At 59.2% G+C, this 56,815-nt stretch carries 52 protein-coding genes and 1 pseudogene (1 of these 53 only partly in view); 23 read left to right on the top strand and 30 right to left on the bottom strand.

Features of this window, described 5'->3' with window-relative positions:
• Positions 1-357: 357 nt before the first annotated feature.
• A complete protein-coding gene (locus KIP88_RS07325; protein WP_249790569.1) occupies positions 358-594 on the bottom strand; it encodes a lytic transglycosylase domain-containing protein in 237 nt (78 codons plus the stop codon).
• Between the two features lie 137 nt (positions 595-731).
• Here KIP88_RS07325 and KIP88_RS07320 point away from each other — a divergent pair, with 137 nt between their 5' ends.
• Entirely contained in the window at positions 732-923 is a 192-nt protein-coding gene (locus KIP88_RS07320; protein WP_214487332.1) for a hypothetical protein, read from the top strand.
• Positions 924-1,090: 167 nt separating this feature from the next.
• On the opposite strand, the gene KIP88_RS07315 is transcribed toward KIP88_RS07320, so the two are convergent.
• Positions 1,091-1,438 (bottom strand): HdeA/HdeB family chaperone, encoded by a 348-nt coding sequence (locus tag KIP88_RS07315; protein WP_214487172.1) that lies wholly within the window; start codon positions 1,436-1,438, stop codon positions 1,091-1,093.
• Between the two features lie 295 nt (positions 1,439-1,733).
• On the opposite strand from KIP88_RS07315, the gene KIP88_RS07310 reads away from it, so the two are divergent.
• The gene (locus KIP88_RS07310; protein WP_214487171.1) at positions 1,734-2,162 is read left to right on the top strand and encodes a hypothetical protein; all 429 of its coding nucleotides are present in this window, start codon (positions 1,734-1,736) and stop codon (positions 2,160-2,162) included.
• A 420-nt stretch (positions 2,163-2,582) separates the two neighbouring features.
• Here KIP88_RS07310 and KIP88_RS07305 read toward each other — a convergent pair whose 3' ends face one another.
• The 8 genes from KIP88_RS07305 to KIP88_RS07270 all read right to left on the bottom strand — a co-directional run bounded on the left by KIP88_RS07305 (position 2,583) and on the right by KIP88_RS07270 (position 11,725).
• Positions 2,583-2,795, bottom strand: a complete 213-nt coding sequence (locus KIP88_RS07305; RefSeq protein ID WP_214487170.1) for a hypothetical protein — start codon at positions 2,793-2,795, stop codon at positions 2,583-2,585.
• On the bottom strand, positions 2,792-3,952 hold the full coding sequence (locus tag KIP88_RS07300) for a hypothetical protein (RefSeq protein WP_214487169.1): 1,161 nt from the start codon (positions 3,950-3,952) through the stop codon (positions 2,792-2,794). The genes KIP88_RS07305 and KIP88_RS07300 overlap by 4 nt, the downstream gene beginning before the upstream one ends.
• A 7-nt stretch (positions 3,953-3,959) precedes the next feature.
• Entirely contained in the window at positions 3,960-5,462 is a 1,503-nt protein-coding gene (locus KIP88_RS07295) for a DUF4331 family protein (RefSeq protein ID WP_214487168.1), read from the bottom strand.
• A gap of 61 nt (positions 5,463-5,523) precedes the next feature.
• Positions 5,524-7,278, bottom strand: coding sequence for a di-heme-cytochrome C peroxidase (locus KIP88_RS07290; protein ID WP_214487167.1), 1,755 nt, complete (start codon positions 7,276-7,278; stop codon positions 5,524-5,526).
• 205 nt (positions 7,279-7,483) lie between these two features.
• A complete protein-coding gene (locus KIP88_RS07285; protein ID WP_214487166.1) occupies positions 7,484-7,786 on the bottom strand; it encodes a c-type cytochrome in 303 nt (100 codons plus the stop codon).
• A gap of 13 nt (positions 7,787-7,799) precedes the next feature.
• Positions 7,800-8,135, bottom strand: a complete 336-nt coding sequence (locus tag KIP88_RS07280) for an EthD family reductase (protein WP_214487165.1) — start codon at positions 8,133-8,135, stop codon at positions 7,800-7,802.
• Between the two features lie 76 nt (positions 8,136-8,211).
• Entirely contained in the window at positions 8,212-9,969 is a 1,758-nt protein-coding gene (locus tag KIP88_RS07275) for a di-heme-cytochrome C peroxidase (RefSeq protein ID WP_214487164.1), read from the bottom strand.
• A 373-nt stretch (positions 9,970-10,342) separates the two neighbouring features.
• The gene (locus tag KIP88_RS07270) at positions 10,343-11,725 is read right to left on the bottom strand and encodes an OprD family outer membrane porin (protein WP_214487163.1); all 1,383 of its coding nucleotides are present in this window, start codon (positions 11,723-11,725) and stop codon (positions 10,343-10,345) included.
• Positions 11,726-12,128: 403 nt separating this feature from the next.
• On the opposite strand from KIP88_RS07270, the gene KIP88_RS07265 reads away from it, so the two are divergent.
• From KIP88_RS07265 to KIP88_RS07220, 10 genes are all read left to right on the top strand, one after another.
• Entirely contained in the window at positions 12,129-12,599 is a 471-nt protein-coding gene (locus tag KIP88_RS07265; RefSeq protein ID WP_214487162.1) for a (2Fe-2S)-binding protein, read from the top strand.
• Positions 12,596-14,827: a molybdopterin cofactor-binding domain-containing protein gene (locus KIP88_RS07260; protein ID WP_308163282.1), complete on the top strand. Its 2,232-nt coding sequence runs from the start codon at positions 12,596-12,598 to the stop codon at positions 14,825-14,827. Before KIP88_RS07265 ends, KIP88_RS07260 begins: the two co-directional genes overlap by 4 nt.
• Before the next feature lie 7 nt (positions 14,828-14,834).
• Positions 14,835-15,050 carry a hypothetical protein gene (locus KIP88_RS07255; protein ID WP_214487331.1) on the top strand — a complete coding sequence of 72 codons (216 nt, stop codon included), beginning with the start codon at positions 14,835-14,837 and terminating at the stop codon, positions 15,048-15,050.
• Entirely contained in the window at positions 15,047-15,595 is a 549-nt protein-coding gene (locus tag KIP88_RS07250; RefSeq protein ID WP_214487160.1) for a cytochrome C oxidase subunit II, read from the top strand. The genes KIP88_RS07255 and KIP88_RS07250 overlap by 4 nt, the downstream gene beginning before the upstream one ends.
• Positions 15,585-17,213 (top strand): cbb3-type cytochrome c oxidase subunit I, encoded by a 1,629-nt coding sequence (locus KIP88_RS07245; protein ID WP_214487159.1) that lies wholly within the window; start codon positions 15,585-15,587, stop codon positions 17,211-17,213. The genes KIP88_RS07250 and KIP88_RS07245 overlap by 11 nt, the downstream gene beginning before the upstream one ends.
• Positions 17,200-18,021: a cytochrome c4 gene (locus KIP88_RS07240; RefSeq protein ID WP_214487158.1), complete on the top strand. Its 822-nt coding sequence runs from the start codon at positions 17,200-17,202 to the stop codon at positions 18,019-18,021. The genes KIP88_RS07245 and KIP88_RS07240 overlap by 14 nt, the downstream gene beginning before the upstream one ends.
• A 216-nt stretch (positions 18,022-18,237) precedes the next feature.
• Positions 18,238-18,603 (top strand): DUF3302 domain-containing protein, encoded by a 366-nt coding sequence (locus KIP88_RS07235; RefSeq protein ID WP_214487157.1) that lies wholly within the window; start codon positions 18,238-18,240, stop codon positions 18,601-18,603.
• The gene (locus KIP88_RS07230; protein ID WP_214487156.1) at positions 18,600-19,757 is read left to right on the top strand and encodes an HlyD family secretion protein; all 1,158 of its coding nucleotides are present in this window, start codon (positions 18,600-18,602) and stop codon (positions 19,755-19,757) included. The genes KIP88_RS07235 and KIP88_RS07230 overlap by 4 nt, the downstream gene beginning before the upstream one ends.
• Before the next feature lie 227 nt (positions 19,758-19,984).
• Positions 19,985-20,311 (top strand): hypothetical protein, encoded by a 327-nt coding sequence (locus KIP88_RS07225; protein WP_214487155.1) that lies wholly within the window; start codon positions 19,985-19,987, stop codon positions 20,309-20,311.
• Positions 20,312-20,491: 180 nt separating this feature from the next.
• Positions 20,492-21,001 (top strand): hypothetical protein, encoded by a 510-nt coding sequence (locus KIP88_RS07220; protein ID WP_214487154.1) that lies wholly within the window; start codon positions 20,492-20,494, stop codon positions 20,999-21,001.
• Positions 21,002-21,039: 38 nt separating this feature from the next.
• Here the strand turns inward: KIP88_RS07220 and KIP88_RS07215 are convergent, their stop codons facing one another.
• The 3 genes from KIP88_RS07215 to KIP88_RS07205 all read right to left on the bottom strand — a co-directional run bounded on the left by KIP88_RS07215 (position 21,040) and on the right by KIP88_RS07205 (position 24,593).
• Entirely contained in the window at positions 21,040-21,348 is a 309-nt protein-coding gene (locus KIP88_RS07215; RefSeq protein ID WP_214487153.1) for a hypothetical protein, read from the bottom strand.
• Positions 21,349-21,581: 233 nt separating this feature from the next.
• Entirely contained in the window at positions 21,582-22,805 is a 1,224-nt protein-coding gene (locus KIP88_RS07210; RefSeq protein WP_214487152.1) for a cation:proton antiporter, read from the bottom strand.
• 345 nt (positions 22,806-23,150) lie between these two features.
• Positions 23,151-24,593, bottom strand: a complete 1,443-nt coding sequence (locus KIP88_RS07205) for a porin family protein (RefSeq protein ID WP_308163281.1) — start codon at positions 24,591-24,593, stop codon at positions 23,151-23,153.
• Between the two features lie 562 nt (positions 24,594-25,155).
• On the opposite strand from KIP88_RS07205, the gene KIP88_RS07200 reads away from it, so the two are divergent.
• The 6 genes from KIP88_RS07200 (at position 25,156) to KIP88_RS07175 (ending at position 31,042) form a co-directional block, all read left to right on the top strand.
• On the top strand, positions 25,156-25,458 hold the full coding sequence (locus KIP88_RS07200; RefSeq protein ID WP_214487151.1) for a DUF3551 domain-containing protein: 303 nt from the start codon (positions 25,156-25,158) through the stop codon (positions 25,456-25,458).
• 501 nt (positions 25,459-25,959) lie between these two features.
• Positions 25,960-26,748: a hypothetical protein gene (locus KIP88_RS07195; protein ID WP_214487150.1), complete on the top strand. Its 789-nt coding sequence runs from the start codon at positions 25,960-25,962 to the stop codon at positions 26,746-26,748.
• Positions 26,749-26,803: 55 nt separating this feature from the next.
• Positions 26,804-27,280 (top strand): DUF992 domain-containing protein, encoded by a 477-nt coding sequence (locus KIP88_RS07190; protein ID WP_214487149.1) that lies wholly within the window; start codon positions 26,804-26,806, stop codon positions 27,278-27,280.
• Positions 27,281-27,483: 203 nt separating this feature from the next.
• On the top strand, positions 27,484-29,277 hold the full coding sequence (locus KIP88_RS07185) for an ABC transporter ATP-binding protein (RefSeq protein ID WP_214487314.1): 1,794 nt from the start codon (positions 27,484-27,486) through the stop codon (positions 29,275-29,277).
• A 38-nt stretch (positions 29,278-29,315) separates the two neighbouring features.
• Positions 29,316-30,299 carry a phospholipase D-like domain-containing protein gene (locus KIP88_RS07180; RefSeq protein WP_214487148.1) on the top strand — a complete coding sequence of 328 codons (984 nt, stop codon included), beginning with the start codon at positions 29,316-29,318 and terminating at the stop codon, positions 30,297-30,299.
• 191 nt (positions 30,300-30,490) lie between these two features.
• Positions 30,491-31,042: a response regulator gene (locus KIP88_RS07175; RefSeq protein ID WP_214487147.1), complete on the top strand. Its 552-nt coding sequence runs from the start codon at positions 30,491-30,493 to the stop codon at positions 31,040-31,042.
• A gap of 9 nt (positions 31,043-31,051) precedes the next feature.
• Here the strand turns inward: KIP88_RS07175 and KIP88_RS07170 are convergent, their stop codons facing one another.
• The 5 genes from KIP88_RS07170 to KIP88_RS07150 all read right to left on the bottom strand — a co-directional run bounded on the left by KIP88_RS07170 (position 31,052) and on the right by KIP88_RS07150 (position 39,937).
• The gene (locus tag KIP88_RS07170) at positions 31,052-32,998 is read right to left on the bottom strand and encodes an MASE1 domain-containing protein (RefSeq protein WP_214487146.1); all 1,947 of its coding nucleotides are present in this window, start codon (positions 32,996-32,998) and stop codon (positions 31,052-31,054) included.
• Between the two features lie 138 nt (positions 32,999-33,136).
• On the bottom strand, positions 33,137-34,774 hold the full coding sequence (locus KIP88_RS07165; RefSeq protein WP_249790567.1) for an AMP-binding protein: 1,638 nt from the start codon (positions 34,772-34,774) through the stop codon (positions 33,137-33,139).
• A 76-nt stretch (positions 34,775-34,850) separates the two neighbouring features.
• Positions 34,851-36,587, bottom strand: a complete 1,737-nt coding sequence (locus tag KIP88_RS07160; protein WP_214487144.1) for an alkyl/aryl-sulfatase — start codon at positions 36,585-36,587, stop codon at positions 34,851-34,853.
• Positions 36,588-36,844: 257 nt separating this feature from the next.
• On the bottom strand, positions 36,845-38,449 hold the full coding sequence (locus KIP88_RS07155) for a GMC family oxidoreductase (protein WP_214487143.1): 1,605 nt from the start codon (positions 38,447-38,449) through the stop codon (positions 36,845-36,847).
• A 21-nt stretch (positions 38,450-38,470) separates the two neighbouring features.
• A complete protein-coding gene (locus tag KIP88_RS07150) occupies positions 38,471-39,937 on the bottom strand; it encodes a coniferyl aldehyde dehydrogenase (RefSeq protein WP_214487142.1) in 1,467 nt (488 codons plus the stop codon).
• A gap of 703 nt (positions 39,938-40,640) precedes the next feature.
• On the opposite strand from KIP88_RS07150, the pseudogene KIP88_RS46375 reads away from it, so the two are divergent.
• The 3 genes and pseudogenes from KIP88_RS46375 to KIP88_RS07135 all read left to right on the top strand — a co-directional run.
• A pseudogene (locus KIP88_RS46375) lies at positions 40,641-41,315 on the top strand (AraC family transcriptional regulator); the annotation flags it as partial.
• Positions 41,292-41,738, top strand: coding sequence for a helix-turn-helix transcriptional regulator (locus KIP88_RS46370; protein ID WP_308163305.1), 447 nt, complete (start codon positions 41,292-41,294; stop codon positions 41,736-41,738). The pseudogene KIP88_RS46375 and the gene KIP88_RS46370, both read left to right, overlap by 24 nt.
• Positions 41,739-42,186: 448 nt before the next feature.
• On the top strand, positions 42,187-42,891 hold the full coding sequence (locus KIP88_RS07135; protein WP_214487139.1) for a Bax inhibitor-1/YccA family protein: 705 nt from the start codon (positions 42,187-42,189) through the stop codon (positions 42,889-42,891).
• Positions 42,892-43,166: 275 nt separating this feature from the next.
• Here KIP88_RS07135 and KIP88_RS07130 read toward each other — a convergent pair whose 3' ends face one another.
• The 11 genes from KIP88_RS07130 to KIP88_RS07080 all read right to left on the bottom strand — a co-directional run bounded on the left by KIP88_RS07130 (position 43,167) and on the right by KIP88_RS07080 (position 53,645).
• On the bottom strand, positions 43,167-44,114 hold the full coding sequence (locus KIP88_RS07130) for a DUF3616 domain-containing protein (protein ID WP_214487138.1): 948 nt from the start codon (positions 44,112-44,114) through the stop codon (positions 43,167-43,169).
• A gap of 230 nt (positions 44,115-44,344) precedes the next feature.
• Positions 44,345-45,040: an urease accessory protein gene (locus KIP88_RS07125; RefSeq protein WP_214487137.1), complete on the bottom strand. Its 696-nt coding sequence runs from the start codon at positions 45,038-45,040 to the stop codon at positions 44,345-44,347.
• Between the two features lie 147 nt (positions 45,041-45,187).
• Positions 45,188-45,655: a helix-turn-helix domain-containing protein gene (locus tag KIP88_RS07120; protein ID WP_249790610.1), complete on the bottom strand. Its 468-nt coding sequence runs from the start codon at positions 45,653-45,655 to the stop codon at positions 45,188-45,190.
• Between the two features lie 577 nt (positions 45,656-46,232).
• Positions 46,233-47,447, bottom strand: a complete 1,215-nt coding sequence (locus KIP88_RS07115) for a cytochrome P450 (protein ID WP_214487135.1) — start codon at positions 47,445-47,447, stop codon at positions 46,233-46,235.
• A 127-nt stretch (positions 47,448-47,574) separates the two neighbouring features.
• Positions 47,575-48,525: a catechol 2,3-dioxygenase gene (locus KIP88_RS07110; RefSeq protein ID WP_214487134.1), complete on the bottom strand. Its 951-nt coding sequence runs from the start codon at positions 48,523-48,525 to the stop codon at positions 47,575-47,577.
• 145 nt (positions 48,526-48,670) lie between these two features.
• Entirely contained in the window at positions 48,671-49,516 is an 846-nt protein-coding gene (locus KIP88_RS07105) for a hypothetical protein (RefSeq protein ID WP_214487313.1), read from the bottom strand.
• 7 nt (positions 49,517-49,523) lie between these two features.
• The gene (locus tag KIP88_RS07100; protein WP_214487133.1) at positions 49,524-50,216 is read right to left on the bottom strand and encodes a 4-carboxy-4-hydroxy-2-oxoadipate aldolase/oxaloacetate decarboxylase; all 693 of its coding nucleotides are present in this window, start codon (positions 50,214-50,216) and stop codon (positions 49,524-49,526) included.
• Positions 50,213-50,938: a PIG-L deacetylase family protein gene (locus KIP88_RS07095; RefSeq protein ID WP_214487132.1), complete on the bottom strand. Its 726-nt coding sequence runs from the start codon at positions 50,936-50,938 to the stop codon at positions 50,213-50,215. The genes KIP88_RS07100 and KIP88_RS07095 overlap by 4 nt, the downstream gene beginning before the upstream one ends.
• 53 nt (positions 50,939-50,991) lie before the next feature.
• Positions 50,992-51,990, bottom strand: coding sequence for a tripartite tricarboxylate transporter substrate binding protein (locus KIP88_RS07090; protein ID WP_214487131.1), 999 nt, complete (start codon positions 51,988-51,990; stop codon positions 50,992-50,994).
• Positions 51,991-52,003: 13 nt separating this feature from the next.
• Positions 52,004-52,873, bottom strand: a complete 870-nt coding sequence (locus KIP88_RS07085; protein WP_249790566.1) for an amidohydrolase — start codon at positions 52,871-52,873, stop codon at positions 52,004-52,006.
• 46 nt (positions 52,874-52,919) lie between these two features.
• Positions 52,920-53,645, bottom strand: coding sequence for a TetR/AcrR family transcriptional regulator (locus KIP88_RS07080; RefSeq protein WP_214487129.1), 726 nt, complete (start codon positions 53,643-53,645; stop codon positions 52,920-52,922).
• A gap of 121 nt (positions 53,646-53,766) precedes the next feature.
• On the opposite strand from KIP88_RS07080, the gene KIP88_RS07075 reads away from it, so the two are divergent.
• Together KIP88_RS07075 and KIP88_RS07070 are read left to right on the top strand one after the other, a co-directional pair.
• Complete coding sequence (locus tag KIP88_RS07075) at positions 53,767-54,567, top strand: transporter substrate-binding domain-containing protein (protein ID WP_249790565.1); 801 nt, start codon at positions 53,767-53,769, stop codon at positions 54,565-54,567.
• A 71-nt stretch (positions 54,568-54,638) separates the two neighbouring features.
• Positions 54,639-55,616 (top strand): tripartite tricarboxylate transporter substrate binding protein, encoded by a 978-nt coding sequence (locus KIP88_RS07070; protein WP_214487127.1) that lies wholly within the window; start codon positions 54,639-54,641, stop codon positions 55,614-55,616.
• Between the two features lie 29 nt (positions 55,617-55,645).
• Here KIP88_RS07070 and KIP88_RS07065 read toward each other — a convergent pair whose 3' ends face one another.
• On the bottom strand, positions 55,646-56,815 hold the 3' portion of the coding sequence (locus KIP88_RS07065) for an MFS transporter (protein WP_214487126.1). The gene runs 90 nt beyond the window's last position; 1,170 of the gene's 1,260 nt are visible here — the last part of the coding sequence; the start codon falls outside the window, past its right edge; it ends in the stop codon at positions 55,646-55,648.

Here is a 56,815-nt window from a genome sequence, read left to right as displayed (position 1 = left end):
ACAAGCACTTGCAAGCGAAGCGCGCCGCGAACGAAGTTCGCTTTATCTTGCCTTCCTAATCGGGCGTGCAAAGTCAACTCCCTCCTACGCTTTTTTGCAATTTCTCTAAACAAGCAGCGCTCCTTATCTCGCTGCTTCGATTGCGAGCAGCGTTCGCTATCAGCCCGGTCGCGACTTGCATTCTCCAGGCGGGATCCATGCGTTCGTGAGCCCGTGACGAACGGCACTTACGCATGTCAACCGGTAATCTGCCATTAGGTGAGAAGCCTGCGGCGCGCGTCGTAAGCAACGAAGAGTTCGTCCAGGCAAATGTTTTCGCGACGGCATCAATCCGCACGTTGACCCGCTTGCTTTCGATCATCGGTTCGAGCATCGCGACATCGCTTGCGTCTCTTCCGGAAACGGCCGATCTGTTGCCAAGTGACGTTCGTAACGCCCAGGTTCTGCATTGTACGCGACCAGGAACCCGGCCATGCCGTAACGATCATTGAGTTCGCGGATGTATCCAGCCCCCGCCCAAACGTTGTCATGGAGATCGAAGGGATCGGCGCCGAGACGATATCGAGCGCGCAATTCCGCCCAGGTCCTTGGCATGAGCTGCATCGGGGCCGTGCGCCCTTGGAATACCGTGCCCGCTGTTTTGCGCCGCTTTCGACGTGCATCACCACACGTATCCAATGTTCTGGAACATCGAAACGTCTGGATGCTTCGGTGACAAAGGCGGCTAGCGGATGGATGGATATGCCGTTCGCTCGATGTGTGGCCGCCGATGCCCGTCCGGCATAGCTGCACCGTTCAACGGCAACGAGGCTGCCAAGGCTGTCAGAATGCAAAGCATCGTCTCGAAAGATCGCCAGCCTGCCATCGTGCTTGCGGCCGTCAAGGGTGAAGCGCTGGCGCGCCGGCCTGACGGCAGCCCTTGACCGCCCACTCCGCGCGACGGCCGTGCAAATCTTGGCCGGGACGAAAGAATGGCGCCTGTTTCTACCGAACAAAGGAATGACAGGAAGTTTGCGATCTGCTGGCGAGGTCATTCCTCCCCGAAGTCTCATTCAGACCGGGGCGACCGCGAAAATCACACATCGTACCTTCACTTGAACGAGGCCTTGTGTTTCTCTTGCTTGAGCATCACGTCGATCGCTTCGATGATCCGAATCTGCGGATTTGCTTTGCAATAGACAATCACCTCATGTTCCAGCTCTTTCGTACGGGCTATGTTGAAGTAGTGCTTCTTTGCGAGGCCGTTGTACCAGCCACTGTACCAGGTGGTCAGCCTGTCGGCATCGCCTTGCCAGGTTCCTGCAAGGGCAGCACACGTTAGTGCCTGCACGTCAATGTAACCGTTAGCATCCGCGTATGCCGTGAGGTCTGTTTGCGCCCGAACGTGCGAACTTGCTGCAGCGAGAACTGCTATCGCAGTGGCCAGTGCTTTCAGCATCTTGTCACCCCTGGGCAATCTTTCAGGCGAGCGAGGTCCGGTCGAACTGTGACAGAACCGCCAATCCGCGCTATGCACTTTCGGCACAGACAAGGTGGGAAACGAACGCCTCATTCAGTTCGAGAACTCCCGCCAATCCCGCTCAGCTGCCGTGCGCTGGACTGTAACGTGGGTCCCGCACCTGATGCCGATTATGCATAGGCTACTCACGATTCCTTTTCTAAGTTCGATTACTCGAGATCGGAGTGTCAAAATCATGCCAGCAAACCGAGCGGTTTTGTCGAGCCGTAGCTCCTTGGCCGTTTTATCCGCTATCTTGCTGATGCCATGCCCTTCGCTGTTGGCTGTAGAACCGCCGAGCAAACCATTCCTCGACAAGAACAGTTTCTATCTGTCCTCCGCGGGCTTCAAAGTGCATTTTGCCAACGATGCCGCCGGCAGAAAAGCGCTGCACGCGCTGCCACCGCATCGCTTCGTGATTCATAACCTCGGCGGGGGTAACGTCCGGTATCTCTATGCCGAGCCGCAGCATTGTGTGTGCATCTTCATCGGCACCAAGGACGCTTATCAAAGCTATCGTGCCATTCTCACCCAGCCAATACCGCAGCCCGATGATGTCTCTGCAGATTACAAGACGCAGGTCAGCGCACTGTTGGAGGGCGACCCCGTCGATATGCTGGGCAACCCGCCTTATGCCGCCGAGTATTTCCGCAATTATTATTAGGCGGGTTGAAATGTCACTGAGTGACCGCCTTCCACAAACCGGCCGGATGGCTCAGATCCCGTAACGCCGGCAAATAACGCGAAGTCTGGAAATGCATTCAGCACAGGGACCTGTTCCAGACGGTGCAACCTCGATCTCGATACCAACCGCATACTCGCCCGGACTGCAATAGCTTCCAGAATTGCCAGGCTTCGCGCTCGTCCAGGGCCCCTGCGTGGTGCCAGCGGGAATCGTGGTCGCGGGGGCAGCCGTTTGCGCGTGGGCGCCGCCGTTCAGCGCCATGGTAATAAAGGCCAGGGCGACAAATTTCACGAGCGGTTTCACGGCGCCTGCAAAAATCACGAAAACAACCCCATGCAAAGTAGAATGCGCCCCAACCCGGCAGCGGCGCCTCAGGCTCGGTGACTCCGGCTGGCCAGCCTACCGCCAGGCAGTTCTCCACCCGAGACCGACCCTCAGCCAGACCTGGTTATCGACGCTGCCATCTTCTGCGCTCCAGCCGCTGATCATGAAGGCAGGTTGCTGGATCGCGGCCGTTTCCGGCACGGCAGCCTTTGCCGGCAACATCCGAAAAGCGGGCGCAACCGCAGCAACGGCTGCGCCGGCGACGAAAACCCGACGATCGACGATCATGCGGCGGATCCTTCAGCAGCTTCCAGTGGGCCTTGCACAAATGACGACAATTGGTACGCGGACGTATTTCCCCAGCGCTTGACTGCCTTCGCGGAAATTTCGTTGGCCGCATCGGCCTCGCCTGCTTCGAGGGCGATCGTATAGGTCTGCTCGAAAGCACGCAGCGTCGGGCGATTCCTGAGATTTATCTGCGCGAGCTCCAGCGCCCGTGACGGGTCGCCTCCACTGCCGATGTAGAACTCCGCGCCATGATCGGCGAATGCCAGCAAGTGCTTGTCCAGGAGTGCCTCGAATCTGGCACGCGCGGCTTCCAGATGTGAAGCTGCCTCGCCAACGCTACCCTCGGAATGAAGCACGTCTGCCAGCCTCCACAAGACCTCCGGATCGCCGCTGGCGAGCGCCGGCCTGAGCGTCGCCGCTGCTTCGCTTGCCCGACCGGTGGCCGAACAGATTTCCGCCAGGTGCACGCGCGCTCTTACATAACAAGGCAAACTGACAATTGCCTTGCGATACCAATGCTCGGCGCGCGCCAATTCTGGTTCCGGAACGAGTTCGCCCCAAAGCATGCCTAACTGAAAACATACCCAGGCCACCGGGAAAGGCGAAACATCCCGATATTCCCGCAAGGCTCGTCGATAGGTTTCGTCGGCGTCGTTGAATTCGCCCACATCTGCCAACAGGGCGCCGAGCGCGACACGATCTTCAAACCGACCGGATTTTGCAACGATCCTGCGACGCTCATCCAGCACCTCCTCCAGATGCGAGCCGCACGCCTGATCGACGTTCAACAAAACGCGCTTTATGTCTTCCGGTGGCGCTCCGCCAAGACTTGCTTGTGCGAGATAGTGCCTGGCGTCTGAAAAGCGATGCAGCGCCGAGGCGATTTGCGCCTTGATCACCATCGTACGCGCCGAGGCCGCGTCCAGTCGGCCGAGTTGTTCGCCAAATGCTTCCATACGACCGATCGCGGACAGATCGCCCGCAAATTGCGCGGTCAGTTGCTCGTGCTCAAGCACGGTTTCCGCAGCGCCGGGGCGTTGCGGATCCTGATAGAACCGGCCCCAGGACCGCAGGCGCGCGCTGTTCAGGTTAACAATGGCGATCTCGCCATCGGTCGTCTGAAAACATTCGCTATCGAGAAGTGCGGCTTCGGTCATGGTCACCTCAGAAACGCGACTTGAGGCTGTCGAGCCCAGTCTTAAACAGCGTTGAGACAATCGTCTTGGCGATAAGCGTGCCCGGGCCGTTCGGAAGGAATTGCGCGCGCCATTCCACCGAACTGCCGGCACCATTGGGCTTGACCGACAGCATTCCCGTGTAGTTTGCCACCGGCAAACCCGCGACATTGGCATAGCGATAGAACCGGCCTAAATTATCGACGGCCTCAAGACGTTCGATGATCTGCTTGCCGTCGATCGTTTCAATCGTCCGCAACTGACCCGGGCCGGTTCCGGTCAAGCGAATCTCCGCAATCAGAGGATGCCAATAGGCGGCGCCAAATTGGCCTATTAGCTCCCATACCTTGTCGGGCGTAGCGGTCACATCGACCGTCTCCGCCACGGTCTGCAGGTCCATATTCGGCGTGGCAAAGTATGGGAAGTTCCTGGTTCCCGGCTTTGTTGCTTTCGTTGTCCCACCTTCCAGGAATTCGCGATCCCGATTCACGATCCACGTGAACAGTACATCGATGACATCGGCATCAACCGTACGGCCGCCGCCGGTCTGATAGGCTTTTCCGTTAAGGGTGCTCTTTTCAATTTCCAGATGGCTGGTGTCAGTAATCGGTTTTGCGACGTCGAACAGCAGAAAATCGTCGACAAACATGTTTGCGTTTGCGGCCAGCGCGGACGGCGTCCAATCCTGTTTGCTGTCCCGCATATCGTAGTTGGCCAAACTATCCTTCAGACGCTGAAGAAAGACCGGTCGAAGCTTTTCATCTATTGAAAACGGCGCCTGCTGATTCCAGAGGTCGCGGATATCGTCGACGCCCTTCAATCCGGAATTGTTAAGTCGAACATTGGTCTGTTCGGGACGGCCAACCCAATCCATCCGTGTTGGTGGATGTCCGACGAAGGCCCCGGCACGAGGAATTGGCAACGTTTCGGCGATCACTCCGAACAGTGAACCCCTGTCGGGATTGAGCACCCGCGCCGTATCGAATTCGACGACGATGCTAAGCACATTGTCGTTGAAGAGCAGATTTTGAAATTTCCGCATGACCCCTCCTTCATTGAGCCAGGCGAGGATGAACGGATCCGAACGCATCCCCGCGTACACGCGGAAGATTCCGTCGGGCGTGGATGCCCCTTTTTCGTCACCGACAAGAAAACGAAGCGTCTGACCGTCCGGCATCGTGCAGGTGCCGCGCTGGACAGGCTTGCGGTCGGCGGCGCCGCGCTCAAGGCCGTCGAACCGGCAACTGAAGCGTATTTCCGGGTCGGCTGTCTCGAATTTGGTGGCGTCGCCGACGCCAGCTACTTTCGCCCGACGAACGGCGATCGAATGATTGATCGCGTTCGAGAAGATGGCATCGACCCCGCACGTCGGAAATACGTTTGCTGCCAGCACTGTACGCGAGGGATTTTCCGGGCTCGTGAATGCGAACAGATCCGTCAGGTCAGCCGAGGGGTCACCGATCTGTCTCGGCCCGTCGATATGATCGGACATAGCTGTACTCCATTTGTGCGGTTCTACTGCGCATCGATAGCCGGCTCTCAATAAGTGTCGGCTATTTCTGGGGCAACTGACCTTCCGGCGGACCTCCGAACGGCGTGACGCGCCCGGGTGTCTCCGGAATGGATTTCAGATACTCTACCAGCGCCCAACGCTGTTCGTCCCGAAGCAAGGGACCCACAACGCCGTTGCCGCGTGGGCCATCCTGGAAGGAGTGACCAGCGTTCGAATTGCCCAATAGCGTTGTGTCCATGAGGAAGGTCCCCGACGTCGCGGTCGCGTCAAATCCCACCTTGACCGGATCGAAGTCGCCGCCGAGGTAGAACTTCTTCGTGCGTTCTGCCGCCGGTATCAGCATCTCATAGAGATTGGGGACCGACCCGTTGTGCAGGAACGGCGGCGTGGCCCAGACTCCGTCACGCGGAGCCGCCTTATAGACGTGTTCCGGCGGGCGCGGTCCAGGAAATTCCCGATAGCCATTCAACTCCACCAGCTGGGCGTCGGTAAGATTGAGTTTCCGAATCGCCACTTCCCTCGCCACGTCAAGAGCGAGTGCGTTGAACAGGAGTTGCGGCAAAAGCGGTTTATCGCGGAACTCACCGGGTAGGAATTTGCTCAGTTCGCCGGTAATCGCCAATGGCCTGAGCGCCTCCATCTGCGCCTTGTCGGTGCCTACGTATGTCTGGGGTACTAGTCCTACGAGGACAAATCGTTTCCCGTATTTGTTGGGTTCGGTCCAGCGATAAGGCCAGACATTGTGGCAACTTGCGCAATGCTCGACAAACAATGCCTTGCCCGCCTTCGCTTTGTCACGGTCGATTTTGCCGAGCACATCCTCCGGCCAACTGGGCGGCGCCAGGCGTGACAATTGGCTCTCGACCCGTTGAAGCTCAAGTATGGCTCCGTTAGACTGAAAGAGTCCCTCGGCGGGAGATTTGGAGCTGAGATCGATGGGCAGGAAGACGCCCCCCGTCTCGCCATAGTTGCGGTTAATTGGATTCTGAATCAATGCCGCCCACTGCGTCCACAATCCCTGGGGCGCATTCCACAGGAACGGAGGTTTGACCGGGGCAATTCCCATCACCCAGTTCTCGGGTATACCCGGCAGCACAGCCGTCATGCGATCGGCTATCATTGAGAAGGCGTCCACCCGCCCGGGGCCCCACGGATGCTCAGTGATCGAAGTCCGAGTGGCATATTCGTTTATCCGAACGCGCTCACTCTCAATTCGCTTGCGCAGCTTGTCCTTCGCGTCCGGGGTCGATGCTCCGATCCGCGCCGCCAGTCGATCGAATTTTGCAGCGTCGGCCAGATGCGCGAGCAGCACCTTGTCGATGGCTATGATCATGCCCTGGAAATTTATGGTGTTCGAGATGCCGCCTTCGATCCGAATGAGCTTGCCCTTGTACTTAAGGTGCCCTTCGTGGCAGGCCGCGCAATTGACGCCGGCATAGTCGCCGGCCGGCCAGCCTTTGATTGCCGTCGCAACATTGGTTTTGGTGACACCGATCGGCAAACCATCCGGATTAAATGGGCTAACCGCACCGGGGACGAAGCCGTAGGCCGGGCCGGTCAGGCCATTGCGAAAAAGCTCTCGGCTGTCTGCGGTTTCCATGTTCAGAAAAAGGTCATATGAGACCATCGCCGAACCTTGCGAGAAACTGTAATACCATTCCCGGTCCTCTTTGGACCATGCCTGGTCGAGCAGGATGACCGAGTCCGCCGTCGGCGCCTGTTGCGCGGTTGCGGGGACGACAGCAGACAGCGCCAGCAACGACGCAATGCCCAATTTTCGTATTGCCTTTTTCATTGCAGCGCTCCGCATTCAGCATTGACGCGATATCCCCGGCCCGGCAGGAATTTGCGCGGCAGGGGATCACGGACCCAGAAGCCCTTTGATACTGATGCAACCCTTGTAGAGAGGCTATGCAATTTCGGCACCCAGAGGCTCGTGTCCGTATCTCGACCCTTCAGGCCAGCCCTCGTACCCGGACTGACGTGGCACAGACCGAACGTCACTTGAGCGACGCGTAATAGGCCGCCAGGTCCTGGATATCCTGGGGGCTAAGCGAAGCCGCGAGCCCGTGCATCAGGGATGGCTTGGTGCCAGTTTTGAAATCCTGCAGCGCCTTGACCAAGGCGGCTGCCGGCTTGCCTGCCAGCGCGGGATAGGCGCCCATCCCCTGCCCCACATCGCCGTGGCATCCTCCGCATTCGAAGGCTTTGGTTTTTCCTGCCGCCACGTTCCCCGCGGCTTGGGCGACGCCGGCAACCCCGAACGATGCAATGATAATTATTGCAATGAACCTGGGGGCCATCTCTGTCACCTCTTCAAGTTGATTCTAATCGATGCCAATCCAGTGCGTCACCGACCGCGAAATGCACCATGGTAACGCCGCCGGAAGCGAAATTTGACACGTCGCCGGCAACGGCCTGACCTTCCTTAGACCCCAATGCGCTCATCAGAGACGCCTCATTCTCGAAATCAGCTTCGAAGACGCAGAAGTATGGTGGCTTTCCCGCATCCAGGGGCTTCACGTCGAACGAATAGCTGATTGCCTTGGCGCCCGAAAGCTTACGCGCCAGCGGCACGTGCGTCTCAACATAATGCTTCCTGAAATGTGCCGGGTCCTTCGGCTCATTGTAGAGGACTAATAGCCTGTGCATTAGCGCTGTCTCCATTCATTGACGGTTCGACAGTGTATCAACAGTCTGGACAGCCAGCCTCAATAGCCCGTGTCGGCTATTTTTGCGGGAGCTGCCTTGCGGGCGGGCCTCCGAACGGCGTAACTCGCCCGGCTTCCTCGGGAATGGATTTCAGATACTCGACAAGCGCCCAGCGTTCGTTGTCCGCCAGCAATGGTCCGATCACGCCATGGCCGCGTGGGCTGTCCTCAAAGGAGTGACCAGCGTTCGAGTTTCCAAGCAACTCGGTATCCAGCAGGTACTTTCCGGAGGCGCCGCTGGTGTCGAGTCCAACCTTCACAGGATCGAATTCTCTTCCGATGTAGAATTTCTTGGTGCGCTCTTTGGCGGGCACGAGCATTTCATAAAGGTTGGGAACCGAGCCGTTGTGCAGGAAGGGCGGCGTAGCCCAGACGCCGTCGCGCGGCGCGGCCTTGTAGACCCCCTCCGCGGGTTTTGGCAGCGGGTACTCCCGATAGCCATGGAGATTCAGCTTCTCCTCATCGCTCATCTTCAGTCCCGAAATCGCGGTTTCAAGTATCGTATCTGAAACGCCGACATAGAGGGCGCCCGTCGGTACGAGGTCCTTGCCGCGCAGTTCCCCCGGCAGATGCTCTTTCAATTGACCCGTGAGCGCGAACGGCCGCAGATCGCGGAATTGCCCGGGATCCGTGCCCACGTAGGATTGCGGCGTCAACCCAACCAGAACGAACCGTTTGCCGTATTTATTGGGCTCGGACCAGGTGTAAGGCCATGCATTGTGGCAGCTTGCACAATGGGTAATGAACAGCGCTTTTCCCGCCTTGGCTTTTTCCCGGTCGATCTTGCCGAACAACTCTTCCGGCCATTGCGGAGGGGCCAAACGCCCCAGTTGATTCTCGACCCGCTGGAGGTCGGCGATGTTTGCATTCGAATGGAATAATCCCTGGGCCGGCGATTTCGCCCGCAAATTGATGTCCATGTAGACGCCCATGGTCTCGGTCAGATTCCGGGAAATCGGATCCTGTTTCACGCCACGCCATTGCGTCCACAACCCCTGCGGAGCGTTCCACAGGAAGGGAGGTTTGGTAGGAGCGAGAGGCGTCGACCAATTCTCGGGCAAATCGGGCTGCACGGTCAGCAAGCGATTCACGATCAGTCCGATGGCGTCCATCCGGGCTGGGCCCCAGGGGAAGGGTGTGACCAAAGTCCTGGTGCGGTAAGCATTTACTTTCTCGGCTTGACCTTCAAAACGGAGGCGTAGCGATTTTTTGGCATCGGGCGTCGACGCCCCGATCCGCATCGCAAGCCGATCGAATTTCGCCGCGTCAGACAGCGTCGCCTGCATCGCCTCGTCGAGCGCGCCCAGATAGGCCTGGATGTCGAAAGTGTTGCCGACGCCGCCCTGAATGCGAATGCGCTTGCCCTTGTAATTGAGCTGCCCCTCATGACAGGCCGCACATGTCAGGCCAACATGATCACCGCTCTCGCCGCCTGGCCATCGGGTAGCGCCCAACGCAGTTTTACTGAGACCAGCCGGAAAACCTTCCGGGTTGAACTTCGGATTTGCCTTCTGGGTAATGAGGCCGTAGCGCTCGCTGTTAGCGTCAGACCGGAACAGCTCCTGGCCGCCGGCAACTTCCAAATTCATGAAGATGTCATAGGGGAGGACCGTGGAGCCCTGCGAGAAATTGGAATACCATTCCCAATCTTCTTGCGACCATGCTTGATTGAGAAAGATAGCGGGCTCAGCTGGAGCCTGCTGGGCGCCTGCCGGAGCGACGGCAGATATCGCGAGAAATGACGCGATACTCAGTTTTCGCATTGCCATTTTCATCGCAGCGCTCCGCGTTCTTGATTGACGCGCAAAAATTCCACTGATCCGGCAGAGATTTGACCGACCAAGAGATCAGGGACTCAGAAGTTCAAATACTGAGGCAAATGCTGCAAAGTGACTATGCAATTTCGGCACCTTGGACGTATCACCCAATTGAGCCGCGGATCCTTTGCGATCAACCAGCGTCACTTGAGCGACGCATAGTAGGCCGCCAGGTTCTCAATCCTGGTCGCTGGGCGAAGCCGTCAGCCCGTGCATCACGGAATTGACCCTGCCAGATTTGAAATCCTGTAGAGCCTTGGCCAACGCGGCTGCCGGTTTACCTTGCCAGCGCGGGATACGGCCCCATCCCCCTGGCCCATGCAGACCTATTTTATTGTGGGGGCGGGCGAATTAGCACGGTGTAGTCGACCACGACCTGGAGTTCCGGTTGAGAATTGCGGGCATTGCCTTGTTGCCAGACAGTTCCGTATGTCGTCTTTAGGCGAAAGCCCTTCAGCGGGCCTTCCGTCGGACGATATTGTATCCAGAGGTCCAGCTCGCGCTGATCGGGAATCGCCGCATTGGTGCTGCTGTTGATGGCACCCCAGCCCCGCGTGTACCACACTCCGGCGCTGAGGCCGGAAAGGCCAATCGATCCGAAGTCATACGCTATGCTGCCGCCGAAGGCCTTTTCATTTGCGTTGTCGAACAACAGCTGCTGCATGCCCGTGTAATTGGGATTTCCACCGAACGGGGTATATAGGCTGGATCCCGGGCCGGTCATCGAACCGGCCAAGAATAAAGTCCATCCCGCATAAAGCATCTGCGCCTTCGCAGACGCTTGATAGGTCTGGAAAGGACTGCCCGTGAGCAGATTGGCTCCAACGCTTCGCTGATCGATAACGTTTGCGCCGACCATCCAATTGGGTTTCCAGGCTGGCTGCTTGAAGTCGTACTCTATCTGGGCGAAGCCCGCGTTGATAAAGTCCTGGATGTTGTAGTCCATCGCGACGAGCGAGAGCTCAGCAGTCGGCCGGTATCTGACCATTCCGAAAGGCGCGCCGCGGTTGACTGCATCGCTTGCCAATGCCGCGGACATAGGAATGAAGTCGTTCGAGTCCCGCTGTTTTACGTTCCAGAGGTAACCTACCGCATAGTCGTATTTTCGCTCGTTGTCCGGAAGCGAGACGATGCTGGCTGCTTCAAACGTGTTTGGTACCATTCGGTTGTCTTGTGCATTGATAAGAGGCGTGTCCACCAATTGACGCCCGCCGCGGAATTCCTGGTCCCCGAATTGCAGCCGGCCGTAGACCTGCCCAAGCACGCCGATCGAATTTTGCGGTGGGGCCAACAGCAGCGTGCCGCCCTGATCCGAAGGAGCGAAAATCGGTTGCGAGGTATAGACGGCCGCGTGAACCCCGAACACGTCACCGATAAGCCCCGACCGAAATGCCAACCAGCCACCCCCTGCCCAGGCTTGCGACTTCGATCCATCAAGATTGCCGCGCGTCAAATCATACGTTCGGGCCACGAATTGTACGAGGGAATCGCGAAAGAACGCCGGTGTCTCGGCAGAAGATCGCGGCCAATAGACCTCGTTCATATAAGGCTGGGGCGGAATTTTCCTTACGGTCCAGAAAAAACGATCCTGATCTGCGACCTCCTTTTGTGAATCCGGCAGGAGTTGCTGAAACTGAGATTGAGCCTGAGAAGGCGTGACACCGCCGACCGATCCGACCCAGATTGCAATCAAGCCGGCAGCAAGAAGCCGCATGGAAATGCGACTTCGATGATCTCGCTTCGGCCAGAATGATCGCATAGAAGCGCAGTCCCCTAGATAGCTGTCGGACTACTTCAGCCTCGTTCAACTCGTCGGATCATTGCCAGTTATACAGGAAAACTGTTTCCAGGTCATCGCCGGAAACTCGCACGTGAGCAGTAGAAGCCTGCCCTCGCCTCCGCGGGCAGACCCGGGGCTCCGCAGCCTCACGCCCCCAACCCTCCACCAAGACCTATCCGCAGCTGAATGGAAGTGGCAATACCCATCAGAAATGGGCCGAAATTGCATAGCGGTCGCGGAAGTATTCAACCAATCTGCGCATGACCAGTAAGGCCGAAGATGCGCGATAGTTGAACCAGCGCGCATCACGGGTGCCTCATTTTCAATCGAGTGCACGATGACCACAACGATCAAGCTGACCGTCAACGGCAAGGCCGTCGTCCTGAAGGCTGACGATCCCAGCATGCCGTTGCTGTACGCACTGCGCGACCAGCTCGGCTTGCGCGGCATGCACTTCGGATGCGGGTTGGCTCAATGCGGCGCCTGCACGGTGCACTATTACGGCGAGGCGCTGCGAAGCTGCGTGATGCCCGTCTCGGCGGTGGCCGACGCCGAAATCGTGACCCTGGAGGGTCTCGGTACGGCCGAGAAGCCGCATCCAGTGCAGCAAGCATTCATCGACGAACAGGCCGCTCAGTGCGGCTACTGCATCAACGGCATGATCATGCAGGCCGCCGCTTTCCTCGCGACAACCAAGCGCCCGACCGAGGACCAGGTCCGGCAGGCGCTTGCGGGAAACCTATGCAAATGCGGAACCCACGTCCGCATCCTGCGCGCCGTGATGCGTGCCGCGGAGAAGATGGCGTGACAGCGCTGACCACCCATACGCTGCTTTCTCGCCGCGCCCTTCTGGCGCAGGGTGGCGCGCTAGTGGTGACGTTTGCCCTCACCTCACGGCCGATCCACGCTCAAACCGCGCGGCCGGCCGACAAGACCGTCGCCATCGACGAAGTCGCCGGTTTCATCGCGATCGACGCAACCGGCAAGGTCACGATCTATTCGGGAAAGGTCGAGCTTGGAACCGGCGCTACTACGGCGATCGCTCAGATCGCCGCGGAAGAGCTGTCCGTGGCACTCGATCGTGTAGCAATGATCCAGGGCGATACCCAGCTGACACCCAACCAGGGACCGACCTATGCCAGCCTGTCAATACAGGACGGTGGCATGCAGATCAGGCGGGCCGCGGCCACAGCGCGCGAGGCGCTCCTGCAGCGGGCTGCGGACAAGCTCAAGGTGGCGAAGGACACTTTGACGGTCCAGGATGGCGTGGTCACATCAAGGGCCGGCGGTGACAAGATTTCGTATGTGCAACTGGTCGGCGAGCAACAGCTCGCGATGAAAATCGATCCTGCCGCAACGCTGAAGGACCCGAAGGACTACACCATCGTTGGCACCTCCGTGCCGCGACGCGACATTCCCGCCAAAATCTTCGGGACGTTCAACTTCGTGCAGGACCACAAACTGCCCGGCATGCTGCATGCGCGCGTAGTTCATCCAGCCGGCGTTCGCTCGACGCTCCAAAGCTTCGACGACACCGCGTGTCGCAAGATCAAGGGCTACGTCCGCGCGGTGCGCAAAGGTAATCTCCTGGCAGTGGTGGCAACCAACGAATGGGCCGCGATCACCGCCTCGAAAGCGATCGTTGCCAGTTGGTCGGACTGGGCAGGACTACCCGTGGAGTCGCAGCTTTACGAGTACGTGCGCAGCTCGAAGGTCGACCGCAACGAGGTGCTGCAAACGGCTGGCGACACGGCCGCCGGTTTCAAGCAAGGCAAACGAACGCTGCAGGCGACGTACGACTTCGCGATGCAGACCCACGGATCGATCGGCCCATCCTGCGCAGTCGCCGATTTCAAGGACGGCCGGCTGACCGTATGGACGCCCTCGCAGGCAAGCCATCTGCTGCAAGTGCAGCTCGCGACGATGCTGAGCTTGAAGCCCGAGAGCGTGCGCTGCATCTTCGTGGAAGGTGCGGGCTGCTACGGCCGCAACGGCGCCGACGACTGCACTTCCGAAGCAGCCGTGATCGCCAGGGAAATCGGCAAGCCGGTGCGACTGCAATGGATGCGGCAGGACGAGCACGGTTGGGATCCGAAGGGCCCTCCCGTGGTGCTCGACTATCGCGCCAGCATCGATGACCAGGGCCAGATCACCGCTTGGGAGTCCGACATGTTCATGCCCGAGCAACCGTTCAAGCGCTCGGGTGTGACGCTGCTCGCGGCCGTGCTCGCCGGGCTGCCGAAGATGCCATTCCCGGGTTCGGCCACTCCCCACTCGGGACTCGGCATTCCCTATGCGTTGCCGAACAACAAGCTGACGGTGCACTGGCTGCTCGACACACCGTTGCCTTCGGCGTGGATTCGCGCGCCGGGCAATACACAAAATACGTTCGGCAACGAGACCTTCCTCGACGAAATCGCGGCGGCCACCGGTGTCGATCCGTTCGAGATCCGAGTTCGCCATCTCAAGGATTCGCGGGGACTCGAGGTCCTCGAGCGCCTGCGCGCCCTCGCGAAATGGGAACCGCGCGGGTCGCGCCCGCGCGATGCCGGCGCCATCGCGCGCGGTCGCGGCGTGACGTACTCGAAATATGAGAGCGTACGGACGTATGTGGCGGTGGTCGCCGACGTGACCGTCGACCGCACGACGGGGCGCGTAAAAGTCGATCGCGTGTTCGTCGCGCACGACTGCGGTCAGATCATCAATCCCGACGGCCTGCACAATCAGATCGAAGGCAACGTCGTGCAAACGGTGAGCCGCAGCGTGGTCGAGAAGGTCACGTTCAGCCGCAGCGCGGTCACCAGCCTCAACTGGGGAAGCTACCCGATCCTGACGTTCCCCAATGTCCCCGAGGTTGTCATCGACCTGATCGACCGGCCGAACGAGGTTCCCTGGGGTGTGGGCGAGCCGACGACATCCCTCATCCCTTCGGCGATCGCGAATGCAGTGTACGACGCGACCGGTGCGTGGGTGCGATCCGTACCGTTCAGGCCTGCCCAGGTACTGGCGGCATTAAAACTCTCCAAACCGGGATAGCGAGCCAATGACCTCCTCAGACAGCGGAGTGGAAAGCCACGTCTCGGCCGCCTTTAGCCGCGAGAACGTGGCATTCCATGGCAACGAGAACGAAGTCCTGGCGATAGCAGCCAAGGGACCCCGCGGCGCCGCTCTAGTTGCGGCACTCTCGGTGGCAGCGCTGCTCGCGATCTGGATTGCATTCTATTTCTTCATCTTTGTGCCGCGGGGCGATGTTGGATGAGCACCCTCCCGAGTGATGTGATCGAGGAGTCGGAACGGCGATGGGCTTACGTCGTTGCGGCCGTTATTGGCTTGATGTTCGCGGTGATCATCTTCACCAGTGTGCATTGGGCCGCCCAACCTCCATCAAACGTCGAAACGATCGATGCCAGCCGGCTTCACCTTGCCGGCGAATTCGTGGAGGAGAATCTCGGCACAGCGGTTCAGCCTGACGGCTCAGTGATTGTGCGCGTTATTGCGCAGCAATACTCGTTTGTTCCCTCCTGTATGGTCGTCCCTGCGCAGACTCCGGTCGTCTTCCGGGTGACCAGTCCCGACGTCGTGCACGGATTTCTCATCATGGATACAAATGTGAACAGCATGGTGGTCCCGGGATTCATCGCGGAAATTCGCACGCGATTCGAAAAACCGAAAACTCATTTGATGCCGTGTCACGAGTATTGCAGTGTCGGTCACGACGGCATGTGGGCACATGTCAAGGTCGTCGATCGACAGGAGTTCACGAAGTCCTACGGTAGCCAACCGAGAGCGTCCTGTGCAGGGTAGCAGTCGCCTTGTCCTTGCCCATTTCTGGGCCGCGTTCGCCACCTTCGCAGTGGCGATTCCGCTTGGTGCGTGGCAAATGCTGGTGCGCAGTCCCCTTCACCAATGGATAGCCCCGGAGTTGTATTACCGCGCCGTCACGGCGCACGGCACAACCTTCGCCTATGTCTTCCCGACGCTGATCGCGATGGGATTCGGCTATGCGGTTTGCGCGGTATCGCTCGGCCGGCCGATGCGCGGCTTGTCGCTTGCCTGGATCTCGTTTGCGCTGGTGATCGTGGGGGCCGCCATGGCCCTGGCAACGGTCGCCGCAGGAAAAGCAAATGTCCTCTACACCTTCTATCCGCCTCTGCTCGGGAGCCCTTACTATTATCTCGGCATTCTGGTCGCGGTGGTTGGCACCTGGGTCTGGATCGGACTTATGGTCTGGCATGTCCGACGCTGGAAGATCGATCACCCCGTCCTGCCAATCCCTCTCGCGATGTTTGCCACGGCCGTCGGCGCGCTACTTTGGGGATGGACATCGCTCGGGGTGGGCGCGGAGATCGCGTTCCTCATCCTGCCGAACGCCTTCGGATGGACCTCCACGATCGATCCCGGGCTTGCCCGGGTGCTATTTTCGTGGACGCTTCATGCCATCGTCTATTTCTGGCTGATACCCGCCTACATCGCGTTCTACGTATTGCTGCCGCAGGCCGCCGACGGCCGCTTATACAGTGACAAGATGGGGCGGATCGCCTTCCTGCTCCTCCTGATTTTCTCGATGCCTATCGGCCTTCACCATTTGTTTGTCGATCCCCAGATCGGCGCGGGCTTCAAGTTTCTTCATACCGTGTTCACCGGAATGGTCGTGGTACCAACCTTGCTAACGATTTTCACGATCTGCGCCTCACTTGAAATTGCCGGCCGGCTGCGCGGCGGTCGAGGCCCGTTCGGCTGGATCGCCGCCCTGCCCTGGGACCGGCCGTTCGTGCTCGCGTCGGGTTTTTCAATGGTCATGCTCGGACTTGGCGGCGCGAGCGGGATCATCAACATGAGCTACGTCCTGAATTCGACGGTCCACAATACGCAATGGGTTACCGGCCATTTTCACCTGATCTACGGTGGCGCCGTCGTTATCATGTACTTTGCAATAGCATACGAACTTTGGCCTCGATTGACGGGCCGGCCGCTTGCAGCGCCAAAGCTTGTTCGGCTTCAATTGTGGACCTGGTCTGTCGGGATGCTACTCGTTACCCTCCCGTGGCACCTTGTCGGAGTCATGGGACAACCTCGTCGCATGGCTTACTACGATTTCAGCAATCCTGCGTTGGCTTCGCAGGGTGTGTGGGTCACTGTATCGGCGATCGGCGGTTTCGTTCTCGTCTTCTCGGCGGCCTTGTTTATCGGCGTGCTGCTAGCGTCGCATCGGGGACCGACGGCCGCCATCTCGCCTCTTAAATTCTCGCTCGCGGTCAACCCGCCCCGCCGGCTTCCGAAATCGCTGAACAGCTTTGGGATATGGGCGGCGCTTGTGTTGGCGTTGACCCTCGCCAACTATGGCTACCCGCTGGCGCAGTTCGCGTTTCTCGGCAAATCTGCCGTACCCGCTTTCCCGGTATCGCAAAATGACCGACGTTGATCAGCCACGTCCGCGCGATCCCAGGTTCGCCATTTGGATTGGCGTCACCGCGGGGCTCTTTGTCCTTGCGCTGGTGGTTGGCTTCATCTGGCTTCCCTTGGCTCAGCGAGGTGCCGATGGGCTCGACCTGTGGAGTGCCATTTGCCGCGCCGTTGGTCTGCCGAGTGGCAATGCACGGGTATCGGCGCCAGTAGCGGGTCAGCCCGCTTCGCAGGTCGCATGGACGACCGAGACGCGACGACGGCTCGCACAAGGCGACGCCAGTGCGGGGGCCGCGATCGCCCAGGCCTGTAACAACTGCCACGGCGTGGTGGGGATAAGCGCTGATGCAATCATACCAAACCTGGCTGGTCAAAGCGCAGCGGCGATCTACAAACAGTTGGATGACTACAAAAGCGGCAAGCGCGACCCGGCGGTAATGGGGGTATATGTTTCACCCTTGTCGGATCAGAACTTGCTGGACCTTGCCGCACACTACGGCTTGCTGCCCAATCCTACCGGCGACACCTTAAGCACGCAAAGCTCGACCAGTACGGTGGCGCGCCGTCTGATTGACGTCGGCGCCCCTCTCCGCGGCATAGCACCCTGCGCATCATGTCACGGACCGGCCGGCGTCACGCCCGGAGCTCCCGGTCTCCGTGGACAGCAGCGAGCCTATCTCGAGCTGCAAATGCAGCTATTCAAGGATGGGACTCGACGCAACGATATTAGTGAGCAGATGCGAAGCGTTGCCCGTCAGTTGACCAGCGAAGAGATCGCGATGTTGGCCGCCCACTATTCAAGCATTCCCGACACTGGTGGACGCTAGAACAGTCGCTTTTTGACGAAACAGTATTCGCTTCGCTGTCGTCGGATCGCGTGACGTTCGACTTGCGGGCTTTGACACTCTGGCGAAAAGCTGCCGGGCGTTCCGAATTTGCATAGTCACGCAAATAGTTCTGAGATTATCGTTACTTCGTCAGTGCACGCGAATGGTGGCCTCCATACTGCGAAGCGCTCGTTCTGCCGTCAGGGAGGGAACGTCATGGAAGCTCTGTTAGGTTTTTCTATCGACTTTTGGGACTATGCAACCTTCCTGTCGCTTTTCTTTCTTACCGTCGTCGGACTCGGGTTCATTGTGTTCATGCTTGGCCTTCCCGGAAGAATCGCCATCGCCCGCAACCACCCAGAAGCCGAGGCGGTCTATCTGATGGGTTGGGTCGGCTTCCTGGCGGTCGTACCGTGGATCCAGGCGCTGGGCTGGGCCTTTAGGCCGACCACCGTGATCGATGTCCGCTATATGCCAGAGGAGCGGAGGACCGAAACCGAAGCGACGATCGCAAAATTGACCGGCAAGTCCCCGGCGGCCATCGCGGCACCGGAGACGCGGCAAGGAGAGTCTGCGCCATGATGGTTGCTCTTCTCGTTCTTGCATTTGCTTCCCTTGTGTTCTGGCTTGTTTTCTTTCGATTCAAGCTCATCAGACTCACGCCCGGCTGGGGCGTTATCTTCGGCTTCTTTGTCGTTCATTTGCTGCTTGTTTTCGTAATAGGCCTCCGATTCGTTACGCCGAATTCCGCCAATGCAACTGTCGTTCAACGAACGATCCAGCTCGTTCCGCGCCTCCCGGAGCCAACGCTCGTTGAGGAAGTGCTTGTCGAGGAAGGTGCCCCGGTCAAGAAGGGGCAGCCTCTGTTTCAATTCGATCGCCGTCCCTACCAGTACAAGGTCGACCAGATCTCCGCGCAGCTCGCCGCCGCCAAACAAAACGTCAAAGTGTTGAAGGCAGATGTCGATGCGGCGGCCCAAGGCGCGAAAAAGGCCAAGGTGGAGCTCGCGTACGCTCAGTATCAGAAGCGGATCTTCGACAAGCTGGCGCAGGAGCAGGCAGTACGCGAAGAAACTGTGGAAGAGTGGCTGACCAAGGTGGATGCGGCCGAGGCAACCAACGACGCGGCGCTGGCCCAACTCGAACGCGCCAATCTCCAATACAAATCCGAAATTGACGGTATCAATACAACAGTCGCAAACATGGAGTCGCAACTTCAGCTGGCGCGGTACTATCTGGACAACACCACCCTGACGGCGCCGGAGGACGGTCATATCATCAACCTACAGGTTCGCCCCGGAATGGTGTCCGGCATAATTCGGGCCGGCGGCATCGCCGCCTTTATCGCGGATGCGGACCGCTATTTGCTCGCAACATATTTCCAGGAGAACCTCAAATATGTGAAGCCGGGCCAGCCGGTCGAAGTTGCACTCGACCTTTATCCCGGTCAAATCTTCCGTGGGACTGTGGACAGCATCTGGCGCGGCAATGGCATTGGACAATATTTGCCAAGCGACGACATTCCGAAATTCCAGGCGCCGGCCCCAAATGTCCCCCAAGGGCAGTACGCCGTGAAGATACGACTTGACCACGCTGACCAATCCAAATTCCCAATAGGCGCGCAGGGTTTGGCTGCAATCTATACAGGTGGAGAGCATGGCGCATGGGCCGTACTTCGAAAGATCTCAATCCGCGCTCATTCCTGGTTCAACTGGGTCTACCCGCTCGATATCTAAGGGGCTGCTTTAACGCGATCCTGTTCGTCGAGAGAGTCTACGTTTCCCTCTCCTCGTATGGATCGTCGAAAGATCGGCCCCTCGCCTGATGGTTCAGAATTACCGAGTTGGTAGCACCGCGATAATTATCACGTATCCAAGAGGCGTGGGTTAGGCGGGAAGCACCAGCTGTCGGGGTTTGTATGTTAGCATCGTCGATCAAATGGATACTCGTCATTTCGGGAGTCTTGACTGCTGCCGGCGGCCTCGCAGCACTACTACTCCCACAGCCCACGCTTAAGTTGGTATTCGGGGCAGACAACGCGGGTGCACTTACAGACTTCTTTGCCAGGCACTGGGGCGCTCTGCTTTTCGTAGTTTGCTCGCTAACGATTTATGCGGCCTATTTTCCGGATACTCGCGGGCCGATTCTGACCGCGGCAATCTTCGAGAAAGTCATTATCTTCTTCCTGATCTTCTTCGGTAGCCTGACGCGTACAAGCATGATGACAGCGATCGCAATCATGGATGGCTCGCTCGCCGTTCTCTTCACCGCATACCTGCTTGGACTGTAGGGCGAGCGTACTGAAATTTAACTACTGGTGTTCGCTCGATTGCATCTCGTCGTAAACGTTGGCCCCGAGAGACAGAACGATAGATGATCCATGAATGCCCGACTCGAAAACGAGGTGAGCAAACCTGATACTCGATTTTCGAACTCAGGGGTAACCGCTCACCAAGGCCGGAGAGATGTCATGACCCGCTTTTCACACTTGCTAAGTCTCGCTTTCTCTATGCTCGTGGTCGTACCGGCTGTCGCTACGGACAAATTCGAATGTCCTTCCCCTTTCAAGCCGAACACTCCAGCCAAGCTCGAGCAGATCAAAGGCCTGCTCCCTGGTTCCAACGTAATGGTCAACATCATTCAACTCAACGACACGATAGCCACCCTTCGGCGCGAAGGCATGTCCAAGCGACTGATAGTTGATCACCTTATCGGTGCCTACTGTCCATTGGTTGTTCAAGAAGCCGCGTTGACCGACGCTGAAAAAGCTGCGCGTGTCGCGCGCTTCTCCGGCCAGGTCACGAGGTTGGTCTATAGCCTCGAAAGCGGTTTGGACGTCATCATCAACGTGCCCCTCACACCCGACATTGTCGATGCGGTCAGCGACACAGCCAAGAAGCAGGGCCTTTCGGGTCCTGCCTGGATCGCGATGACAATAGATGACGCACTACAGCAACAGAGTCTCGCCCGGCGTCAGTAGGGTTCATGCCGTGCAAGGGAAGCTATAGCGAAGGCAAACTAGCGAGCCCACTGGATCATCTGCAGGCACGTTTGCAAGCTGACATAACTTGGAGTGCGACCGACGCTTTCCTGCGGGATGCATTGTGCCTTGCTCGAAGCCGGATATTTTGACCACTGGCTCCCGAGTTGCCGCTGTGCCCGTTTTTCATCCCTTATGCAGGCATTTACGGATTGAGTGTCCGAAAGTCCTGCCGTCGCGGCCAAGTCGAGCTTGCATGTACGTGTAACGTCGAATACCGGCACTCCATTGGCAACCGCGACAACCAGCTGTGAACTCAAGGCGATCATCGAAACTGAAATAGCCATCCTCGTAACTCCTTATCCTGTCTTCCGCGCGACGGAAGGACAAGTATTTCAATGGGAACGGACTGCTATCGTCTATGCGAAAACGGACCTGCAGCGCCGACAGATTTCCGGCAGCAGCTTTGAAGTCGACTACTAGCCGCTCGCACCGAAGACCCCAATTCCCTTTTGGATCGCAGCAAACAGGGAACTTTCTTTCGCTCATAACACACTAAGCGGTGGCAACTCATTGAAGTTCAATCGGTGAGAACGCGCTTGTCGGCACTCAGACGGGATGCAAACCGCTCCGTCAGCACCGGACCGAGCACTGATGTGACGAACACCAGCACAAGCACGACATTGAACATGCGATCGTCAAGGAGGCGCTGGCCGGCTGAATTGAGCGTGTCGTGGGCGACCAGGGTCGCGGCGAGCGTGGCAGCAACCTGCGGCAGTGTGAGCGACCAGATGTTTAGTCGTTCGTTCGGGCTATAGCCGAACACGTGACCCACGGCCCAGGCGGCTATCCACTTGCCGACAAGCAGGGCGGCAACAATACTGGCAACGAGGAAGAAGTCGTCGAAAATCCCAAATACAAACTTGATCGGATCGATCAGGAAGCCGGTAACGACGAAGAAAATGGGAATAAAGAACGATTTGCTCAGAAACTCAAGCTTGATACTTGCGGGTGCTTTCTGTGCAGAGGCATTGATGGCGAGCCCTGCGAGGAACGCCCCCACGATGCCCGGCAGCTGGATCGCATCCGCAAGTACGCCTGCGATTGCCATGATGCTCAGCATAAGAATGAAGTAAGCGTCCTCTTCGTTCTCCACTCGCTTGAGAACGTAGGCTCCGAGACGGCTCAAGCCGAACAAGACCAGCAGGATATAGCCAACGATTTCCGCGAGAAGCAGCGCGAGCCCCGCCGGCGAGAATCCGGTCGTGTAGATCGAGATACAAATCGCGAATACCACGAGCGACAGGGTGTCGGACATCACCGTGGCGCCGACCGCAACTGTCACCGACTCCAAGCTTCCCAAGCCTAGCCGGTTCACGATGGCTAGCCCAAGCAGTGTGTGCGAAGCTAGCAGCGACCCAATCACGATTGCCGGAACTACGCCGTAGCCGAAAGAAAGCCCAACGATGGTGCCGAGCAACAGAGGAAACACGGTTGTGGCGATGCCAAGGGCAATCGAGCGGTGACGAGCTCGCCGAAACAACGCGAGATTGATTTCCAGGCCCGCGAAAAACATCAGGAGCAGTTTGCCTAGCTCCGCCAGGAAATCTGCGATCGGCCGGACCTTGCCAAATATGTCGAGAACATACGGGCCGGCGATAACGCCGCCAAGTAGCAGCCCCACAGTTGCAGGAATGTGCGCCCGACGGGAAAGGCGCGGGATAACGACAAGCATCACCATCCCTACCGCGAACTTCGCGAGCACCGGCATGGTGAAAAGGTAGTCCCGGAGAAAGTCGATCATCTTCCGACGGTACCCCCACGACACTGCGCTCGTGTCATCAGCACGATTGCCTCCAGAATCGTCCTTACGGCGCAGTCCGCCAAGCGGAGCGAGACGGCCCCCGCTGACCGCTCCAGCGTCAACCACCGTAGCTACGTATGGCTATGCCAAAGGCCGACAGCGCTGACGCGGGTGGCTCGTTTGAAGGTTTTCGCAAGAAGTTGGTCCAAACGCAGCGTATACGCTATGCACTTTCGGCATCTTATTGCCGAGATCGAGCGAGATTTCCCAACGCGCTATTGCCCTTGGTTGAAAGCGGCATGGGGCCGAAATCGGATGGTGCAGGTTACGCCCCCGGCCGCCTTGTTATTTGACAGGGAACAGGAGCGCGATAGAAGCCCGCAGTTGCCACGCCGGAGTGCCGGTCGGACGTATCGCGTTGTAATAGGCGGCAATCGATGCATTCACTGGTTGATCACCCATTCTGAAAACGCGACCGAAGCCGCCTCCGACCGGCACAGTCCACTGCTCGCCCGATGGCGCGAGCCAGTTCGAGGTGATGATGGGGGCTGTGGTCAAGTACCAACCGTGCGCCATGTTGTAGTTGAGGAAGGGCTGGGCGAGAAAGGTGTTGACCGGCGGTCGCAGTGGATTGCCGCCGATCGACCACTGGTTATTGAGCAATACGCCGATCACCCAATGCCCCGGTGTAGTCAGGAAAACGGCCGTCGGACCGAACAGGAATTTGCCGGTCCCAAGGAATGGATCGTTGGCGGACGGAACGGTGAAGACTGGACCGACGCCCCAGATGAGCTTGCCCGGGTGTGTTGGGGAAAAAAACAACGATTGGGTAATGTCGCCAATGCCATTGGTGTTGCTGTCGAAGAACGGGTTCGGCTGGCTCACCAACGGAATGATGGTGCGTGAGATCAGGTTCCAGTCATCGCTCAAGTGCATCGGCACGACGGGCTGAATGTTGAATACTTCCTGGGTGCGATTGAACGGCCCGGCGTTGAAATTGGTGTTGCTTTGGAACGGCACGCTGACCAGGTCCGCGATCGGGTTTTGTGATGCCTTCTGAAGGTCTTCCGAAGGCTCATGAGAGCCCCCAGCGGTCGATGGCTCGGCCGCAGCGGAAACGCCGCTCTGGAATTTATAATTGATCCCGGCTTTGACCATTTGAAGGTCGCGGTTCAAAGCCACCGAAGGGACCGTGGGAGAATTCCAGTTTGATAGCCCGAGATAATCGTATTCGAGTTTGACCGTCCAATGCGACTTGAAACCGTATTCGAGGCCGCCGCCAACTAACCAGCCACTGCTGGTGTTGGATCCGTTCCAGACTATGCCAGGGAGGTTCAAAGTAGCGTTGCTGTGCACCCAGCCGCCGCCAAGCTTGGCGAATACGAGCCAACGGTCATTCACGAGGCCAACGCGGCCCGCCACGGTGCCGATCCAGCGCTGGTCCACATAACCTAGCGTTGGAGTAGAAAGGGCCGGATGACTAAAGCTGGCACCATCGAAATCACCTTCGACACCAAATAGAAAGTGACCGGCCTGGAAATTATAGCCCGCCTGCACGCCGCCAATGAATTCGCTCAGGCCGCCATACAGATTGTTGCCAGGAATGTTCAGGCTGCCGTTGGACCATCCCCCGCCGAAGTTGGCGCCCACATAAAGCCCCGACCAATTGTAGGGCGGCGCTGCGATTGGAGCTTTGTACAGCGGGGGTTTGGCAGGCAAGTCCGATGCAAGAGCAGGCCCGCTCAACAATCCTGCAGCAGCGATGCCCGCAAGGACAATTTTCTGCACTGTCGCCTCCTGAAGATGCGACCCACGACTCCGAAGTGTATTGCAAGGAGCACATTCTCTCCAACCGACTTCATTGATCGCGCCAAAACCATGCGTGCAATCTTCGCTCCGGTGACTTTTCGGCAACAACGAGGTTGGGCCACTTCCATATAGCAGCACCGCGTTCAAGCCCTTCTAATCCCGTCACCGTTGCTGTCGTATCAGACGCAATGCCAGTGCGGATGGCTAGGCCCGGTGCGGACCTGCCGGGGATACGAGAGGGCCCGCCTCAGTTTGAGACCACCCCAAATCGAACGTGCGATGTCTCCAATTGGCACCTTATCGGATGCGAGCCGGGCCGTCTTGCTTGGTTCCTCATAATGCCGCTGGGTAGGCCGTTGCAGATCCTTCGACAGGATGCCGAATTTGCATAGCGAACGATTGAAGAGCGAATAGTCTCCGTCCAGAAAGCGGTCGGACGCGTGAACAAGGTCGAGCTGATTAGTGCGCTTGCTGGCTCGTCCCTGCCATCGATGCCCAAGGCTCCAGAGAAGAGCGCCCCTCCAGCCATGAAGGTGCGGAAATGATCCGTGTACCCCTCACCGCGCTGCTCGCTGCAGCAGGATTCTGGACGATCGATCATGTTCCGGCTTCTGCCCAAACCGGCATATCGCAATATCCTTTTTGCATCCAGGGCATGGACAATCCCGGATGGAGCGGCTGCTCTTTTAACAGCCTAGCGACCTGCCAGGCCTCGGCTTCCGGCACCGACGCCGAATGCCTGGCCAATCCTTGGTACCGACCCAGCGCCAACGCTGCGCCACCTTCTCCGCAAGAACGAACGGGCATGGGTGGGCCACTTCCGATTGGGCCGCCCCCGAGATGATGAGAATATTCAGCCGCTGATCGCTATGACGCGACTCACCCATGAGAATCCAACGTCTTCCCGGCGGCTTCTGTTTCGCTTTTGCTCACCCCCAAGGGCCAGCGCCTGCCGAATGCCAATGCATGCCAGTGGCGTGGGGGCGGCAACTATTTTCTGCTTCCGCAAAACTTGCTCGCCTTACAATGCGGGATCATGGGGATTTCCAGCGTTAGAAGGGCCGAAATTGCATAGCGTATGCGCGGCGCTTCGACCAATCTCTCGCAAGCAATCTTGAAGCGACTATCCGCGTGTAACCGGGTGCTGAGAGAGAGAGAGAGAGAGAGAGAGAGAGAGAGAGAGAGAGAGAGACAGAGACAGAGACAGAGAGAGAGAGAGAGAGAGAGAGACGACTTTTACGGGACGTTCCGCAAGACGGCGAAGCAACGTGCTCCTCGCCTATGTCGTTTGAGGGATGTCAACCCTGCACCACAAGCTCTGTGCAATCACGGCAAGGAGATCCTCATGGCCAAGAAGAGTCGAACAAGCTGCATGATCATCGCCCTCCTGCTCTGCGGGGCAGCCCCGGCGCTGGCCCAGACCACGCCTTCGACGCCGCAGCACATGCCGCTGCAGAAGACGATTGGCCAGGCCAAGCCGGAGATTGTGCCGTCATTGATCGTCATGAACGCCCGCGGCGCCAGCCTGCAGGGCGGGAAGCTAACGCTCACCGGCGTGGCGCCCAACTCGATCGTTTTCGCGGACCGCCCGGTGCGGGCGGCAGGGCATTCGCTCACGGCCGACCTGCTGGAGGAATGGTCGCCAAGCAATGCCAGCGATGAGAGCTTTACCAAGGATCCGCCGAACGCCACCGTCTCCGTGTTCAGCACGGACGGGTCGAAAATCCGCGATGCCGTTGTGGTGCTGAAGACCGCGAAGCTCGAGGGCGACCGGCTGATCTTCGATGTGGACGTGCTCGAAGGCGATCTGGCCGGCGGCGACGGACCCGCGGCACTCTTCATCGACCGCTTCGGTTTCGGCGGCTTTCACGCTGGTGGCTTCCACGCGGGCGGCATGGGCGGCTTCCACGCTGCGGGCGTCCGCGGCGGCTACGCGCGGGTCGGGGGTGTCGGCGCAGCCGGCGCCTGGCGTCGTCCCTACGTCGCGCGCGGTGCCTTCTATCGCGGAGGCTACGGTGCTGCAGCGGTCGGTGCCGCCGCGGTGGGTGGGGCTGCACTGGGTGCGGCGGCAGCCAGCACCTATCCCTACTATGGCGCCACCTGCGGCTATTATCCGTATCCGCCCTGCTACTGAGGTAGCCGTCGCGAACGTCCTATCAAACAATCAACAGCGCACCACGGAGAACGAAATGCTTCGATCCTTGATCCTCGCAGCGGCTCTCTTGACGGGCGCTCAGGCGGCGATGGCCCAGGCGCCCAAGACCTGGACGCAGGTAGGAATGCTGACGTGCAAGCTTAACCCAAGCATTGGCTTCGTCATCTTCGGTCATCAATCCATGGAGTGCCGTTTCATTCAAAACCCGCCATTGCCGCTGCAGCTCTATGAGGGCGCGCTCAATACCGTAGGTGTCGATATCGGCATTTCGGCAGGCGGCGTGCTGGGCTGGGCCGTGCTCGCGCCCACCGCCGGCCCTCCACCGGGAGCCCTCGCTGGCGAATACGTCGGTGCCACCGGGGAGGTTGGCATGGGTCTGGGAGCCGGCGTCAACGTGTTGATCGGAGGGTCTGGACGGAGCTTCGCTTTGCAACCGGTCTCCGTCGAAGGATCGGTTGCCCTGAATGTCACGCTCGGCCTCTCACATCTTCAACTGCGTGCCGCGCGCTGAATTCATTCTGGCGACTGAATGGTTCGATCGGAGCGGCTTCTATCGATGTCATTTGAACCTTGCAAAACCTCGTTTGCGTTCTAGGATTTCTCCTCGGGGATGATACCTCCTGAGAATGCCCGATCGGAGTAACTTTCGGCCGAAGCGGAAATGTCCGCTTTGGCTCGATTGTGTTGAAAAAGTCCTTTCTACGGAGCGAGCGAATGACACGCTTGGTGCTTGGGCTTCTTCGGCCTTACCGGGGTTGGCTCGCAATTGTCTTTATTGCGATGCTGGCCGAGATTGCTGCAAGTCTGGCCGCACCGTGGCCGCTAAAGCTTGTGCTCGACGATGCACTCGGCAAGCACCATCTGCCTCATTGGCTGGAGTGGGCGCACGACTACGGCTTTGGACGGCACACGCTTGGCGTCGCACTGTTCGCCGGCGTCGCCACGCTGGTTATCGCGATTATCGGTGCGGTCGCGACTTATATCGACAATTACTACACGACAAGCGTTGGACAGTGGGTCGCCAATGATCTGCGGATCCGCATTTACGAGCATCTCCATCGCCTTTCGCTGCGGTTCTACGACACGGCAAAGACCGGCGCGCTGATGTCCACCATTACCAGCGACGTCGCGACGATCCAGAGCTTTGCGTCTTCGTCGACGCTGAGCATCATCGTGGACATCATCACCATCGTCTTCATGATCGGCTTGATGTTCTGGCTGGATTGGGACTTCACCCTGATCGCCCTCGCCATTACGCCCTTCCTTCTGATAGCAGTCATGCATTTCAAGAGGGCCGTGAAGGAAGTTACGCGCACTGTCCGCGCCAGGCAGAGCGAAGTCGTCGCAGTTGTTCAGGAAGGGCTAGGATCGGTTCGAGCCATAAAAGCATTCGGACGACAGGATCTTGAACTCGCCCATCTCGAAGCCGCGAGCCACGCCACAGTCGAGGCTGCTCTCAAGGCCCGGCAGGTAAAATCCCTCCTGTCGCCTATGGTCAGCATCGTAGTCGCGATCTGCACCGCGATCGTCCTGTGGCGAGGAACGGCACTCATCGTCGCGGGGACCATGACAGCGGGCGCTCTTACGGTTTATCTCGCCTACCTTGCAAAGTTCTTCAAGCCCGTAAAAGACCTCGCCAGCATGACCAGCGCGATTGCGCAGACCACGGTCGCGCTCGAACGTATCCAGAAAATACTATCGGCAGATGAAATCATTCGCGAACACCCGGAAGCAACCGATCCTGGCCGGGTCAATGGCGCAATTACATTCGAGAACATCGCGTTTGGCTACGACGATGAGACCCAGGTGCTGCGGGATGTTTCGTTCAAGATCGAACCCGGTCAGGTCGTGGGCATTGTCGGACCAACCGGCTCGGGCAAGTCCACTGTGCTGAGTCTGGTCCCTCGCTTTTACGATCCCAAGGGTGGACGCATTTTGATCGATGGTGTCGACGTTGCAACCTTCAAGCTGGAGGCGCTGCGGGCCCAGGTTGGCTTCGTGTTGCAGGAGACGGTTCTGTTCCGCGGGACAATCCGCGAAAACATTGCTTACGGGCGCCCCGGCGCAACCGACGAAGAAGTCGTTGCCGCAGCGAAAGTAGCCAATGCCGATGAATTCATCGGCCGCATGCCCCATGGTTACGACACTGTCGTCGGCGAACGCGGGGACACGCTTTCTGGCGGCCAGCGTCAACGCATTGGCATTGCGCGCGCCGTCATTCGCAACAGCCCGATCATGATCCTGGACGAGCCCACGGCTGCACTCGACACCGAATCGGAGCACCTCGTGATTGACGCCCTGCGAGAGTTGATGAAAGGCCGCACGGTCATCATGATCGCCCATCGCCTGAGCACCATCAGCGAGGCGGACAAGATCGTTGTCCTCAAAGACGGCGTTGTTGCCGAGGAAGGTTCGCATAGCGCGCTGCTTGCGCTCGGCGGCGTCTACGCCGAACTTCATCGCATTCAGTACCAAACAACGGGTGCTTCGCCTGCCAATGCAGCTTAGCCATTGAAACGATTCCAGCCTCGGCCAGGAGCAAGAAAATGTCGCATACGCTTATCGTTCTTCCAGACGATACCGTCAGCGCGATCCTTGAACCGATCAACGCAGCCAAGCGCGCGTTGAACATCAGGATGTTCCTGTTTACCGAGCCGACACTGCTCCGCGCGGTGATCGCAGCCCATCAACGCGGGGTCAATGTTCGCGTGATGCTCAATCCGGCGCGGCGCAGCGGCAAGAGCGAAAATGAAAAGGCCCGAAAGGCTCTTCTCGCCGCCGGTGTCAAGGTGCGCGATAGCAGCGCCGCCTTTGCTCTCACCCATCAAAAGTCAATGGTTATCGACGACAAGATAGGTTTTGTAGAGTCCCTCAACTGGGAACCTCGCGATCTGACTGAAACGCGCGATTATGCGGTTACAACGACCAAGAAGAGCGAAGTGAAGGAAATGATAAGGTGCTTCGACGCCGACTGGGCTCGCAAGCCGTTCAAACCTGACCCTAAATCGCATCTGCTTTGGTGCCCCAATAACGGACGCGAACGGATCGCGGCCATCATCGACGGAGCGAAGAAATCGCTCTGGCTTCAAAATGAACGTTATCAAGATACTGTCATCGTCGAAAGGCTCGTTCGTGCGGTGAACCGTGGGGTTAGCGTCAGGATCATGGCGCGCGCGCCGCATAAACTGTCGGGCAAGAAGCTCGCTGAGGGCATCGGCGGGTTACGAATTATGCACGACGTCGGAGCCAAGGTTCACTTGCTAAAGGGCCTGAAGTTGCACGGCAAGATCGTGATCGCGGACGGCAAGCGAGCGATAGTCGGATCGATTAATCTCAGTCCGGGCAGCTTCGACTCGAGACGCGAACTTGCGATCGAAACCAAATCGAAGCGCGTATTGAAACGCCTCGTTCAGGTATCGCGGCGAGATTGGAAGCACTCGCAGAGGATCGACCTGTCCGATGCGGGCATACTGGCAGATCTGGAAAAGCACGGAAGCAAGGATGCGAACGTACTTGCTCTCGGGCGGTGAACCCAAGCAAGGCTTGAGGGACGCTGGTTGCACAGACGTCCGCTGGGAATTTTTCAAACATTTAGAAGACGGGCCAGATCCGGTTCTTCCCGAGAGCCGCCGTTCGCTGAGCGAACGGCACGTGCACTAAGTGCCAAAGCGAACACCGAGCTACCGTTGAAGTGCCCTATTCTGCATAGGCAGCGGCTAGGATGGCAGCTAGCATTTGGACATCTGGAAAGGAAATTTGCGGCCTCGTCGGCATCTCGGGACCGCTTGAGCAGCCCACCACGTCCAGCGAACGCGGTGGATCAGCATTCCCGCTTCGTGCCGCTGAAATGACAGCCATGAAAGCCACCTCGAGCCCTCATACTCCACCAACATCTGGCTCGTCGGAACTGAAAGGTGCGCGTATTCTATTGGTTGAGGATTCCTGGCACGTCGGCACTGCCATCAAGCGTCTACTTCGTTCACTGGGAGCGGACGTGGCGGGTCCGGCTGCCACCATGGCTGACGCCGAGCGCCTGATCTCCGAGCGCGAGCCCGACGTGGCCATCGTAGACATCAATCTGCGAGATGGCGAGCGGGCCAATCCCTTGCTTGATCGCCTGCAGGAACAAGGCATTCCGGTGATCGTCATTACCGGTTACACATCAGTTTCCCTGCCCCCTGGAAAGGTCGAGGCCATTCTGCAAAAGCCCGTCAGCGTCGAACAATATTTGGCCATCTTGCGCCCGATCGTTGCTCGGCTGCCGGATCGATGAGAGATCCTCTCACAGGAGGCTACCTAGCTGCTTGATGGGGATTTCGATTGTACAGGACACGCCTTCAGGTGAAAACGCGAGGTCAACCGTACCTCCAAGCTCGTGAGGGATGAGCTCGCAAATCAAGCTAATTCCGTACCCACTCCTATACGGAGCTGATACCGGCGGACCACACGTCTCGCGCCACAAGATAATAAGACCAGGCGTTGCATCGTCACTATGCCCGCATTCCCAGCTTACAGATACCCGACCTTCGGGCATCGACAGCGCGCCGTACTTGGAGGCGTTGGTCACAAGCTCGTGCAGCACCATTCCCAGCGCCTCAGTTGCCGCGGCGTTGAGCGCAACGTCCGGGCCGCTGGTCGCCGTATTTGCGTTTGTCGCGTAGGGAGCTAGCTGGTGCCGAACAAGATCCGCAAGACGAACGCCCAGCCAACTACGTTGGCTTAATAGTTCGTGCGCAACTGCCATGCTCTGGATGCGTCTATCGAGTGCTTGGATGAACTCGTCGATTGTGCCGCTACCCTCGCGCGTATACATGGCGACCACGCCAACGCGGGCAAGCACGTTCTTGACGCGGTGGTCAAGCTCTGCGACCAGCATGCGTTGGTGCTCTTCGGCTCGCTTGCTCTTCGTGATGTCACGGGTCAGACCCTTGATGCGCAGGCATTTCCCATCAGCATCAAACTCGGCTGTTGCTGTTTCCTCAAGCCACATTTCTTGGGCGTCGGAGCGAACCACGCGGAATGTGACAGCATAGGAAGGGTTGTCAGGTCGGACGCTCCTCACATGCGCTTTGAAGTGCGCACGGTCATCCGGATGAATCAGCGCAAGGAAGCCAGCTACCGAAAGGGGCGCTTGCGGATCGTGCCCAAGAATATTCGCCGCGTTCTCGCTACGATGGGAAGAACCCGTACGGGCGTCCCACACAAAAGCAATCACCGCCCCGGCCGCAAGGGCCTTTTCCAAACGCGTCGCGACCTCCCTCAGCGCAGCCTCCTGGTGACGCCGCTCTGCGAAGAGCGCGGCAAGAACGAGCGTGCAGAGCGAAGTTGTCAGGATGCCCGCTTGGGCGCCCACGATACGGTCTTCGATTGGAAGCTCGGGGTCGCCGAAATATCCAATGCCAAAAGTTGTCGTCCACACGATCGTCAGTGCCACGACGAATGCCGCCGCCGCGGCGAATACCGGCCGGCAGCGGGCTGCTAGCCAGAGTAACAGGGGGAACAACAGGGCAATCGGTACCACAGTCGCAAATGATGTGCGCGGTAAAAAAATAACAAGCGTGATCGTCAGTGTTATCGCGAAAAGTGCTACAGCGCCTTCGAGGGCCTCGTTCAGCGGCGGAGGGTCGCGCGCGGCCGCGGCAGCTCCGACTAGCAGCGGCGAAACCGTTAGAATTCCGAGCGCGTCGGAGGCGAACCAGTGCTGCCAGATGGTCCAAATCGGCGCAGTCGAGACGTGAAACAACTTGAACCCCAGAACCCCGCCGATTCCCGAGATAGCGCTCGCCAACACGGCTGCCGCCAGCAATCCTAAGACTTGTCGCACGCGATCGAGGGCGAAACTCGAACCAAACCGGCGCTCGATGACGGCCGCCGCGAGCATCGCTTCTCCGGCATTGCACAACGCGAAAGTGACGGCGCCCGCAATGCTCCTGTCTCCCAAAAGATTGGCCGCGATCGTTGCTGCGGCCGCTCCGACGGCCACTGGCCATTTCGCCCGGGGACCAAATGCAATCAGGACGCCTGCCGCAACGCCGGAGGCCGGCCAGAACACTGCCACACCATCAGGTTTTGTCAGCAATGAAAGACTAAACCGCGCCGACAGGAAATAAACGATACCAACCCCAATCGCGACCGCCACCGCGTTGGCCAATTGCCACGTCGGATCAGCGACGGCGGGCCGCCGTTCCTTTTGTTCCGGGATTCTATGAAGGACGGGGCTTCGCGTCATTCACTTCCCCTCGCTCGCAACAAGACAGATATTGACGCCGTCGCCGAAGATATCGGCGTAGTAGAATCCAAACAGGATTGTTCTGTCCGACCATGCCGCGGTGGATCTGCTCGCGTAGCGCTGACGTAACTCGTCAGCCTACTGATCGCGGAGCTCGCGACGTAGAATTTTTCCGACATTGGATTTGGGCAGCGCGTCGATGAACTGAACAATCCTTGGCGTCTTGTATGCGGTCATTTCCTTGCGGCAATAGACCACCAAATCCTCCTCTGTCAAAGAGGCATTCGGCGCTTTGACGACAAACAGCTTCACCGCCTCACCCGTCTTCTCGTCCGACACACCGACGCACGCGCACTCCACTACCCCGGGACACGCGGTCGCAACCGCTTCGATTTCGTTTGGATAGACGTTGAAACCCGAGACAAGGATCATGTCCTTCTTCCGGTCGACGATCTTCAGAAACCCATTTTGATCGAGCATACCGACATCCCCCGTGCGGAAATAGCCATCAGCGGTGAACGCCGTCGCATTGACCTCCGGCTTCTCCCAATAGCCGCGCATCACTTGCGGTCCCTTGGCACAAATCTCGCCAGCTTCGCCGATCGCGACCTCACGATCGCTGTCGTCCAGAAGCTTGATGTCGGTCGATGGCACGGGCAAGCCGGTCGTTGCCGAGAACTCCGTCACGCGCATTGGATTGAACGACAGCACGGGGCTGGTTTCCGAAAGTCCATAGCCTTCACGGATGATTTGACCCGTAATTTGCCGCCATCTTTCCGAAGTAGCGGCGATCACGGCGGCCCCGCCACCCCCGGACAAGCGAAGATTCGAGAAGTCTACCTCAGCGATCTTGGGATGAGCAACCAAAGCGGCATACAGTGTGTTGACCCCCATGAATACCGTGGGCTTGGCCTGTTTCAGTGTCTGGATGAAGCTGTCCATGTCGCGTGGATTGGCAACAAGCCAGTTGTCGGCGCCAACCGAGAAATAGGTGATGAAATTCACCATCAGTGCGAAGATATGATAAAGCGGAATTGCGGTGACGATCACGTCTTCACTGGAGGGCGGAGCACCGCGCATCGCGGCCTTGAACTGTTCTGTATTGGCTATCAGGTTGCGATGTGACAACGCAGCGCCTTTCGACAGACCGGTCGTTCCGCCAGTGTATTGAAGGAACAATAGATCGTCGCCGTTTAGACCCACCGGTTTGAAATCCAGTGCGGCTCCTTCGACAAGCGCGTCGGCCAATGCAATGGCTCCCTTCAGACGCTCGTCCACCGGCGGGCTTGGCAAGCGCTGACCAGTGCCGTCGCCAGGGCCTGCGGTGATGACCGCTTCTAGCGGCGTCGCGGCGATAATTTCCGCCACGGTTGCCGATGACCCGGTGAAGACGACCATAATCTTGACGCCGGCATCGCGGAGCTGATGCTCGAGCTCACGCGGCGTATAGAGCGGATTGACGTTAACCTGCACGCCGCCAGCCCGGATGATCCCCAGGAAGGCGATAGGAAAAGCGAGCAGGTTAGGCATCATGACCGCAATGCGATCGCCCTTTCTCACCCCGAGCTTCGTCTGTAGGTAACTCGCGAAGTTCCGCGACTGCCGATCCACCTCGGCGTAGCTCAAGGTCTGCCCGAAGGATCGAAATGCAGGTTTCTGCGCATGAGCCTTCATCGCATCATCTAGCATGTGCACGACGGAGACATGCGCATCGGCGTTGATTTCGGCTGGAATTTCGCATTCACGGTATGTGGCAAACCATGGTCTTTCAGTCATGTTAAAACCCTCACCTCTGTCTTGTTGGTTGGCCAACCTCAACACCATCGTTGATGAATTGGAGAACGGCGCGTCGTTACTTCGCTACGATCGCAAAAGTCCCGGGCGCCTTGTCAATCAAGGTCAGGAAGCGGACCAGATCGATCCTGCTTCCATCGATCTTCAAGTCGTCGTTGAACAGAAAATCCTTTATGCCGGCGGTGCCGGCCATCATCCTGATAAAGATGGGCTTGGTCAGCGTGAGCGTCGCATTGGCATCGGCAGCGGGCTCCGACTTCTTGTGATGCAGGACCGCGTTCTCGATCCAAAGCACGAACGACTCCTTGGTATCCGAGAACACTAAATTTACCTTCAGATCCTTGCCTTCCGCAGCAGGCCCGTCCAGCCCAGCCGCCATCGCTTCCAGGAACCGCTCCACTGGGGTTTGCGAGAGCATGTCGATGAAACCCGAGCGATCGACGCCCGTCTTTGGCGGCCCATTGCGCAGCTCCATCGCCGCCGTTAGGTAGCTATTTCGCCACGTGGCGGCCTCAGCCATATAGCCCATCTGATCATATGCGCGAGCCAACAGATCCTTGGCGCCTTGATGGTCGGGTTGGCCGAAAACAACGTGGTTCAGCAACTCGGCTGTCCATCTGTAGTCACCCTTGTCGAACGCCGCCTGAGCAGCATCGACGGCTTTATCCGCGCCGCCAATGAGATCCAGGTAACGCTTGGCGGATTCCTGAGGTGGCAGTGAATTCAGATTGGCCGGATTGCCGTCATAGGCGCCAAGATAGAACTGGTACACGGCCTTAACATTGTGGCGCAGGTCGCCGTAATAGCCCCGCACGCCCAGATACGACTCCAGCGACTTGGGCAATTTGATCTTGTCGGCTATTTCGCGTGGCGTATAGCCGGCGTTGATCAAGCGTACCGTTTGGTCATGCGTGTACTTATACAAGTCGCGTTGCTTGGTTATGAACTCGGCGATGCGCTTCTGACCCCAAATTGGCCAATTGTGCTGACCAAAATAGACTTCGGAATCGCGAGTCTGCTCCAGCGCCTGCTCCATGTAGGCAGCCCAGCGAAGGGCATCGCGCACCTTGGCGCCACGGACCGGCAGCAGATTATGCATCGTTTGCGCCATATTCTCGGCGCCCGCATAGGCCTTCTTGTCAGGTATCGTGAAGGTCAACTCTGCGGGGGCTTCGGCGCCCGGCACGTTGTAGAACACGAAGCGTACGCCGTCGAGCGTCAACTCCTGCGACTCCTGCGTGATCAATTGCGTCGGCTCGAGGATACCGAACGAGCCGTAGGCTACGGCCTTGCCCAGTCCGGTATCGACCATCCCCTTGGGCGAACGTTCCAGGTTCTTGCCGAACTGATAGGCTGAACGTCTGCCCATTGCGGTGCCGACCATCACATTCTCGCTGGTCGCTTCCTCCATGAATCCTTCAGGGGCGACGACCGGAATGTTTCGTTCGGCGACTTCCTTTGCTGATAGAACGCCCATTGCTCCGCCGAAATGGTCGATGTGGCTATGCGTGAATATGATTGCTGATACCGGCTTGTCGCCCAGATGTTTGCGTGCAAACGCCAGCGCCGCGGCCGCGCTTTCGCGAGCGGTCAGCGCATCCACGACGATCCACCCGGTCTCGCCCTCGATCAGCGTCATGTTTCCGACGTCGAAACCGCGCAGCTGGTAGATTCCGTCGGTTACCTTGAACAGACCGATTTGGGCATTGAGGATGGCGTGACGCCACAAACTCGGATTGACGGTTGGCGGTGCCTTGCCTTCGACGAACTTGAAGTCATCGAAATCGATCAGCACATTACCATTTGCGTCGAGAATCTTGCCCTCGGGCCGTGCAATGAATCCACGCTTGGCGTCTTCGAGGTCCTGCTGGTCTTCAAGGTTGAGCTCTTGCGCAAATTTCTCATTAGCCTTCAGTGTAGCCGGCATGGAGTCCCCGCCGGTGCTGACGACCTCGGCCTTGTTATCGCAGCCCGTGAGCGCAAATAGCGACGCGACCAGCGCGCATTGAAGGATTTTCGTCATGGTTTTGATTCCCGTTACGAAATAGAGATTCAGACGTTTTCTCGGATTAGGTCGGTGGCCTTTTCGGCAATCATGATCGTCGGAGCATTGGTGTTGCCACCGACCATGGTCGGCATGATCGACGCATCAACCACGCGCAAGGCGCTGACGCCCCGCACCCGCAGCCGTGCATCGACCACGGCAGCCGGATCGCTTTCCGGTCCCATCTTGCAGGTTCCGACCGGGTGATACTGCGTGTCGGCGCGGCGGCGAATATCGTTCTCCAGGCCGGCGGGATCGTCGATCCGCGTCGGATACAGCATCTTGCCGCGGAGCCTGTCGAAAGGCTTCGCTTCGATGATGCTCTGCTGGAGCTGGGCTCCCTTGACCAACAGCTTCAGATCGCGTTCGTCGGAGAAGAAATTGGGATCGATTCTCGGCGCATCGCGCGGATCGGTGCTGTTAAGCTCCACCGTACCCCGGCTATAGGGACGCAAGACATCGACGTGGCAGGAGATGCCATGACCCAGGTGGAGCTTGCGCGCGTGATCGTCCACGAGAGCGATGACGAAGACCAATTGCAAATCGGACACCGAGACTTCCGGCGACGAACGAAGGAACGCGCCGGCCGTGGCATAAGTCGTTGTCACGAGACCTGTACGCTTCTTCTTCCATTCGATCGCCGCGCTTGCCAGCTTCATTGTGCCTCGCAACGAAGCGCCAACCGTTTCCGTGTTACTCGGCACGCGCCACGATTGGACATAGTCGATGTGATCCTGCAGATTCTTTCCAACCCCAGGCAGCTCATTCACAACGGGAATGCCGAGCTTTTTCAGATCCTCGCCAGGGCCGATGCCGGAAAGCTGCAGAAGCTGCGGTGAGCCAAAGGCTCCGCCCGCCAGGATCACTTCTCGTCGAGCCCGCACTTCCTTCAATTCACCCCCTTGGTAGTAAGTCACGCCGCATGCGCTACGATTTTCGATCACTACCTTTGCCGACACGGCATGGGTCAGAACCTCGAGATTTTTTCGCGACAGGTTCGGGGTGATGTACGCCTTGGCAGCGCTGCAGCGCTCGCCGTTCTTGTGGGTGACCTGGTATTCGAAGGCGCCCTCTTGCTCGGCGCCGTTGTAATCAGGATTCAGCCGGATCTGATGCATGGCCGCGGCGTCGAGAAAAAGTTTGGTGAACGGGCTCTCGTGACGCGGATAGGTAACGTTCAAAGGGCCGCCCTGCCCGTGAAAGCTATCCTTGAATTGCTCGTTATTCTCGGCGCGCTTGAACAGCGGCAACACGTCGTCGTAAGACCAGCCGGGATTGCCCAGCGAGGCCCAGTGGTCGTAGTCCCACTTGTTCCCCCGCACATAAAGCATCGCATTGATCGAGCTCGAGCCACCAAGCGTCTTGCCGCGCGGTTGATATCCGCAGCGGCCATTCAGGCCGGGCTGCGGCACCGTTTTGTAGGCATAGTTATTGATCTTGGTTGGCACCATCGCGACGACGCCCGCCGGCGCATGAATCAGGACGCTCTTGTCCCGCCCGCCTGCTTCCAGCAGACAGACGGTGACCTTTGGATCCTCGGTAAGGCGAGAAGCCAACACGCATCCGGCAGAACCGGCGCCGACGACAATATAGTCAAATTCACGGTAATTCATGGTGTGCTCTCGATGAGATGGCTAACGGATGGATGTTTCCTTCAGAGAGGGGTCGCCCGTCCCGAGAAACAGCTTCAGCGACAAGCGCTGCGCGAGATTGCCGTAAGGGGGGTAAAAAAGACCGACGGGAAAAAAGCGATGCCGCTTGAATACGGTCTTTGCGTGCGACAGCTCGCGAAAGCCTTCCACCCCGTGATAAGTGCCCATGCCCGAATGGCCGACGCCGCCAAAGGGGGCGTCATGATTGATTGCGTGCCATCCCCAATCATTGATGGTGACGCCGCCTGAATGAGTGCGGCGCAGGAGCGCCTGGCGTTCAGCTGCGTCATGACTGAAGCAGTACATCGCAAGCGGACGCTCGCCGGCATTGATGAGCCGGATAGCCTCTTCCAAAGTGTCGTAGGGCACCACGGGAAGAATCGGGCCGAACAATTCCTCGTTCATGATCCGCATTTCTGCGGTACAGTCGGTAACGATATGCAACGGCATCCGTCGGCCGTTGCGGCCTACGTCATAATCTGAGCAGGGAATAACCGTGGCGCCCTTTTCACGCGCGTCTGACAGCAATCCGTTGAGGCGCTCGCAGTGACGGTTATTCACGATCCACGTGTAGTCGTTGCCATCGGGATCGGATGCGCACATTTTCAGCGCGTTCGACTTAACTTCGGCGACAAAATCGTTCACCCGCTCGCGTGGGACCAATGCGTAGTCGGGCGAAACACAGATCTGTCCGCAGTTGGCAGTCTTACCGTGAGTAATCCGTTTTGCGGCATCGCCGAGGGGATAATCGCGCATGACAACCGCAGGCGATTTCCCACCGAGCTCCAAAGTCACCGGCGTGAGACTTTCGGAAGCGGTTCGCATGACAATCTTGCCGATGGCTGGCGAGCCCGTGAATATGAGGTGGTTGAACGGCAGCGCCGTGAAGACGTTGGGGTCCGCCAACTGCTCACCGACCACAGCGACTTCTTCCTCCTGAAAGATTTCACCGAGCATGCGCGCAAGCTCAGCGTTTGTGATGGGCGTGATCTCCGACATCTTGATCATCACCCGATTGCCCGCCGCGAGGGCGGCAATCAGCGGGCCGACCGCGAGATAGACAGGAAAATTCCACGGCACGATGATGCCGACCACGCCCTTGGGCTGATAGTTGACCGACAGACTGTTGGACAGGAACAGTAACTCGGTGGCGCGCCTGCTCGGCTTCATCCAGCCCTTGAGATGAGCGATAGCGTGGTTCGCCTCAAGCGTCGATCCGAGCAGGTCAAGCATTTTCGACTCGGTCGGCGCCCGGAAGCCGAAGTCGCGGCTCATGGCGCTGGCCAGCACGTCCTGATAGCGGCTGATCTGCCGTTTCAGCGCCTTGATGCTGGCTCGACGACGCGATGCCGATGGATAGGGATCTGCGTCGAAAGCCGCACGCTGTGCCGCAAATATTCGGGCGACGCGCAGCGCAGCATAGTCAACGGGGCTTCCGGACAATTTCATTCAACAATCCTCCCTCGGGACGCTTCTTAAGCCTGCGTTCAACCCGACGATGCGAGCTTTACTGGCGAGATCATCCGTCAAAAAGGTCGGATTCAGACAAGTTAGGGTGAAAAACTGCCAACTTGCGTTTTGCCTGCTTTACCAGCGCGATTACGGTAATCCAGCGTGAGCGCTTAGTGCTTCCTCACGCGGCCCACCTCTATTGCCGCTAACACGCAGAACGACGCGTTCGGGCCGAGGCCGCCATCTGACTTAAGTCGATCGAACTGCTGGCCCGATACGCTACTCAAGCTTTGCAGGTCCGCCTATGCGAATTCGGCATATGGACTTCGCGACGAAACCTGATGAGTAGATGCGCGAGTGGCAGCTAGTTTCGTTTAAATGCTGGCCCGGCAGAAAGGTCTCGATGGTTAGGGCTGTCTCGGCAGAGCGCGTCACGCGAAACAGATGCCCGTCGCGATGGCCTCTCGAGCTGGGCGTTCAGGATGAGATGCGTCAGGGTTCGACCGTTGACGAGAGGTGAGCGGTCGGAGTGCAGAATGGGCTCTCGCGCTTCGTGAATGGCGCGACGCGCTCTAAAAAGGTTGAAATCGTACAAGCTAAGGTGAAAAACTGTCATTCGCGTTCTACCTCGTCTTGGCTGAACGCGCCCGCGGAAACCCGGCTTCCGGCACGACGTACCGCAGCGCACCAAGGGATCAACATGCAGCCAGTCCGACCTGAACCAGCCGCCGCAGCGAACGATGTTCCTGGGCAGGTGCGCGGTGCATACGGCAGCGCTTCTGACCTAGTCACGCACAGCATGCTGGGAATTGGCGGTCTGTTCGAGGAGATGGCGTCTTACGGTATTTCGCGTGCGGCGCTGATTGCGAATACAGGCATCGAACTGGCTGCGCTGGATGATCCGGCGGCCCGCATGACCCATCAACAGAAGATTTTGCTTTTTCGCAATGTGCAACGCCTGTCGCCTCACGCTGGAGTCGGCCTGTTCGCTGGCCAGCGTCAGCGCCTTTAAGACTTTGGCGTGTTCGGCTATGCGCTCGCATCTTCAGCCACTTTGGGCGACGCTCTCGCCTTCGGCGTCAGACACGTCAGGCTGGCCGGGCCGGTGCTTGAGAAAAGCCTTCGCGTTGAAGACAATGTGGCGATCTTTGAGGGCCATGACCCCTTTGAACTCGGTGAACTGTTGCCACTCGTCAGCGAATTCTGGTTTAGCTCGACACACAGCGTGATCGGACGCGTCCTGGAACGTCCCTTTCCTTCCCGACGATTGCTGTTGCCCTATCCAGCGCCTAAACATGCTTCGCTCTATTCCGAAATCTTCCAATGTAAGGTCGACTTTAATGCCGGGACCATGCAATGGCACTTCGACGCAGCACTTCTCAAAGAGAAATGTCCAAATGCGAATCCGATATCGGCGCGAATGTGCGCAGACTTTTGCCATCGGATGCTGCAGTCGTTCAATGACGACGAGCCAGAATTAGTCAGGGCTGTCCGCTCTGCCTGTCTTAATGGCGTCGGTGGCTTTCCAAGCGTCGTTGACGTGGCAGCACGGATTAATGTCTCCCCACGCACGTTGCACCGTCGCTTGGCCGAATCCGGAATTAGCTATCAAGCTATTCTCGATGACGCGCGCCGCCGCCTGGCTGAGGAGTATCTTCGCAATACCGCTCTGAGCATTGAAGAAATTGCGGCGCGCACCGGGTTTTCCGAAGCCTCGAACTTTCGCAAAGCGTTCAAGAAATGGACTCAGGAACTGCCGGCGGATTACCGTCGTCGCACATCGCCATGGACAAACTAGTCGACGCCTGCGTTCTGGCAGAATCGTTCGCAATCCTACTTGACTCCGGTGCACACCCCCTGCCCACGAGCCCTCTAATTCGTCGAATAAATAAGCTCTCGCTCCAATCCATTCGCAAGGACGTTCTGAGCTCAGTCCGCTTCACCGCATGCGCGGAAATATCCATTGATCGGCGCTGTTCGTCATGTGCCAACAGGCGACACAAGTGATCGAGTGGATCTTCGGACGTTAGAGCGCAATTATCCGCTTCCTGCCGAAATCGCATAGTATCGCATTGGGTTCCGCTTTAATTTGTTAAGTCGGTCGAGGCCGCAGTCTTTTGGCGAAGCCGCTGATGTTCCGCGAGGATTAGCTCGCCTACGGAATGCGCGATTGTCTACCTCATTTGTCGCAGTTGAGCGGCGGCTCGCTTACTTCCCGCAGGAGCTATCAAGAAGGATACGGCCCCATGTCGAACTACGATCGAAATGCAGCTGCGCCCGACTTCTCCGCAAACCGCGTCACGGCGATAGACGTCGGCCTTCGCGCTTTCATGCTGCGCGTATATAATTACATGGCCGCCGGCGTTGGCTTGACCGGCGTTGCCGCATTTTTGACCTACCAGTTCACCGGCCCTGAAAGCCCGCTGATGTGGGTGCTCATACTGGCGCCGCTGGGGCTGGTGTTTTTTATCAGTGCCCGAATCAACACGCTGTCGGTGGAGGCTGCGCGAGGATTGTTTTTCCTCTATGCGGTCCTCGTCGGGATTTCATTGTCGACCATCTTCCACATCTACACGGAGTCCTCGATCACGCGGGTGTTCTTTATCTCGGCGGCGGCCTTCGGCGCGCTCAGCATCTGGGGTTACAGCACCCACCGAAGCTTGTCGGGATTCGGAACCTTCCTGTTCATGGGCTTGATCGGCATCATTGTCGCAAGCCTGGTCAATCTTTTTCTGAGATCGAGCGGGCTGGATTGGATGATTTCCATTATCGGCGTCGGCGTCTTTGCAGGCCTCACGGCCTACGATACCCAGCGGATCAAGGAGATGTACGCCCCCAGCGATGACGCCACTTCGGCCGGCCGCAAGGCCGTGATGGGTGCGCTGTCGCTCTACCTCAACTTCATCAACCTGTTCATGATGATGCTGCGCCTGATGGGCGGCCGACGCTAGAGTACGAGTGATTCTCGCATGCGAACCGCTCGCCAGCGGGTATGTCTGCTTCAAGTACAGACGTCGTCAGGTTGCCACGGCATGTCCGTTTGGTACCCGGCTTTGCATGAGAGATCTTCACGTTTCTGGCTTGGTCGGGGCTCCCATGTGCACGGACTTTTGGCTCGATTCACATGACCGCCGACCATAATGACCCTCCCCGGATCGGGTCCGGATCAAAGCTCACAATGTCGTTCGATTTTGCTTCCAAGTCGAACGCTGGGGGCCGTGCTTTCTTAGGGAATGATCAGGGACATTGCTCTAAAGCTTTGCGCCTTAGGGTCGACTTTCTTGCAATCCGTTCCACCGATCTTGCGGCCACCATCATCGCTAATCACATGAAGGTGGGTCTTGTCGCCCGGCGCAAAGAAGATTGCCTCCACATTCAGGATCCCGAGATTCATTCCTTTGATAATCTCAGGGTCTTTCCCCGGTCGTCCTGACCAAGTGTACGTTGCAAACGTTCCCACGTCATTGGGGGGCCCGGCTGCAATAAAGTAGAGGTTGCGCTCCGGATTGAACTCAATACTTCGGATGCCTCGACCGTCGAGCATAATTTCGATCGGCATTCCGATTTGGGCTTTCTTGCCCATGACCACCTCTTTTGGATTTTCGATTGGTACGATGAGCGCCTTACCGTCAGTGATCGGGTTACGAAATCCCAGCAGAAGGCGACCATCGGCCGTTGCGGCCAGACCTTCGATGTTAAACCCACCTGGTTCTTCAGGCGCGAGCGTGGCCGCAACCATCAGCTTGTATTTTGCGAGCTGGGGCGCGGCGATCAGATCGACCCGCAAGTTCGTGTAGGCAGTGCCTGCCGGTGTGAGTGTCACTTTACCGTCTTGGACCGCTACCGTGGTCGCAAACAGTCGATGCCGGCTTGGACGGTCCTTGCCGTTTTTGTTCTGCCCGTGCGAGGTAACCCAATAAATTTGATCGCCAATGCGTGTGGCGCCTTCGATGTCTGCCTCGGGTTCGTCGGGGTCGGGTCTCAGAAACTGGTCAATTGAAAATGCCCGAACGACATTCGGCTCGCCGAAGCGATAGACACGCAAGACGTTGTCTTCATCATTTGCGACCACAAACATATCCCCAGAAAGCGGGGCCGTAGCCGATGCATCGCAAATGCCCGAATATTCGTTGATCGGTGCATTCTGCTGGCCTGCAGCGGTGTTGCAGAACATCGCTAGGACTAATCCTATGATTCCGAGGCGCCTCATAACCATTCCTCCTTGGCGCGAAGAAACATGCAGTGCTTCAGTAGCTATCAGAACTGGAAGCCTGCGGATACGATCTTGCATCAGCGGAGTGGTGATTGCGGCCGGTTACAATGCGGCGCGCGTCGGCGAACATTGCGCGCTAGTGCGAAACGATTGAACCTGAGCCCTTCGTTCGCAATACGAGCAAACCGGCGTCAGGCCAGGACAGTCTCGACCACCGTCATGATTCCGATCGCGATAGTGGCAAGCCCCACTGCCCCCTGCAGGCCGCGATTGGCCCAGGTGAGCCAGCGGGCGGAGACCACGAGCGGGACGGCAATCACCATCGACAGCGCGCCCATGCCGATCATCGAGCCGACGCCGAACAAGGCGACATATCCGAGGCCGACCGCAGGACTGGAAGCCTGCGAAACCGTCAGCACCAGAAGCGCGGCAGAGCCCGCCATGCCGTGCATCAATCCGACCAGCAGCGTGCGCCAGCGGAAGCCATGTTCATGCGCGTGGGCGGTTCGGCAATGCGGCGTCGTTTCGCCGGCATGGCTATGGGCATGGAAATGCACCGTCCCGTCGCCATGGCCGTGCTGGTGGAAATGCACACGATCACGCCGCAGCCGCCACAGCACATGCGCGCCGAGGCCGATCAGCATCACGCCGACGGCGGTCTCCATCGGCCGGGCGATGGTTTCAGGAATGGCGCGGCCGAGCAGGATGGCGGCGCCGGCAAAGACGAACAGCGTCAGCGTGTGGCCGAGCCCCCAGGTCAGCCCGTGCTTGACGATATCGGCCACACGGCTGCGGCGCGCGGCGATGCTGGATACGGCGGCGATATGATCGGCCTCGAGCGCATGCTGCATGCCCAGCAAAAGCCCCAGCCCCAGAATTCCGAACATACGGCCTCCTAGCCCGCTCTGGATTCCATCAAATACCAGGCTTAAGCCCTACGGATCGGAAGATCGGCGGCCAACGGCCACGCCGAAGCTGCACTGCGTTGTCGCAAGTAGCATGACGCTGCAAAACGACCCATGATGCCTCGCGATCTAGAGAGGTGACATTTCGCTATCGCCAGACCCGGCGGTCCCCACACGGTCGTGCGAGGCGCTGCGGCAGCAACGGTGGGGGGTTACGGAACGCCGCCCAAGTGTTTCCGAAGGACTTTCACCAAACGTTTTCCGGTACTCAACGGAAAAGCGCCCAAGCTCAACGAAGCCAAATGAGGTCGCGATTTCAGTGACGGTCACACAACGGCCGCGGGCCAACAACAGCCCCCGCCTTGCTCCCGATAATCTCAGCATTCTTAGACGTCGGCAGGGCGGTAGGCCCCGGACCTTCTGAAAAGCCTTGCGCAGGGTTCGCTCGCTAACGGCCAGCGTTTGACAGAGTGTTGGAATATCGAGTGGGGTTTGAAAGTTGGCCAAGGCTAATCTCTCAGCCTGCTCGACCAATTCGTGGTTACCCACCCGCTTGCCAATGAGCACCACGGATGGAGTGCCGTTACAATTGAACATTTGCAGCAACCCCAATTGCGAACGCGCCATTAACGGCTCACAACGGAAACCCTGCATCGACATTCCTCAGATTGATATTGCCCTTTGGGGCAACTTTACGGGCACTGGATTGGGATGACCCGCTCGCCGACGCGCTGCGAAGGCTGTTCGGCGAACCACCGATGCTCGAACTTCCCCTTGGGCGCCTTTTCAGACGAGCCTACGTGCATGCGCTGTACGAAAGTGGGAATCTTTCGGATAGCTGCCTCCTGGCGATTCCCGGCAAACAAAAGCCCGCAACTGGGTGACTTTGCAATTATGATTAGAAACCAGTCGCTTGGTTGGTTGCGGGACAGGATTTGAACCTGTGACCTTCAGGTTATGAGCTATGTGAGGGTCCCTGTAGTTCGGCGGAAAATGCAAGGGACGCACTTTCGTCTGGGTAAAACTTGGGGCTTAGAACGGAACTGGAGCTAAAGCTTCTAAGCTCTTTCAAATATTGAACGAATTTCTTGATTCGGCGCCACGCACAGAGTTCGATACGTGTCCAGGAACCCCAGCCAGCCTTCTTGGTTCTTCCCCCTTCGCCGCGTCCTGATCACACACCGGCCACAACCGGCAGCTCCGCGATCATGCGAATGCCCGGCCGCCTCCGCCAATGAATGTGTGACGGCTCGACCGCCAGCTTTAATTCCGGCCAGCGCGTGAACAGCGCCTGCAGCGCGCAAATCCCTTCGATGCGCGCGAGCTGATGGCCGAGGCAGAAATGGATTCCCGTGCCGAACGACAAATGACGGTTCGGCCGCCGTTCGAGGTCAAGGCGTTCGGGACATTCGTTCGCGTCAGAGTCCAGATTGGCGGCGACAAGCATCGCCATCACCCGGTCGCCCTTCTTCAGTTTCACGCCTTCGAGATCGACGTCCTGGCGCACGTAGCGCGGTTTGGAGAATTGCACCGGCGAGACGAAGCGCAGGAATTCTTCGACCGCGAGCCCGGCGCGGCTCCAGTCCGCCGCGAGCCAGTCGCGGCGATCCGGATCCTTCAGCAGTTCGAACACCGATCCGCTGATCAGGTGCGTCGTGGTCTCGGAGCCGGCGTTGAGCAGCAGAAACACCATCGCGACCATCTCGTCCGGCGTGATGCGCCCGCCTTCCTTCTCGACGCGCACCAGTTCGGCGATCAATCCTTCGCCGCCCTGTTCGCGGGCAACCTGCAGACGCCCCTGCAGATAGCGGCGCATCCTGAAGAGCCCGCCGATCAACCGCAAAAAGCTGAATGCATTGGTGAGATGCGCGAGAGAATTGGCCCATGCGATGAATTTCGGCCGGTCGGCCGGCGGCAGGCCGAGCAGCTCGCAAATCACCGCAAGCGGCAGCGTTCGTGCATAACGCTGCACCAGATCGGCCGGGCTGCCCGCCGCAAACAATTCATCGGCGAGGCGATCTGCGATCGCGCGGATATGCGGCTCCATGTCGAGCACGGCGCGGCGGCGGAAAGCCTCATCGACGATGTCGCGCAGGCGCGTGTGGTCCGGCTCGTCCATCGTCAACATGTTGTTTGCGACCGTTCCGATTACTTTCGGCATCCACCAGGGCAGCCCGACCGGCACCCCGTCCTCCTTGCGCAGTGTGAACAGCGTGCCGTCCTTCAGCACACGCGCCGCCGCGTCGTAGGTCGTTGTGACCCAGACGCGGCCTATAATCGGGAATCTCGTCGCGACGGCAGGACCGATCGCGCGCAGTTGCGCGACGCCGGCCTGCGGGTCACGAAAAAACGCCTCGCTGGTGAAATCGAAATCCACATGTTGTGCCATCGCGCCGTTCCGCACTGCCGCTTCGCCACCTGGTGAAGATGGTGTGCGACATTGAAGCCACAAGGCTCGCACTTTCGATCGCGCTCGCCGTCACTTGGTCGCGATCGACAATGCTGGCGTGCGCCCCTCACACCGGCGGCGTGCCGTGCGTATGGAACGACTCGATCGTCTTCAGTCCCCACGCCTGGCCCTTCTTGCGCTCTTCCTCGGTCCAGACGATCGGCTTCCAGTCCGGCGCGAGGATGAGGCGGGCGCCGGCGTTGGCGACTTCGACGCGGTTGCCGCCGGGTTCATAGACGTAGAGGAAGAAGGTCTGCTGGATCGCGTGCTTGTGTGGGCCGGTCTCGATGTGGACGCCGTTCTCCAGAAAAATATCCGCGGCGCGTAAAATTTCCTCGCGGCTATCGAGCGCGTAGGTAACGTGGTGGAAGCGGCCCGCCTTGCCGTAATGATCGCGGGTGTAGGCGAAATCGTAGCTCTTGTTCGACATCGTCATCCACATCGCCGCTTCGGTGCCGTCGTTGAGCACGATCTGCTCGGTGGTGCGGAGGCCCAGATAGTTTTCGAAGAAGAGCCGGTTGGCCTTGATGTCGACCGCGAGGCAATTGAGGTGATCGAGCCGGCGGACATTGACGCCGCGCGCCGGAAACCGCTGCGCCTGGTTCTTCAGCGCCGGCTTGAGCTCGGGTGGCGGCTGATACCATTCGGTCTCGTAATAGAGTTCGACGATATGGCCATCGGGATCGCGGCAGCGGAACGCCGGCCCCTGCCCCATGTCGCCGTCAACCCAGCCGATGTCGAAGCCGGAACCTTTGAGCGCAGCAACCCGGCGCTCCAGCGCCTGCGGGCTGCGGGCGCGCAGCGCCATGTGCTCCATGCCTGATGTTTTCGAAGCCGTCAGCTTGAGCGAATAACGCTCGTAATCGTCCCAGCCGCGCAAATAGACCGACTCGCCTTTTTGACCGCTGACCGTCATGCCCATGACGTCGACGAAGAATTTCAGGCTCTCGTCCGGCTTCGGCGTCAGCAATTCCATGTGGCCGAGATGGGCGAGATCGAAAATCGGCTCGGGGGTCATGTCGCTTTCTCCTGACTACTATGATTCCGAGGCCGTCATACCCCCGAAGGCGGGGTATCCAGTACGCCGTGCCGTTGAGAATGACCGAAACGCCGCGGAGTACTGGATCATCCGCCTTCGCGGATGATGACGGCTGTATACGCGGCTACCAAAGCGCGCGCGTTATATCGTCGAACAATTCTTCCACAGCATACGCGCGCGGAATGAGTTTTTGCTGCGCCGAGTAATCGATAATCAGTTTCAGCGAACGCTGCATCTCATCCCGGCCAAAACGCGGCGCAGCGGATGAAGCGGCAGCAGATTCGGCGAGCAGGCGATGCACCTCCCGCACGACGTCCGGATGCTGATCGGACAATGTCCGGCTCACCACCACCATATGGTTGATCGGTACCACTCCGTGCTTTTCGAACCAGGCGTTCTCTTCCGCAGCGACATCGGCAAACAACGACTTCAAATCCGGATGATCCGATTTTTCGCCGAGCACCGCATCGAGCTCGCCGTCGATCAGCATCTGGATGATCTGCTTGCCCACGTGCGCCCGCTTGGTCGTATCAACGAACTCAGCGACGTGGGCGTCCTCGAACGTCACCCAGTCGATCGAATCGAGATCGAGGCCATAGTCATTGGCAAGGATGCCGCGCAGCCATGCGCCGGTCGTGGTGGTGAACGAGCGAATGCCGACGCGCTTGCCGTTGAGGTCGTGCGGCGCGAGCTTTCCCGCTCTTGCATTGTAAAGCGCATGCCCGTGCTGGAACCGCGCCAGCACGACATCCGGCAGCAGCACCATCGGTTTCTCAAAAGACTTCGCCATCAGATAGGTGACGATCGCCATCTCCGAGACGTCGAACGCCCCTTCGCGGACCATCGGCTTGAAGCCCTTGTTGGTCGGCGAATACTGCGCGAAATCGAACTCGACCAGATCCGACCTGATCGATCCATTCTTGAGCGCTGATGTGCCGGGATGGTCGCCGAGCAAGGTCCGCAGGCGCATCGCCACCTCAGTCCTCCTCCAGCGCGTCGACATAGACGAGACCGGCCTTCGCCAGCGGCTCGCGCATATTGTACATGTCGAGGCCGAGCACGCCGGCGGCGAGCTTTTGGCGCTTGCCGTCCTCGTCTGCCACGCGCTTCTCGCCCTTGGCGACAACATCGGCCGCGTCCTTGCGCCCGATTACCACCACGCCATCGTCATCGGCGACCACTGCATCGCCCGGGTTCACATTGATGCCGGCACAGACCACAGGCACATTGACCGCGCCGAGCGTCGCCTTCACCGTGCCCTTGGCCGAGATCGCCTTCGACCACACCGGAAAGCCCATTTCACGAAGCGCTTTGGCGTCGCGAACGCCGGCGTCGATGACGAGCCCCTTGACGCCGCGCGCCATCAGCGAAGTCGCCAGCAGATCGCCGAACATTCCGTCGGTATTGTCTGTCGTGCAGCCGACCACCAGGATGTCACCGGGCTGGCACTGCTCCACCGCGACATGGATCATCCAGTTGTCGCCGGGCTGCGCCAGCACGGTCACGGCGGTGCCTGACGTCTCGGCCCCGTTCCACACCGGGCGCAGATAGGGCTTCATCAGCCCGAAACGGCCATAGGCCTCGTGCGCGGTGGCGACGCCGAGCGCGCCGAGCCGATTGACGAGTTCAGCATCGGTTCGCTTGATGTTGCGGACGACGACCGTCTTCATGCCAGTTCCTCCATCGCCATCGGGAACAGCCGCTGATAGGCCTCGCCATAGGTCATCGGCTTGCCGGTATTGCGGCCGCCCTGCACGCCCCGCTGCAGCGCGACCCGCTCATAATAGGCCCACAAATGTTTCTGGGCCGCGAGGATCTCGAACGTCTTGCGCTTGATCTCCCAGACCTCGTCGATGTTGAGGATCACCTGCGGCTTGAAATTGCACATCTCCGGCTGGTGCGGCTCGAACAGGAACACCGGCGGCGCCGAATAGGTGTATTTGGCGCCGGGCTTGTGACCCATCGCCTGCGCGACCACGCGGGTTTCCTGGGCGAAGTGCGCCGCGTTGGGATGATCGAAATTATAGGGGTCCTCCAGCGCATGGGTGAGCACAAAGGACGGATTGAGCTCGCGGTAGATATCGACCATGCGGTCGAAATGCGCCTCCGTCAGCCGCAGCGGATAATCGCCGGCGTCGAAGAATTCGATCTCTGCGCCGAGCATTTCTGCCGCGCGCTGCGCCTCGTCGCGCCTTCCGGCCTTCACCTTCTCCATCGTCGCGCCCGCCTCCTTCCAGGCGAACTGGCTTTCGCCGCGCTCGCCGAACGACAGGCAGGCAATCTTGACGCGATAGCCTTTCTTCACATGGAGCGCGATCGCACCGCCCGCGCGCCAGACGAAATCGCCGGGATGCGCCGTGACCACCAGGCCCGTTTTGCCAGCATTGCTCATGATCGGGATTTCCTCCTTCGCTTTGCACGTGGCCGGCCGCACCGGCCGCGTGCCTATTGTTTGGCAATTCCCGCCCGCTCGATCACCTGGGCCCACTTATCGATATCGGCCTTGAGCCGGTCGAGAATTTCCTCGGGCGAGCTGGCCTTGGCCTCGATGCCGAGATCGAGTGCGCGCTTCTTCAAGTCCGGCATGTCGAGCACCTCGCGCAGCGCGGCGTTGAGAGTCTTGATCACCTCGGGCGGCGTGCCCTTGGGTGCAAAGATCGCGTTCCAGGAACGCGCCTCGAAATCGCCGCCACCCGCTTCCTTCACCGTCGGCACGTCAGGCAGGAACGTGGTGCGGACCGTGCCCGAAGATGACACGGCAATCGCCGCCTTGTCGGCAACATGCGACTGCACTGCGGTGTAGTTCTCGATCGCCATCTGGATATCGCCGCGCAGCAGCGCGATCAGCACATCCGGCGAACTGCGGAACGGCACGATGGTGACGTCGACACCGGCGGTCGATTTGAACAGTTGCGCCGCGAGGTTCTGGGTCGACCCGACATTGATGGTGCCGACATTGAGCGTGCCGGGTTTTGCCTTGGCCGCCTTGATGAATTCAGCCAACGTCGGATATGGCGAGCCGGCTTGCGTCACGAAGATGAAATCGAAATAGCCCATGCTCGAAACCGGAACGAAATCGGTCACCGGATTGAAGCCGAGGCTCTTGAACAGCGATACCGAGATGGCGGTGCCGTTGCTCAGCAGCGCCAGCGTGTAGCCGTCCGCGGGTGCGGACAGCACGGCGCGTGCGGCATTGATGCCGCCGGCGCCCGCCATGTTCTCGATGACGAAGCGCTGGCCGAGCTTTTCGCCGAGTTTTTCGGTAACGAGCCGCGCCGTGACGTCGGCAACCCCGCCCGCACCGAAGGGGAGGATCAGCCGCACCGGCCGGTTCGGATAGTTTTGCGCGTTGGCGATTTGCGGAAGTAACAGTGCCGTCGCCAGCGCAGCCATGCAGGCGAACGACATGCCGCGCGGGCTCAGGGTGTATCGTTTGTCCGCCATCGCACGCGCTCCTTCAAAACTCGAACAGCCGCGCCGGATTGTCGACCAGGATCTTCTGCTGCAGCTCGGGCTCCGGCGCAAACAGCGGAATGAGGTCGACCAGATCGCCGTCGTTGGGCATCACCTTGACATTGGGGTGTGGCCAGTCGGTCCCCCAGATCACGCGGTCCGGCGCGGTCTCGACGATACGGCGCGCAAACGGCACCGCGTCATGGAACGGTGGTCCGCCTGATGATACCCGCTCGCAACCGCACACCTTGACCCAGCATTTCTCGTCCCGCGTCATCAGGTCAATCAGCGTCCGGAACGGAAGCTGGTCGAGGCCGTCAGATGCCTTGACGCGTCCCATGTGATCGATGGTGTAGCGCACCGGCAGTTTTGCCAGCATCTCGGCATATTCAGGCAGATCGATCGCATCGAAATGCAGATCGATATGCCAGCCGAGCGGCGCGACCATCGCGACGATGCGATGGAACACCCTCATGTCGGGCACTCCGCCGAGATGGCGCACGAAGTTGAAGCGGCAGCCGCGAAAGCCGCCGTCGTGCAGTTCGCGAAGGCCGCGCTCGGTAATGATGTCGTCGATATTGGCGACGGCCCGAAAGGTGCCGTCGCTGACCGCGATGGCATCCAGCGCCACGCGGTTGTCGGTGCCGTGCACGCTGGCATTGACGATGACGGCGCGACCGATCCCGAGCTTTTTGTGCAGCGCCCGGAAATCCTCGAGCGGCGCGTCGGGCGGCGTATAGGGCCGTCCCGGCGCGTAGGGGTATTTGTCGCCGGGGCCAAAGATGTGGGTATGCGCGTCACACGCCAGCGCCGGGAGTTTGAATTTCGGCGTTCGCGTATCGGGATCGGGTCCGGGGATCGTCGGCTTGTGCATGGTACTTTCTGCAGTGTTCTGGTCGCACTTCATCGCGTCTCGATATTCATGAAGTCGAATTTTCTTTCCGCTTTCCGGCAACGCTCTTTGCGGGCGGCTGGGTGGGCTTCGCCCGGCGTGAGGCTGTGTCGAGATGATCTACATCTGACGCCTGCAACGAGGCGACCGTCGAAGCGACGAGTTGCTCGATCGCTTCCGCCATGTCAGCGCCGTCAGCTTCGCCGCGCGACAGCCGCGTGACCCGCTCCGGGCTGACGAGGGTATAATAGAGTGCGCCGAGCAGGAACTGCGATCGCCACACGATCGTCGTCCGCGGCAGATGCGGCAGGCTTTCCTCGATCGCCTCGATGAACGCGTTGGTGGTGTCGTCGAATATCTCGGCGATGATGCGCCCCACCACGGCGTTGCCTTCGGCCGACATCACGGCGCGCAGCCGCGTAAAGCGCGCCCCTCCGCCCGCAAGGTCGCTGCTCGATGAAAACGCCGGCTGCACATAAGCGCGCACGATCGCTTCCAGCCGGTCCTGCACGTCACGCACGCGCCGTGCCGCCACCAGCAATTCCATGCGGCGCTTGTTCATCGGACCGCAATGGCGCTTGTAGATTTCAAGCAGCAAGCCGTCCTTGCTCTTGAAATGATAGGTGATGCTGCCGGGGTTGGCGCCCGCCTCCAGCGCGATGTCGCGGATCGACACGGCGTTGAAGCCATTGGTCGAGAACAGCAATTCGGCCGCGCTCAGGATGGCTTCCCGCATGTTGGGATTTCGCGTCATGGCATTTGCTTTCCGTTCTCGAGTTTTGTACGTTTGTACAAAATATCAGGTCTAGTCAACAAACATCTCGCGTGGCCAGCAGCCACCCCGACTGGACGGAATGACAAGGGAGAGCCGTCGGATGCGCCGGATCATCGTTGCGTTTCTGATCGTTGCCAACGCACTGGCCTGGCGCGGCGTCGGCCCTGCCATCGCAACCGATCCGGAACCGCGCCTGATCCTGGCACCATCGGGCGTATTGCGGGCCGGACTCTATCCGGGCACGCCGACCTCGATCCTGCCGGCTGTCGGATCGGGCGAGCCGCGCGGCGTCGGCTACGATCTCGGCAAGGAGCTCGCGCGGCGGCTCAGCGTCCCCTATGAGCCGGTCGTGTTCGCCAAGAACGCCGAAGTCCTCGCCGCCGTCAAAAGCGGAGAGGTCGATGTCGCCTTCACCAATGCGACGGCGGTGCGGGCACAGGATATGGATTTCGGCCCGCCTTTTCTCGAAATCGAGCTCGGCTACCTCGTCCCACGCGGCTCCGCGCTGACAACGCCGGCGGAGATGGATTCCCCGGGACTGCGCGTCGGCGTGACCGCGGGCAGTTCCTCGGACGCCACCCTTTCGCACGACTTCAAGCATGCCGAGATCGTTCGCGCCGCTACCTTCGATGTCGCGATCGAGATGATGTCGACCGGGGCGATCAATGCCTATGCGACCAACAAGGCCACGCTGTTCGAAATGGCGCAGAAATTGCCGGGGTCGAAAGTTCTCGAAGGCCGCTGGGGGATCGAGCGGCACGCCATCGCCATTCCCAAAGGACGCGAGCAGGCAATGGCTTTCATTCGCCAGTTCACGAATGACGTAAAATCGGAAGGCGTGGTCGGCGCCGCGATCGCACGCGCCGGATTGCGCGGCGCCATGATTTCGGCTGTGGAGTAGCCGCAACGAACCGCCGCGCATGAGCGAGGCGCGACGCATGAATTTCGCCCAGCCAAAAAGGACCTTTTCTCATGCCCTCACGCAGAACAATCATCCTCAGCATCGTCGCCGCCGCCGTGTTTTCACTGGCCGGCACGAACGTTAATGCGGAGCCGTTCCCGACCAGGCCCGTGCGCATCCTGGTGCCCTACGCCGCCGGCGGCGCCGTCGACGTGCTGGCGCGCACGCTCGGGCAATCACTGTCGAAAACCTGGGGACAGCAGCCCGTCATCGAAAATCGTCCGGGCGCCGGCGGGACGATCGCGTCGCAGGCGCTCACGCAATCGGCGCCGGATGGCTACACGCTGATCCTGGTCGCAAGCGGCCATCCGCTGAACCAGTTCTTCTATCCAAAACTGCCCTACGACACCTTCAAGGATTTTACCGCGATCAGCGAGATCGCCTATTCGCCGCTCGCGATTGTCGTGTCCAAGACCAGTCCGATGAAAAATCTCGAAGAGTTGCTGGCGAGCGCCCGCACGAAACCTGAATCATTGTCGTACGGCATGTCCGGCAACGGCACCTCGGCCCATCTCGCCGGCGAGCTTCTCAACTACATGGCCAAGGTCAAGATCCAGGCGATCCCCTACAAGGGCGGCGCCCCTGCCCTCACCGCCGTCATCGCCGGCGAGATTCCCATGAGCGTCAACCCACTGCCCGAAGTGGTCGGCCAGCTCGAAGGCAACGCGGTGCGCGCCCTTGCCGTGACGACAGCCCAACGTTCGAAGGCGTTAACAGATGTTCCAACCGTCGCCGAAGCCGGCGTGCCCGGCTATGACGCCTCCGTCTGGTGGGGCTTTCTCGGACCCGCCGGCATGGCGCCGGAACTGGTCGCCAAGATCCATGCCGATCTGGCCGCTGCGTTGAAGGATCCGGTCGTTGTCACGGCGCTGGACAAGATGGGCGCCACGCCGATCGGCAGCTCGCCCAAGGATTTCGACGCCTTCATGCGCGCTGAAGCCGCGAAGTGGGAGCCGGTGCTCAAAGAGGCGAATATCAAGATGCAGTGAAGTCATCGAGCCGGCGTTGCGCGGTCAGGTCACCGCGCATTCGCCGGCGCGTGGGCGTGCCAGAGATCGGCGCGCCAGTGCAGCACCACCGCCAGCATCAGGGCGAGGCCGGCCGCCGCATAGAGTGTTCCGGTCGCCGCAAATCCGATCTCGTCGATCAGGCTGCCGGCGGCCAGCAAGCCGATCGGCAGGCCATAGATCACCATCATGCGCACCCCCATCACCCGGCCGCGGAAATTCTCGCTCGCCGTCCGCATCAGAATGACGGCGATCGAGATCATGGCGAGGCTTTGCGAAAAGCCCGCCACCACCAGGCACAGGATCGCGGTCGGCACCGTCTGCATCTGCACGAACACCAGCAAGGTCACGTACCAGACGACGGTGGCGCCGATCATCAACCGCGCCACCCTGAGATCGCGGATCAGGCTCAACACGATCGAGCCGGCCAGCGAGCCGATTGCGAAACTTGCCGACAGATATCCGAGCCCGGTCTGGTTGGTGCCGTAGATCGCCTTGGCGATGTAGGGCAGCAGGCCGTTGGAGAGCGGATAGGCCGTCAGGTTGGCCAGGAATGCGACCCACAGCGCGGCCTGCATTCGCGGCGTGGTCCAGACATAGGCAACACCTTCCTTGAGGTCGCGCAGCGGCGAACGTTGCAACGCCTCGCTGGCCGCTTCGCCGGCGAGTTGCGCCTTGGCCGGCGCCACGATGCACAGCGTCAGCGCGGTAGCCGCAATATAGAGGCAGACGATCGCCACATAGGCCGGGCCCATGCCGAGCGCGGCAAACAATCCGGCGCCGCTCAGCGCGCCCGCAATGCGCGCGGTATCCATCGTCGTGCGCGAGATGCTGATCGCCCCGATCAACTGGCCGTGCGGCATGATGGTCGCGACCAAAGCGCCGCGCACGCCAAGGTCCGATGGGCGGACGATGCCCATCACGGCTGCGATCATGAATACATAGAGCGGTGCAAGTTGGCCGGACAGCGCCAGCGTCATCAGGACGGCCGCCAGCACCGCGTAGATCGCACGCATCATCGCCAGTAGATCGCGGTGACCGATTCGGTCGCCGGCAACGCCAAACATCGGCGCTACCAGCGTACCGATATAGCCGAGCGAGGCGAACAGAGTGAGCAGCAGGACCGAGCCGGTCTCGACCAGCACATACCAGCCGAGAATAAGCGTCTCCATCTCGAACGC

The organism is Bradyrhizobium sp. SRL28 (assembly GCF_018596315.1).
In the GTDB taxonomy this organism is placed as follows: Bacteria; Pseudomonadota; Alphaproteobacteria; order Rhizobiales; family Xanthobacteraceae; genus Bradyrhizobium.
The sequence above is the reverse complement of the archived record's forward strand: the minus strand, read 5'-3'. Positions and strand labels throughout refer to the sequence as shown.

What these genes read in the sequence shown, in the direction of transcription:
- KIP88_RS07150 (WP_214487142.1), bottom strand. Translation starts at nt 39,937, where the DNA reads ATGAAATTGTCCGGAAGCCCCGTTGACTATGCTGCGCTGCGCGTCGCC.
- KIP88_RS07090 (WP_214487131.1), bottom strand. Translation starts at nt 51,990, where the DNA reads ATGGCGGACAAACGATACACCCTGAGCCCGCGCGGCATGTCGTTCGCC.
- KIP88_RS07070 (WP_214487127.1), top strand. Translation starts at nt 54,639, where the DNA reads ATGCCCTCACGCAGAACAATCATCCTCAGCATCGTCGCCGCCGCCGTG.
- KIP88_RS07305 (WP_214487170.1), bottom strand. Translation starts at nt 2,795, where the DNA reads ATGATCGTCGATCGTCGGGTTTTCGTCGCCGGCGCAGCCGTTGCTGCG.
- KIP88_RS07185 (WP_214487314.1), top strand. Translation starts at nt 27,484, where the DNA reads ATGACACGCTTGGTGCTTGGGCTTCTTCGGCCTTACCGGGGTTGGCTC.
- KIP88_RS07085 (WP_249790566.1), bottom strand. Translation starts at nt 52,873, where the DNA reads ATGCACAAGCCGACGATCCCCGGACCCGATCCCGATACGCGAACGCCG.
- KIP88_RS07215 (WP_214487153.1), bottom strand. Translation starts at nt 21,348, where the DNA reads ATGGCTATTTCAGTTTCGATGATCGCCTTGAGTTCACAGCTGGTTGTC.
- KIP88_RS07240 (WP_214487158.1), top strand. Translation starts at nt 17,200, where the DNA reads ATGACCGACGTTGATCAGCCACGTCCGCGCGATCCCAGGTTCGCCATT.
- KIP88_RS07290 (WP_214487167.1), bottom strand. Translation starts at nt 7,278, where the DNA reads ATGAAAAAGGCAATACGAAAATTGGGCATTGCGTCGTTGCTGGCGCTG.
- KIP88_RS07200 (WP_214487151.1), top strand. Translation starts at nt 25,156, where the DNA reads ATGATCCGTGTACCCCTCACCGCGCTGCTCGCTGCAGCAGGATTCTGG.
- KIP88_RS07235 (WP_214487157.1), top strand. Translation starts at nt 18,238, where the DNA reads ATGGAAGCTCTGTTAGGTTTTTCTATCGACTTTTGGGACTATGCAACC.
- KIP88_RS07285 (WP_214487166.1), bottom strand. Translation starts at nt 7,786, where the DNA reads ATGGCCCCCAGGTTCATTGCAATAATTATCATTGCATCGTTCGGGGTT.
- KIP88_RS07120 (WP_249790610.1), bottom strand. Translation starts at nt 45,655, where the DNA reads ATGTTCAATTGTAACGGCACTCCATCCGTGGTGCTCATTGGCAAGCGG.
- KIP88_RS07125 (WP_214487137.1), bottom strand. Translation starts at nt 45,040, where the DNA reads ATGTTCGGAATTCTGGGGCTGGGGCTTTTGCTGGGCATGCAGCATGCG.
- KIP88_RS07190 (WP_214487149.1), top strand. Translation starts at nt 26,804, where the DNA reads ATGCTTCGATCCTTGATCCTCGCAGCGGCTCTCTTGACGGGCGCTCAG.
- KIP88_RS07265 (WP_214487162.1), top strand. Translation starts at nt 12,129, where the DNA reads ATGACCACAACGATCAAGCTGACCGTCAACGGCAAGGCCGTCGTCCTG.
- KIP88_RS07270 (WP_214487163.1), bottom strand. Translation starts at nt 11,725, where the DNA reads ATGCGGCTTCTTGCTGCCGGCTTGATTGCAATCTGGGTCGGATCGGTC.
- KIP88_RS07220 (WP_214487154.1), top strand. Translation starts at nt 20,492, where the DNA reads ATGACCCGCTTTTCACACTTGCTAAGTCTCGCTTTCTCTATGCTCGTG.
- KIP88_RS07180 (WP_214487148.1), top strand. Translation starts at nt 29,316, where the DNA reads ATGTCGCATACGCTTATCGTTCTTCCAGACGATACCGTCAGCGCGATC.
- KIP88_RS07080 (WP_214487129.1), bottom strand. Translation starts at nt 53,645, where the DNA reads ATGACGCGAAATCCCAACATGCGGGAAGCCATCCTGAGCGCGGCCGAA.
- KIP88_RS07325 (WP_249790569.1), bottom strand. Translation starts at nt 594, where the DNA reads ATGCCAAGGACCTGGGCGGAATTGCGCGCTCGATATCGTCTCGGCGCC.
- KIP88_RS07130 (WP_214487138.1), bottom strand. Translation starts at nt 44,114, where the DNA reads ATGTTCTGCAACACCGCTGCAGGCCAGCAGAATGCACCGATCAACGAA.
- KIP88_RS07095 (WP_214487132.1), bottom strand. Translation starts at nt 50,938, where the DNA reads ATGAGCAATGCTGGCAAAACGGGCCTGGTGGTCACGGCGCATCCCGGC.
- KIP88_RS07135 (WP_214487139.1), top strand. Translation starts at nt 42,187, where the DNA reads ATGTCGAACTACGATCGAAATGCAGCTGCGCCCGACTTCTCCGCAAAC.
- KIP88_RS07230 (WP_214487156.1), top strand. Translation starts at nt 18,600, where the DNA reads ATGATGGTTGCTCTTCTCGTTCTTGCATTTGCTTCCCTTGTGTTCTGG.
- KIP88_RS07315 (WP_214487172.1), bottom strand. Translation starts at nt 1,438, where the DNA reads ATGCTGAAAGCACTGGCCACTGCGATAGCAGTTCTCGCTGCAGCAAGT.
- KIP88_RS07175 (WP_214487147.1), top strand. Translation starts at nt 30,491, where the DNA reads ATGGCAGCTAGCATTTGGACATCTGGAAAGGAAATTTGCGGCCTCGTC.
- KIP88_RS07210 (WP_214487152.1), bottom strand. Translation starts at nt 22,805, where the DNA reads ATGATCGACTTTCTCCGGGACTACCTTTTCACCATGCCGGTGCTCGCG.
- KIP88_RS07105 (WP_214487313.1), bottom strand. Translation starts at nt 49,516, where the DNA reads ATGCGCCTGCGGACCTTGCTCGGCGACCATCCCGGCACATCAGCGCTC.
- KIP88_RS07170 (WP_214487146.1), bottom strand. Translation starts at nt 32,998, where the DNA reads ATGACGCGAAGCCCCGTCCTTCATAGAATCCCGGAACAAAAGGAACGG.
- KIP88_RS07255 (WP_214487331.1), top strand. Translation starts at nt 14,835, where the DNA reads ATGACCTCCTCAGACAGCGGAGTGGAAAGCCACGTCTCGGCCGCCTTT.
- KIP88_RS46370 (WP_308163305.1), top strand. Translation starts at nt 41,292, where the DNA reads ATGCAATGGCACTTCGACGCAGCACTTCTCAAAGAGAAATGTCCAAAT.
- KIP88_RS07195 (WP_214487150.1), top strand. Translation starts at nt 25,960, where the DNA reads ATGGCCAAGAAGAGTCGAACAAGCTGCATGATCATCGCCCTCCTGCTC.
- KIP88_RS07320 (WP_214487332.1), top strand. Translation starts at nt 732, where the DNA reads ATGGATGGATATGCCGTTCGCTCGATGTGTGGCCGCCGATGCCCGTCC.
- KIP88_RS07280 (WP_214487165.1), bottom strand. Translation starts at nt 8,135, where the DNA reads ATGCACAGGCTATTAGTCCTCTACAATGAGCCGAAGGACCCGGCACAT.
- KIP88_RS07250 (WP_214487160.1), top strand. Translation starts at nt 15,047, where the DNA reads ATGAGCACCCTCCCGAGTGATGTGATCGAGGAGTCGGAACGGCGATGG.
- KIP88_RS07300 (WP_214487169.1), bottom strand. Translation starts at nt 3,952, where the DNA reads ATGACCGAAGCCGCACTTCTCGATAGCGAATGTTTTCAGACGACCGAT.
- KIP88_RS07165 (WP_249790567.1), bottom strand. Translation starts at nt 34,774, where the DNA reads ATGACTGAAAGACCATGGTTTGCCACATACCGTGAATGCGAAATTCCA.
- KIP88_RS07275 (WP_214487164.1), bottom strand. Translation starts at nt 9,969, where the DNA reads ATGAAAATGGCAATGCGAAAACTGAGTATCGCGTCATTTCTCGCGATA.
- KIP88_RS07075 (WP_249790565.1), top strand. Translation starts at nt 53,767, where the DNA reads ATGCGCCGGATCATCGTTGCGTTTCTGATCGTTGCCAACGCACTGGCC.
- KIP88_RS07100 (WP_214487133.1), bottom strand. Translation starts at nt 50,216, where the DNA reads ATGAAGACGGTCGTCGTCCGCAACATCAAGCGAACCGATGCTGAACTC.
- KIP88_RS07155 (WP_214487143.1), bottom strand. Translation starts at nt 38,449, where the DNA reads ATGAATTACCGTGAATTTGACTATATTGTCGTCGGCGCCGGTTCTGCC.
- KIP88_RS07295 (WP_214487168.1), bottom strand. Translation starts at nt 5,462, where the DNA reads ATGTCCGATCATATCGACGGGCCGAGACAGATCGGTGACCCCTCGGCT.
- KIP88_RS07115 (WP_214487135.1), bottom strand. Translation starts at nt 47,447, where the DNA reads ATGGCACAACATGTGGATTTCGATTTCACCAGCGAGGCGTTTTTTCGT.
- KIP88_RS07110 (WP_214487134.1), bottom strand. Translation starts at nt 48,525, where the DNA reads ATGACCCCCGAGCCGATTTTCGATCTCGCCCATCTCGGCCACATGGAA.